The sequence below is a fragment of the Tahibacter harae genome, from assembly GCF_024437735.1.
Taxonomy (GTDB): domain Bacteria; phylum Pseudomonadota; class Gammaproteobacteria; order Xanthomonadales; family Rhodanobacteraceae; genus Tahibacter; species Tahibacter harae.
In genome coordinates, this window is the sequence record NZ_JANFQO010000013.1 from 1 (window position 1) to 56084 (window position 56084).

Genomic DNA, 56084 nt, shown 5'->3' on the forward strand with positions numbered 1-56084 from the left:
AATCCCGAATCCCGAATCCCGAATCCCGAATCCCGAATCCCGAATCCCGAATCCCGAATCCCGAATCCCGAATCCCGAATCCCGAATCCCGAATCCCGAATCCCGAATCCCGAATCCCGAATCAATGCACCCAACGCCCCCCGCGCCGTCGCGGCGGATCGCGGAATTCGCTGGAGGCTGCGCCGCTGCCTGCCTTCTCCCGCTCGCTGGCCGGATGCACGCGCCAGTATTGCGCGACGGTGGCGACGACCTGCGGGATATGGGCCAGGCAGTCGTCGTATTCCTGTTCGGTCAGGCGCTCGAACTCGGCTTCGGCGGTGAGTACGCCTTCGTCCACGGCCAGGGCCATGACGGGGCCGAGCATTTCCATCAGCTGGGCGTCTTCGGCCAGGCGCGATTCCCAGGCGCTGGCGCGCAGGTCGATGGCGCGGCTGACGCCTTCGCACCAGCCGGCGGCGGAAAGGGCGACGCCGCCGTCTTCCAGGTCGACTTCGCCAAGTATGGGTTCGTAGGTCTCGGCTTCGATTTCGCCGAGGATGGAGTCGTTGAGCTTGGCCAGCAGCGACAGTATGCGTTCGCCCTGTTCCTCGTCCTCGAACGGCGCGTGCAGCACTTCCGGCAGCCATTCGTCGGGCAGGGCCGGGTCCGGGCCTACGGCGAGCAGGGTCAGCAGGCCGTGCACCCCGTCCAGCAGCAGGTCGCTCTCGTTTTCGCGCGCATGTGCCCGCAGGAACTGGTCCAGTTCGTCCAGTTCGTGGTCTTCCAGGGTGAGAGGAGGCGTTTCGCGTTCGCTCATGCGTTGAGTTCCAGCAGCGCCGGGGCATGGTCCGAAGGACGGTCCCAGCGGCGCGGTTCCAGGTCGATGCTGGCGCCGGCCAGGCGCGGCCGCAGCGCGTGGCTGGCCAGCACCAGGTCTATGCGCAGGCCCAGGTTGCGGCGGAAGGCTGCCTGGCGGTAGTCCCACCAGCTGAAGGCACCGTCGTTCTGGTGGAAATCGCGGAAGGTATCGCTGAGGCCAATGCTCAGCAGCTTCCGCAGCGCTTCGCGTTCCGGCACCGAGCACAGGATCTGGTCCTTCCACGCGACCGGATCGTGCACGTCGCGGTCTTCCGGGGCGATGTTGAAATCGCCGAGCACGACGAGATTGGGATGGCGCGCGGCTTCGCCGGCGAGGTGGTCGGTCACGCGCGCCAGCCAGTCCAGCTTGTAGGCGTATTTCTCGCTGCCGACGGCCTGGCCGTTGACCACGTAGAGGTTGGCGATGCGCAGGCCGCCGATCGTGGCGATCAGGATGCGGCGCTGCGGATCGTCCATGCCGGGGATGTCGGTGACGATGTCCTCGGGCATGTCGTGGCGCGCCAGCAGGGCCACGCCGTTGTAGGTCTTCTGCCCGGAAAACACGCAGCGATAGCCGAGGGCGGCGATCTCGGTGTCTGGAAATTTGGCATCTTCCAGTTTTGTTTCCTGCAGCGCGACGATGTCGGGCTGTGCAGCGGCCAGCCACTGCTTGAGGTGCGGCATGCGCACGTTGAGCGAATTGACGTTCCAGGTCGCGATTTTCATGCGCGCAGTCTACCAGCCGGGCGCCTGCCGGCCCACGCCGGGCGGCGGGAGCCGGCTGGCCGCGCGGAATCAGGCCAGGCCGTAGCTCTGCAGCAGCGCTGTGGCATCGGGTTCGCGGCCGCGGAAGGCGACGAAGCTTTCCAGCGCCGGGCGCGAGCCGCCGACGGCGAGCACCTCGCGGCGGAAGGCGTCGCCGGTGCTGCGGTTGAAGATGCCTTCGGCCTCGAAGCGGGAGAAGGCATCGGCCGACAGCACCTCGGCCCAGAGGTAGCTGTAATAGCCCGCGCCGTAGCCGCCGGCGAAGATGTGGGTGAAGCTGTGGGCGAAGCGCTGCCAGGCCGGCGGGCGTACCACGGCGACCTGTTCGCGCACTTGCTGCAGGATCTCGTTGACGCGGCCGCCGCGGGCCGGGTCGTATTCCAGGTGCAGGCGGAAATCGAACAGGCCGAATTCCAGCTGGCGCACCAGGAACATGCCGGCCTGGAAATGGCGCGCGGCCAGCATGCGCTCGAACAGTTCCTGCGGCAGCGGTGCGCCGGTCTGGTAGTGGCGCGCGAACAGGTCCAGGGTTTCGCGCTGCCAGCAGAAGTTCTCCAGGAACTGGCTGGGCAGCTCCACCGCATCCCATTCCACGCCGCTGATGCCGGAGATGCCGGGGTAGTCGATCTCGGTCAGCAGATGGTGCAGGCCGTGGCCGAATTCGTGGAACAGGGTCAGCACGTCGTCGTGCGTGAGCAGCGAGGGCGTGGTCGCGGTCGGCGGGGCGAAGTTGCAGGTCAGATAGGCGATGGGCCGGTGCAGGCCGTCGGCGTCGCGGAAGCGCGAGCGGCAGACATCCATCCAGGCGCCGCCGCGCTTGCCGCTGCGGGCGTAGAGGTCGACGTAGGCGCCGGCGATATGGCGGCCGTCGGCGTCATACAGGTCGAAATAGCTCACGTCGTCATGCCACACGTCCACGCCTTCGCGGCGCTGGAAGCGGATGCCGAACACGCGCTCGCAGATGGCATAGAGGCCCTCCAGCACCGCCGCCTGCGGGAAATACGGCTTGAGTTCTTCCTCGTTGAGCTGGAAGCGGCGCTCGCGCAGCTTCTCGCCGCTGTAGCCGATGTCCCAGGGCTTGAGGTCGGCGATGCCCAGTTCGCTCGCGGCAAAGTCGCGCAGCTCGCCCAGCTCGCGCTCGGCCACGGGCTTGGCGCGGGCGATCAGGTCGTTGAGGAAGTCGATCACCTTGGCCGGCGAGGCGGCCATCTTGGTGGCCAGCGATTCTTCCGCCGCGTTGGCGAAGCCCAGCAGCTGGGCGGCTTCATGGCGCAGGGCGAGGATCTGCTCCATGCGCGCGGAATTGTCGAAGCGGCCCGCATCCGGCCCCTGGTCCGAGGCGCGGGTGGAATAAGCGGTGTAGACGCGCTCGCGCAGGGCACGGTCGTCGGCGTAGGTCAGTACGGCCTGTACGCTGGGCTGGCGCAGGGTGACCAGCCAGCCGTCGAGTTCCTTTTCCTTGGCGTAGGCGGCGAGCACGGCGCGGCCGGACTCGGGGATGCCGGCCAGCGCGGCTTCGTCGGTGACGTGTTCGGTCCAGGCCTCGGTGGCGTCGAGCACGGCTTCCTCGAACTCCGTGGCCAGGCGCGACAGCTCGTTGGCGATGGCCTTGAAGCGCGAGCGGGCCGGTTCTTCCAGCGCGACGCCGGACAGGCGGAAATCGCGCAGCGCATGCTCGGTCAGCGTGCGCGCCGGACGGTTCAGGCCGGCGAAATCGCTGCGTTTGGCTACCGCAGCGACGGCGGCATAGAGTTCACGGTTCTGGCCCAGCTCGGTGGAGTGTTCGGTAATGGCTTCCAGCGCGACCGAATAGGCCTTGCGCAGTTCCTCCGAATCCTTGACCGAGTGCAGGTGCGACACCGGCGACCAGGCCCGGCCCAGGCGTTCGTCCCAGGCTTCCTGCGGCAGCAGCGTGTTGACGAAATCGCGCTCGCCGGCGCTGTCGGTCAGGGCGGCGATGGCGGCGCGGTAGTCGCTGAGGATCTGTTCCACCGCCGGCACCACGTGTTCCGGCCGAATGGCCGAGAAAGCCGGCAGTTCGCCGTCCTGCAGCAGGGGATTGGTCGTGCTCATGGGCAAGATTCCGGCGATGGCAAAGCGCCAAGGTGTAGCGCGGGCGCCGGAAAATCAAGCACAGCCGGCGCGGCCGGCGTGGGCGTAGCATAGCGGCATGAGCGATACCGACTTTCCGCCGGAGCCGGGCGTCTGCGACCTGCTGCGCCGCTCCAGCCTGTTCCGCCACCTCGACGAGGACGAACTCGGCGCGCTGGAGAACGCGCTGGAATGGTTCGTGCTGCCGGGCGGTACCACCTTGTTCGAAGCCGGCGATGCTTCGGATTCGCTGTACCTGCTGCGCTCCGGCAGCCTGGGCGCGTTCCGCCGCCGCGACGACGGCAGCGAGCAGCGCATAGGCCTGATCGCCGCCGGCGAAAGCGTGGGCGAACTGGGCCTGATCGTCGACCAGCCGCGCTCGGCCACGGTGCGCGCGCTGCGCGACTCGGAATTGCTGCGGCTGTCGCGCGCGGCCTTCAACGCGCTGGTGCAGCGCCAGCCCAAGGCCATGCTGGAAGCCTCCCGCGTCGCGGTGGAGCGCCTGCTGATGCGGCGCAGCGGCGATCTGCTGTCGGCGCCGCGCACCCTGGCCGTGCTGCCGCATGACGCCGGCGTCGACGCGCGCGGCTTCGCGCTGGCCTTGCAGACGGCGCTGAGCGACTACGGCAGCTGCCGCCTGCTCGATGCGCAGCAGGCGCAGGGCCGCACCAGCGCCTGGTTTTCCGCCGAGGAACAGAACTACCGTTTCGTCATCTACCTGGCCGACGACCGCGCCGACGACTGGCGCGAACTGTGTGTGCGCCAGGCCGATGCCCTGGTGCTGCTGGCCGATGAAGCCGGCCTGCCCTCGCCCTGGCAGGAGCGTGCCTGCCACGGCAGCGCGCAGGCACTGCACCGGCCGCGCCATCTGGTGCTGCGGCATGGTTCCGGCGAAATCCGCCTGGGCCGCGGCGCGGCCTGGCTGGCGGCGGCGCCCGGCGCGCGTCTGCATCACTGGTGCGGGCGGGACGATGTGCTGCGCATTGCGCGGCTGATCGCCGGGCGCAGCCTGGGCCTGGTGCTGTCCGGTGGCGGCGCGCGCGGCTTCGCCCATATCGGCGTGGTGCGCGCGCTGCGCGAGGCCGGCATACGCATAGACGCCGTCGGCGGCACCAGCATAGGCGCGATCATTGCCGCCGGCGTGGCCGCGGGCTGGGACAACGAAGTCATGGTCGAGCGCTACCGCCGCGCCTTCGTCGCCGGACGGCCGCTGTCGGACTACACCTTTCCCTTTGTCGCCATGACCACCGGCCGGCGCGTGTCGGAGTTGCTGCAGGATGCCTTCGGCGAACGCCATATCGAGGACCTGGCCCTGCCCTTCTTCGCCGTCTCGGCCAACCTGACCAGCGGCGATGCGATGACCCACCGCAGCGGCCCGCTGTGGTACTGGCTGCGCGCCAGCTCGGCCATTCCCGGCGTGCTGCCGCCGGTATTCCACCAGGGCCAGGTGCTGGTCGATGGCGCCGTGATCAACAACCTGCCCACCGATGTGATGCGCGAGCAGGCCGTGGGCGACGTGATCGCGGTCGATATCGGCGCCGACGACGTGCTGCACGCGGAGGTGGAGGAATACGCCTCGCCGCATGGCTGGCAGCTGCTGCTGGACAAGCTGCGCCGGCCGCGCCGGCCCGGCGTGGTCGACATCCTGCTGCGCGCCGGCATGGTGAATTCCAAGGCGGCCAATGCCGACCGCCGCGCCAAGGCCAGCCTGCTGCTGGCGCCGCCGGTCACCGGCGTGGGCCTGCTCGACTGGGCCGCCTACGAGCGCGCGATCGAGCTGGGCTACCAGTACGCGCTGCGCGAGATCGGCGGGCAGAAGGACGCACTGGCGGACGATACGCCGTTGCTGTAGCTGCCGCGCCGCGTTCGGCGGCGGGCTCGCGAACCGGCATCGGTGGGCCGGAGAACACGGGATGGCGGCGGATCGCCGCAGCGGCCGATGATTGCAGCGCGGCCGCGCGGCATCTTCAGAAATCTTCATCCGGCTTTCAGGCGCTTCAGCCGCATCGCGGGCAGCTTTGGGTTCCCCATTCCGGAGAACGCCATGCGCCTGATCGCCGCCGCCGTCCTGCTTTGCTTCGCCGCCACCGGCGCTGCCTACACCCCCCCCGAATCCGACGCGCAGTGGCCGGCGGCCGACGCCGCCGCGCTGGGCTGGGATACGGCCCGGCTCGATGCCGCTGCGGCCAAGGTCGCCGACCAGAGCTATCCCGGCATCACCAGCCTGCTCGTCGCCGCGCAGGGGCGGCTGGTCTACGAGCAGTATTTCAACGGCGGCAGCCGCGACACGCTCAACGACATGCGCTCGGCCACCAAGACCGTCACCGCCCTGCTGCTCGGCGCGGCGGTGGACCGCGGGCTGATCAAGGACGAACAGCAGCGCGTCTATCCGTTCTTCCGCGACAAGGTCGCGCTGCGCAGGCTGGATGCGCGCCGCGCCGCAATCACCCTGCAGGACCTGCTGACCATGAGTGCGGCCTGGGAATGCGACGACGAGAACGCCTTCTCCACCGGCAACGAGGAGCGCATGTACCTCAGCGCCGACTGGGTGCAGTTCGTGCTGGACCTGCCGCCGCGCGGCTATGCGCCGTGGCAAAGCCGGCCCGCGGACAGCCCCTACGGCCGCACGTTTTCCTACTGCACGGCGCAGTCCTTCCTGCTCGGCGCCGTCATCGAGCGCGCCGCGCGCCAGCCGCTGGCGCAGTTCGCCCGCGCGGTGCTGGAGCAGCCGCTGGGCATAGACCGGGTGCAATGGAACCGCGCCTCGGAAGGCACCGGCATGGGCGGCGGCGGCACGCGCTACCGCGCCCGCGATATCGCCCGCATCGGCGAACTGCTGCGCGACGGCGGGCAATGGCGCGGGCGCCAGGTGATTTCCGCGGCCTGGATAACGGCCATGCTGACCCCGCGCGCGGTGCCGCGCGAGGCGGTGGAATACGGCTACCAGCTCTGGCGCTTCCGCTTTCCGTTGCAGGGCCGCGACGAATGGTTCTGGGCGATGTCGGGCAACGGCGGCAACTACGTCTTCGTATCGCCGCAGCGCGGCCTGGTTGCGGTAATCACCAGCACCGCCTACAACCAGCGCGAATCGCACCGGCGCTCGCAGGAGATTTTCCGCGACTACGTGCTGGCGGCGATGCCGGTGCGGTGAGTGCGGCGCCGATTGCCGCAGGCGCGTCTCGCTGCGGCGGGATTCGTTGGCTGGACCGCGCTGATGGGGTGCGGCGGCAGCGCGGTGTGCGCGGCGCGCGTGGCCAGGCGCCAAAGTCCCCTCGCGGATTTCGCCGCAACGTTGCCGGCTCAGGGAATTCCGCGCTCCGCCGCCGCGATATCCGCTGCCGCCGCCACGCGCTCGCGCTGCACCCGTTCGGCGATCGCTTCGAGCACGCCGGCGAAGCCCGGCTCCGCCGCCAGCGGCTGGAACAGGGCCGAGGTTTGCAGATAGGCGCGGTCGCGCCAGCCGGCTTCCACTGCTTCCTGCAATGCAGCCAGCGCACCGGCCCTGTCGCCGCGGGCCAGGCGCAGCAGGGTCAGTTCCAGCTGGTCCTCGGGCCAGTCGTCGCGGCTGATGCTGGCTTCCAGTGCCGCGCTGCGCTGCGCCAGCCAGCCGGCGTCCGCCGTGGGCTCGGCATATAGCCGGGCCAGGGTCTGCGGCAGGCTGGCATGTGGCCGCAGTTTCGCCGCGGCGGCGAAGGCGGCGGCGGCCTGTTCGCGCTGGCCGCGCAGCAGGGCCAGCTCGCCCTGCAGCAGATACAGCTCCGGATGCTCGCTGCGCTGGCGCGCCTGGGCCAGGGCGGTTTCAGCCTCGCCCAGGCGGCCCTGCAGGAACAGGCAGCGCGGCCAGGCCGCATTGGAGAACACATTGTCCGGATACAGCTGGAAGCTGCGCGCATAGCCGCGTTCGGCCGCGGCGGTCGCGCCCAGCAGTTCGAGATTGCGCGCGATCTGGATGTCCAGATAGCGCGGCCGCGGCGCGGCCTCGCGCAGGGCCAGGTTGCGCCGCAGCGCCTCGGCCAGGCTGCCCTTGACCATGTAGAGGTAGGCCAGCGAAGCCGCGCTGTCGCTACCCGCCGGATCCAGCGCCACGGCGCGCTCGTACTCGGCGATGGCCTGGGCCAGCTTGCCGCGGCAGTCCAGCGAATAGGCCAGTGCCGCCACGGCGCGGCTGTCGCCGGGTTCGCGCTCCAGCGCGGCGCGGGCCAGGTCTTCGGCACGCTCGGCCCAGTACGGTTCCTGGTTGTACAGGCAGACGCGGGCGCTGTAGGCAAAGCTCAGGCCGGTCTGCGCCGCGCTGTCGCGCGCATCGCGCTGCAGCAGGGTTTCGTACAGCGTGATGGCGCGCTCCACATCATCTTTCTGGCCTATGCCGGCGTAGTAGCGCGCGCGCTGCAGCAGTTCGATGCGGGTATCGGTGGGCGCCGGCGGCGGCTGGTGTGTGCGCTGCCAGGCGAGCACGCCCAGGACGGCCAGCGGCAGTGCGGTGAGCAGCAGGACCCAGCGCAGGCCGTTGCTGGCTGCGACGGGCTGGTGTGTCGCGGCCGGTGCGGCAGTGCGCATGACTGCGGGGGCGATGGCGTTGGCGGATGCGGCGGTGTCGGCGCTTGCGGCGGTGTTGGCCGGGGCCGGTCTGGCGATGCCGGCGTGCGCGGGTGCGATGGCCGGAGCAGTAGCGGGGGAGCCGGCGGCTTCTGCCGCGATGGCCCGGGCTGCCGTCGTTTCGCCGGCATGCGATTCCAACTCGACGGCTGCGCGGCCGGCGGCACCCGTGACCACCTCGACGCCGGAATTCTTTTCCGCTGCGATGGCGCGCGCTTCGTCTTCGGCCTCGACCCGCCGCGGCACTGAACACAGCTGATACCCCCTGCCCCGCACCGAACGCAGATAGCGCGAGCGGCGGCCGTCGTCGCCCAGAGCCTGGCGCAGCAGTTTCACGCGCTGGGTGACGGTTTCCTCGCCGACCACGGTCGGCGCCCAGACGGCCGCCAGCAATTCGTCGAAGCTGACCACACGGTCGCCCTGGCGCAGCAGGAAGGCGAGCAGATCGAAGCTCAGCCCGCTCACTTCCAGCTCGGCCGCGCCGCGGCGCACGCGGCGCCGGCGCGTGTCGACGACGAGGTCGTCCAGGCAGTACACGCCGTCGCTCATGCGCGTTGGCGCCGGGCGCGGACCGCGCCGCTCAGCGGGTCAGCAGGCGCGTGACGAAGCCGGCCAGGCCCTTGTACGGCGGCCGCAGCAGCGACAGGCTGGACCAGCGCAGCTGGCGGAACACCGGCAGCTGCTTGGAGAAGGTCAGGAAGCCGTGGTGGCCGTGGTAATGCCCCATGCCGGACGGACCCACGCCGCCGAACGGCAGCTCGCTCTGTGCATTGTGGAAAATGCAGTCATTCACGCTGACCCCGCCGGCCACGCAGCTTTCCAGCACGCGGCGGGTGCGCGCGCGGTCGTTGTCGAAGTGGTACAGGGCCAGCGGCCGCGGCCGCGCATTGACGTAGGCGATGGCGGCGTCCACCGATTCCACCGTCACTATGGGCAGGATGGGGCCGAAGATCTCCTCGCGCATCACGCGGGTGTCCTCGGGCGCATCCAGCACCAGGGTGGGCGCGAACACGCGCGCGTCGATGTCGTGGGCGGCCGCGTCCGGCAGAGTGATCACCGTACCGCCGCGCGACTGCGCCTCGTCGGCCAGGCCCTGCAGGCGCAGGTACTGGCGCGCGTTGATGATGCTGGTGTAGTCCGGGTTCTCGCGCAGGTTGGGATAGTGGCGGGCGACGTAGTCGCGCAGCGCGGCGACGAAGGGCTCGCGGTCCTGCGCGCGCAGCAGTACGTAGTCGGGCGCTATGCAGGTCTGACCGGCGTTGAGGAACTTGCCCGCGGCGATGCGCGCCGCGGCGGTCGCCAGCGGATAGCCCGGCGCGACGATGGCCGGCGACTTGCCGCCCAGCTCCAGCGTCACCGGCGTCAGGTTCGGTGCCGCCGCCGCCATCACCTTGCGCCCGACCGGCGTGGAACCGGTGAACAGCAGGTGGTCGAAGGGCAGTCCGGCGAATTCCGCGGCGACCTCGGCATCGCCCAGCACCGTCGCGACACGATCGGCCGGGAACACCTCGGCCAGCAGCTCGGCCATGGCCTGGGAGGTGCGCGGGGTGAACTCCGACGGCTTCAGCATCACATGGTTGCCGGCGCCGATCGCGCTGACCAGCGGGATCAGGGCCAGGTTAACCGGGTAATTCCATGGCGCGATAATGCCGATCACGCCCAGGGCCTGGTAGCGGATCTCGGCGCTGGCCGGCAGGAAGGTGAAATCAACGCCCTTGGACTGGGGCCGCATCCAGCGCCGCAGCCGGCTGCGCACCAGGTCGATCTCGTGCAGCACGGTCATGCCGTCGGTGAGCAGGGACTCGTGCCGCGACCGGCGGCCGAAATCCGCGTTCATGGCCTCGACCAGTCCGTCCAGGCGGCGCTTGAACGCGGCGCGCAGCCGCGCCAGGTCGTCCATGCGCTGGTCGTAGTCCGGGCGCTGCGCGTTCCAGGCATCGCGCAGGCGCGCGAGCGTGGCGTGGAGAGGGGCGGTGTGGGCGGGAGTGTCCATGCGGCAATGGTAGACGGGATTCGCGATTTGTGAACCTGGCAGTACGCAAATTGGCCGCGAACCCGGCGCCGCGCTACCCTCGCCGTCCCGCCATCGCCGATCTCCGCCTCATGCACCTGCGTCCCTACCGCGGCATCCTTCCCGTCGTCGCCGCGACGGCCTACATAGACCCGGCTGCCGTCGTCATCGGCGATGTGCAGATCGGCGCGGACAGCTCGATCTGGCCCTGCGCCGTACTGCGCGGCGACGTGCAGCGCATCCGCGTCGGCGCGCGCACCAATATTCAGGACGGCGCCATCGTCCACGTCACCCATGACGGCCCGTATACGCCCGGCGGCTTCGCCACCCATATCGGCGACGACGTGACCATAGGCCACGCCGCCGTGATCCACGCCTGCACCATCGAGGACGCCTGCCTGATCGGCATGCATGCGACCGTGCTCGACGGCGCCGTCGTGCGCAAACACGGCTTCGTCGGCGCCGGCGCCGTGGTCGCGCCGGGTAAGATCGTCGGCGAAGGCGAGCTGTGGCTGGGCAGTCCGGCCCGGTTGACGCGGCGGCTCAGCGACGAGGAAATCCAGCGGCTGTATTACTCGGCGGAGAAGTATGTGGAGTTGAAGAACGAGTATCTGGACTGAGGGCAGGATTCGGGTTTCGCGCCTGGGCAGCGAGGTCCCGGATCCAGGATTCGAGACGCTGCTGCGACGTCGTGGTTCACAATCCATCGCCCGGATCCGGAGGCGGCGAAGCATCGCCTGGGAAACCCCTGTTCCAATTTTCGACGCATCGGATACGGACATACCAAACATCGCCGCACCACAGCCGGATGCTGTAATTCTCCGCTTCCCCAAGCGCGAACGCGCTTGGGGGAGCGGACTTCTTTCCAGGCAACCTGTCCGGCTGAAGCAAGTCATGGCTACCGTCCGCATTCGCGAATTCCGGGTCAGAACCGAACACGGCGATGTGTTCGCGAAAAGCTGGACGCCGGCAGATGGTGCCCGGGCCAGCGCGGCACCCATCATCCTGTTCCACGACTCCCTCGGCTGCGTCGAACTCTGGCGTGATTTTCCGCAGCAGCTGGCCCAGGCCAGCTGCCGCAGCGTCCATGCCTACGACCGCCTCGGCTTCGGCCGCTCCGACGCGCACCCCGCCCGATTGGCTGCCGACTTCATCCACGCCGAAGCCCACGGCGCTTCCGCCAACTGCGCGAAGCCCTGCAGATTGCCGAGTTCATCGCCTTCGGCCACAGCGTCGGCGGCGGCATGGCGGTGAGCTGTGCGGCGGCGTGGCCGGCGGACTGCCGCGGGCTGATCGCCGAATCCGCCCAGGCTTTCGTCGAGGACCGCACCGTGCAGGGCATCCGCGCCGCACAGCAGGCGTTCGCCGAACCGGGACAGTTGGAGCGGCTGCGCAAATACCACGGCGACAAGGCGGCCTGGGTGCTGAGCGCCTGGATAGACAGCTGGCTGGCGCCCGCCTTCGCCGGCTGGAGCCTGGACGCCGACCTGCGCAAGGTGCGCTGTCCGGCACTGGTCATCCACGGCGAACACGACGAATACGGCTCCATCCGCCATCCGCAGCGCATCGCGCAGCAGATTCCCGGCGCTGCGACGCTGCGCATCCTGTCCGATTGCGCCCACGTACCGCACCGCGAACGGACAGCTGCGGTACTCGGCGACGTGGTGCGCTGGCTGGATGCCGCCGGTCCCATCTAGACCGGCGGCGCGACGGACCGGCCGGGTTCCGTCATCACCTGCGGACGATCGCCGTTCGCCCGAAACGTCCGCGTCACCCGCGGCCCTGCCTCAGCGACCATCGGCTTCCGCCAGGCTCCAGCACATGGCCAGCAGCGCCATGCCGGCCAAGGCGAGCAGCAAGGCGATCACCGGTGCCGACAATTCCCCGCCGACCCAGTCGCGCCCGCCGAGTCGAACCAGCGGCGTGGACGACAGGCTCAGCGCGCCGGCCGCGATTCCGGCGGCGATGCCGCTCCACAGCGGCCACGCGCGGCGGCGCGGCCGCGCGGGCAGCTGCTGCATCACGCGGTCGCAGAAACCCGCGTCGGGCACCGCACCTTCAAACTGCTGGCGCAGCAGCGTGTCGAGTAGGTCGTCTTGCTGGGAAGGGTTCATGTCGGATTCTCCTGTGCGGTTCCGGCGTTCCACGCCGCCAGCCACGATTTCAGTTTCGCCTTGCCGCGCGTGGCATGGGTTTTCACCGTGCCCAGCGGCATGCCCAGCACGAAGGCGGCTTCTTCATGGCTCAGGCCCAGCTGCACGCAGTGCAGCAGCACGGCTTGCTCGGCTTCGGACAGGCGGCGCAGGGCGCGCTCGAAGTCCAGTTGCAGCTCGACCGGATGAGCCGGCGCGGCCGGTGGCTCCGCCTCGTCGGCGTCCTCGGCCGGCTCCGGTTTCCTGCGCCGTGCCTGCAGGAAACAGGACCAGGCGATGCGGTACAGCCACGTGCGGAACGCCGCATCGCCGCGGAACTGATCCAGCTTGCGCCAGGCCAGCAGGAAGACTTCCTGGGCGATGTCGTCGGCCGCCGCCTCGTCGCCATGCAGCAGGCGGCGCAGCTGGGCGCGCACCAGGCCCTGGTGCCTGCGCATCAGCTGCTCGAAGGCGCGCCGGTCGTCATCCAGCAGGACGCGCGCGACCAAGGCCCGGTCGACACGCGCGTCGGCGGCGCTGTCAGCCACGTGCGCGCTCGCGCCGGTTGAACCACCAGCTGGCCAGATAGCCCAGCCCCGTCATCAGCGGCAGCAGGCCGAGGCCCCAGAGCTGGCTGACGTGCATGCCGTTGCCGTCGAACTGGCCCGGCAGGCTGAGAAACATCGCCATCACGCCCAGGCCGCCGCCGATCAGCACGAGTGCGCGGCGCCGCTCCACGTCGCCGGGCTGCGATTCCAGCAGCAGTTGCGGCGGCAGTTCCACGCCCTTGTCCGCCAGTTGCAGCAGGGTGCGATAGCGCGCCTGCGTCTGCCGGTCGCGGTAGCGCAGCGTAATCAGGACGATCAGCACGGGCGCGCTCAGCACAATGAGAGGGATGAAGATGAATTCCATGAATTGGCTCCAAAGCGGATGGCGTCGGGAAAGGAATGATCGGCCAGGCGGCGCGCGTCTTCAGGGCTTGGCGCCTTCGGCGGCGAGCAGGTCGGCGATACGTTCGGCCAGCAGCCAGGCTTGGCCCGGGCCCTGGTTGCTGGTAACGGCGACGTCGGCGTTGCGCTCCCAGACCATCGCCAGGTTCGCGTCCGTGCCCTCGATGCCGCCGGAGTGGCCGCGAATGTGGTTGCCGCGGGAGAGACGGTCGCCGAAACCGGCCGCATAGGCGCCGGGGCCGGCCGGCACGGCATCGTCGAACATCTTCGCCAAGGTCGCCGGCTTGACCAGCTTGCCCGCGCGCAGCGCCCTGGCGAAGCGCAGCAGGTCGGCAGTGTTGGAGTAGCTGCCGCCGGCCGGGCTGCCCTTGAACGGGACTTTCATCCAGTCCGCCTTCCATTCGGTGGAGAACACCCCCGCGCGGAAATAGCCGACCGCCAGTTTCGGAACGATGTCGTCGAGCGTGTCGAATCCGCTCGACGTCATGCCGGCCGGAGCGAAGACGTGGCGCCTGATGTAGTCGAAATAGTTCTCGTGCGAGACGTTCTCGACGATGCGGCCGAGCAGCACGTAGCCGGCGTTGCTGTAGTTCCAGTCCTTGCCCGGCTCGCCCGCCTTGGGCTGGCGTGCGATGAGGTCGAGATAGTCGGCCGGGTTGACGAATTTCTCGCGCTGCTGGAAGAACTCGGGCACGAAGAAATCGCCCAGCCCCGCCGTGTGGTGCAGCAGCTGCCACACGGTGATCTGCTTCGCCGCTTCCTGATCGGGGTATTCGGGCACCCGCTGCGCAAGCGTGTCCTGCCAGGACAATTTGCCGGCGTCGACGAGCTGGGCGATGGCCACGGCGGTGAACATCTTGCCCATGGAGCCGATGTGGAACCGGGTCTGACGGTCGACCGGCACGCCGAAGCGCCGCTCGGCCAGGCCGCGGCATTCGTCGATCACGGTTTCGCTGCCGTCGGCGACGCTCAGGCAGCCGGAGAAATCGTTCGCGCGCACGAGCTTGTCCAGCGTGGCGTTGACCAGGCGCTTGAGTTCGTCGCGGGAGAGCGCGGTCTTGGGCCAGTCGGCGTAGAGCGACGGATCATCCATCGGCACCAGCTCCGCCTGCGCCAGGCGGCCGGGATGCGCGGCATCGCTGCGCAGCAGGAACACGGCCACGCGCCCGCCGCGCTGCGCCTTTACCGTCAGCACCAGCATGCCGCGCTGCTCGTGCGCCTCGGTCAGTTCCACGCCGCCGCTGTCGCGTACCGCGTCGGCCAGGCTGGTCGCGAACCCGGCCTGGGCGGCGGCATCCATCTCGGGCGACAGGATCGTCGGCGCCCAGTTGCGGATCTGTTCGGGGCTGTCGCTGTTCACGTGCGCGATCAGCGCGGCGCCGAGCTTGCCGTCCGGTGTATCCGGCAGCGTCGCGCCGGGACCGGCGATCGCGGCGGCGGCGAAGGAAACGCTCAGTGCGAGCGCGGCGCGCAGGCCGCATTGGCGGAGACGGGACAACAGGAGGGGTTGGGCGGGTTTCATCGACTGCACTCCTGGGCAGATCGCTCCCTGGCGGGAGACGACCGGCCGGCTGGGTTGGGACAAGCCTGGGTGGACCGCGCAACGGCGGCGTCGAAGGCTTGGATGCGTCGATGAATGCGGCTGGATTCACCCTGTAGCGCGCCGTTTGCGCCGGGAGCGGAATTTGCGCAGCCGCGGTCGCGCAGGACTCAGCGCGGCCGCGTCGCCGTCTCCAGCTCGGCGATCCAGCGCAGGGCATGTTCGCGGCCGTCGCCGCACATGGCGGGTTCCGGCCGCAGCCGGCCGCAGACTTCGGGACGCTCGGGCGAGCCGAAGATGCGGCAGCGGTAATCGTCGTCGAGCTGCACACAGCGCACGCCGGCGGGCTTGCCGCCGGGCATGCCGGGAATCGGGCTGGAGATCGACAGCGCGATACAGCACGCGCCGCAGCCGGCGCGGCAGGCATAGCGGCCGCTGGCCGCATCGAAAAGCAGTGCGGTCACACCGAATCCAGCCTGGCGCGCAGTTCGGCGTAGATGGCTTCGGTGTCGGGGCGCCTGCCGTGCCAGATGGCGAAGGCTTCGGCGGCCTGCTCCACCAGCATGCCCAGGCCGTCGAACACGTGCACGGCGTGGGCGGTGCGGGCCCAGGCCAGGAACTGGGTGGCGCCGCGGCCGTAGGACAGGTCGTAGCACAGCGCGCGCGGCGCGACGATGGCGAAGGGCAGGTCCATGGAACCGCCTTCGACGCCGGCCGAGGTGGCGTTGATGATGAAATCCCAACTGCCCTGGGTGGCCAGGTCATCCCAGTAGCGCACATGCACGCGGCCGGGTTCGCCGATGCGGTCGGCCAGGGCATCGGCCCGTTCGGCGTGGCGGTTGGCAATGGTCAGCGAGCGTACGCCGGCGTCGAGCAGGGCGAAGGCCACGCCCTGGGCCGCGCCGCCGGCGCCCAGCAGCAGCAGGTCGCGTTCGCGCAGGTCCTGGCGCTGGCGCTCGACCAGGTCCGCGATCAGGCCGGGACCGTCGGTATTGTGGCCGCGCCAGCCGCCGCCGGGCAGCGGCTCCAGCGTGTTGACCACGCCGGTGCGCGCGGCGTAGTCGGAAACCTGGGCGCAAAGTCCGAACGCCAGCGACTTCAGCGGCAGGGTGACATTGGCTCCGCCGCCGCCCTGTGCACGGAACTCCGCCAGCTGCGCAGCGAAGGTTTCGGCCGGTGCGTCGATCGCGTCATAGCGCAGGTCCAGGCCGAACTCGCGCGCGAAGCTGCGGTGTATGGCCGGCGACAGGGAATGGCTGATCGGATGGCCGAAAACGGCGTGGCGGTGCGGAGTTTCGCTCATATAGGCGGCCTCGGAAGGGTTCGGGAGTGCGTTGGATTGTGGCAAGCGCCGGCGTCAACGGCCCGGCAAGAGCCTGCGGCGGCGGCCCGGCACGGTTGTGTAGACGGGGCCCGCGGCGCGCAAGCCGCGCCGCGGGTATGGGGCCAGGGCTTTTCGCGCAAGGCTCCGCCGCCGCCATTGCCGGCCATTCTACGTGCTGCGGCCGCTGCCGGTGCCGGCGCATGACCTGTGGCCTTTGCCAGGCGGCCTGTGTCGGAGGACGCTTCGCCCTCCCCTGGCTAATGGAGCAAGTCGGATGAAATGGTCTTCCTGGATGCTGGCCGCGGCGATCAGCGGCGTTCTGGGCACGGCACACGCCGACAGCAGGCCGGCCGCGCCGGCCGCCGTCGCCGGCGTGGAATTGATCTCCCGCGATGCCTTGTTCGGTAATCCAGAAAAGGGCGCCGTGCAGCTCAGCCCGGACGGCAAATACCTGAGCTGGGTGGCGCCGCTGGACGGCGTGCTGAATATCTGGGTCGCGCCGGCGGAGGATCCGTCCAAGGCCCGCGCCGTCACCGACGACAAGGCCCGCGGCATACGCCAGTACTTCTGGAGCTACCGCGCCAATACCCTGCTGTACCTGCGCGACAGCGGCGGCGACGAGAACTTCCACCTGAATTCGGTCGACGTGGCCAGCGGCACGCGCCGCGACCTCAGCGACTACCCCAAGACCCGCGCCCAGTTCGTCCAGGCCAGCCATCTGCATCCGGACCACGTGCTGGTCGGCATGAACGACCGCGACGCCACCTGGCACGACCTGTACAAGGTCAACCTCGCCGACGGCAAGCGCGAGCTGGTGCACAAGAACGAGCAGGAGATCGCGGGCTACTACGCCGACGCGAACCTTGCCGTGCGCATGGTGCAGAAGGCGCGCAAGGACGGCGGCCAGGACCTGCTCGAACCCGACGGCAAGGGCGGCTGGAAAAAGAGTTCGGACATTCCGTTCGAGGACAGCCTGACCACCGCCGCGCTGGGCTATACCACCGACGGCAAGACCCAGTACTACGTCGACTCGCGCGGCCGCGACACCGCCGGCCTGATCGCGGTGGACCTGGCCAGCGGCAAGAAGACCGTGATGGCCGAGGACAAGCGCGCCGATGTGGGCGAGGAAGTGCTGGCGGATCCGAAAACCGGCGTGATCCAGGCGGTCGCGGTGGACTACCAGCGCAGCGAGTGGAAGGCGCTGGATCCGGCCATAGACGCGGATCTGAAAACCCTGCGCAACCTGGGCCCGGGCACCTTCGCGGTGAACACGCGCACGCTGGACGACAAGACCTGGGTGATCGCCTACAGCGCGGCGGAAAACCCCGTCGTGTACTACCGCTACGAGCGCCAGCCCGGCGCCGCCGGCAAGCTGGTCAAGCTGTTCGCCGGCCGTCCGGCGCTGGAAGGCAAGCCGCTGGTGCCGATGTGGCCGCAGGAGATCAAGGCGCGCGACGGCCTGACTCTGGTCAGCTACCTCACCCTGCCGCGCGGCGCCGACGCCAACAACGACGGCAAGGCCGACCAGCCGCTGCCGCTGGTGCTGCTGGTGCACGGCGGTCCCTGGGCGCGCGACGGCTACGGCTACAACGCCAGCCACCAGTGGCTGGCCAACCGCGGCTACGCAGTGCTCAGCGTGAACTACCGCGGCTCCACCGGCTTCGGCAAGGCCTTCATCGGCAAGGGCGACCAGCAATGGGCCAAGACCATGCACGATGATCTGATCGACGCGGTCGACTGGGCGGTGAAGAGCGGCGTCACCACGAAAGACGATGTCGCCATCATGGGCGGCAGCTACGGCGGCTACGCCACCCTGGTCGGCCTGACCTTCACGCCGGAGGCGTTCAAGTGCGGCGTCGACATCGTCGGCCCGTCCAACCTCAACACCTTGCTGTCGACCATTCCGCCGTACTGGGCCGCGTTCCTGGAGCAGTTCGCCAAGCGCGTCGGCGATCCGCGCACCGAGGACGGCAAGAAGCTGCTGGCCGAACGTTCGCCGCTGAGCCGCGTCGGCGACATCAAAAGGCCGCTGCTGATCGGCCAGGGCGCGAACGATCCGCGCGTCAAGCAGGACGAGAGCGACCAGATCGTCAAGGCGATGAAGGCCAAGAACATTCCGGTCACCTACTTGCTGTTCCCGGATGAAGGCCACGGCTTCGCCCGGCCGGCCAACAGCAAGGCGTTCAATGCGGTGGCGGAAGGCTTCCTGTCGCAGTGCCTGGGCGGCCGCGCCCAGCCCATCGGCGAGGACTTCAAGGGTTCCAGCATCAGCGTGCCGGAAGGCGCGGCCGGCGTGCCGGGGCTGGCGGATGCGCTGAAGTCACATAAGCAAGAAGTGAAGAAGTAAAACCATGCGGCCGCGCCGGTCTCCGGCGCGGCCGCTGCATCAGGGCCGGCTCAGTCCGGCGTGCGCTGCCGCACCGGCGGCGGAACCTGTCCCGGCGCACCCGCCGCGCGCTGCTGCTGGGACTGTTGCTGTTGCTGCTGCGCGCGGGCGCGCACCTGGGCCAGCACTTCCGGGGTAAGCAGGGCCGAATCCGGCCGCGAGGTCGCCTCGATGCGCGCCGCGGCGAAGGCGAATACCGCGCAGAACATACCGATGAAGGCGATGCCCAGTCCCAGGGCCATCAGGCCGGGGCTGTAGGTCAGTATGGCCAGGGTCAGCCCGGCAAGGGACAGCAGAACCCAGAAAACCCGCATGGCTAACTCCATGTTTACATTCGTTCGCGCGGCCGGATGATAGCGTAGCCGCCGTTTGTCGCTGCGCCGGCCGTCGTGGCATCGGCAGCGTCGATCCCGCAGGAAGCGCCCACATCGGAAACGAATTTCCACTGCGCGTCGGCGTCAGCGCCCGACTGCGCGAAGGCAGCCCCGCCGCACCCGGCGGCGGGCGCAAGGACCTGCTCGGCGTCGAGAGCAGCCTGCTCGGCCTCGTCGCCGATGCCGGCGGCCTGCCGCTGGTGCTGGCCTGCCCGCCCGGCTACGCGGCGGCACCGCTGCGCCGCCTGGCGCAGCACCTGATCGCCAGCGTCGACGCCCTGCTGCTGCAGGGCGGCGCCGACGTGGCGCCGGAATCCTACGGCGCTGCCGCGCTGCGGCCGGAATGGCGCGGCGACCGGCAGCGCGACCGCTTCGAGCTGGAACTGCTGGAAGCGGCGCTGGCCGCGGACAAGCCGGTGCTCGGCATCTGCCGCGGCTGCCAGCTGCTCAACGTGGCCTACGGCGGCAGCCTGTACCAGGACCTGGCCGCGCAGCGCCCCGGCAGCCTGGCCCACGCGCTGCCGCAGCAGTACGACGCGCACGAACACGCCCTGCGTCTGGCGCCCGGCGGCCTGCTCGCGGGCTGGCATGGCGCCGGCGCCGGCCGGGTGACGTCGGCCCATCACCAGGGCATAGACCGGCTGGGCGGCGAACTCGCTGTCGAGGCCTGGTGTGCCGAGGACGGCCTGGTCGAAGCCGTGCGCGCCGGCAGCGGCTGGGTGCTGGGTGTGCAGTGGCATCCGGAATTCCATGCCGGCCGCGCCGGGCTGCTGCCGGCGCAGCCGCTGCTGGACGATTTCCTCGCCGCGGCGCGGCGGAGCCGGGCTTGAATACCTCGCCGCTGGCTGTCGCGCCGTCCTCCGCCTGGCTGGGCAAGGGCGCGACCCTGCTGCATCTGGCGCCGCTGCTGCGCCACAGCCGCGTGCCGCCGGGCCAGCTGCTCAGCCGCCATGCCTGGCAGCAGGAACGCGAAGCCTGCCTGCAGCGCCTGCGCGCCGAATTCGCCGGCGTGGCGGTGGCCGTGCGCAGTTCGCGGGTGGACGAGGATGCGGCGCAGCAGTCCCAGGCCGGCCGCTATCGCAGCCTGCTCGATGTGCCGGCCGGCGATGGCGCCGCCCTGGCCGCGGCGATAGAAGCGGTATTCGCCAGTTACGGCCCGTGCCGTGCCGACGACGCATTATTCGTGCAGCGCATGGCCGCCGCGCGCCTGTGCGCAGTCGCCGCCACCCACGCGGTGGAGGACGGCGCCGATTACTACGCCTTCAGCCTGGCCGCCGGCACGCGCACGGATGCGGTGACGCGCGGCGATGCGGCGGTCGATACCGTCTATCTCGCCCACGAGGCGCCGCCGCCGGCGCAGCACGACCTGGCCCTGCTGCACCGCGCCCTGCGGGAACTGCGCGAACACTGCGGGCCGCAGCCGCTGGAAGCCGAGCTGGTGATCGCCGGCGACGAAGTATTCCTGCTGCAGGCGCGGCCGCTGCTGCTGCGCCGCGCACCGGCGGCGGCCGCGCCGCGCCGGCAGGCGCTGGCGCAGGCGGCCGCCGCGCTGGCGCAGCCCTCGCCGACCTGCGCCGGGGAGCTGCGCGTACTCGCCCTGATGCCCGACTGGAACACCGCCGAACTGCTCGGCAGCCAGCCGCGGCCGCTGGCCCTGGCCCTGTTCCGCCATGCCATCGGCGCGCGCGCCTGGCACGCGGCGCGGCGCCTGCTGGGCTACCGCCGCCTGCGCGGTGTGCCGTTGCTGCAGCCGCTGGCCGGCAGGCCCTACATCGACGTGCGCGCCAGTGCGAATTCCCTGCTGCCGCCGCTGCCGCCCGGCCAGGCCGCCGCGCTGGCCGACGCCTGGCAGCAGCGCCTGCTGGAACAGCCGCAGCTGCACGACAAGTACGAATTCGAGATCGCCCAGACCTGCGTCGATTTCGATTTTGCCCGGCAATGGCAGCAGCGCTATGCCGGCCTGCTCGCGCCGACGGCCCTGGCCGGCTACCGCGAACGGCTGCGGCGCATCACCGCGCGCTGCATCGCGCCGTTGACCCTGCAGCAGGCCCTGGCGGCGCTGAACGCACTGGCGCAGCGGCCGCCGGCGGATCAGGCCGCGAACCGGCGCACCTGTACCCGCGCCGGGCTGGTTTTCGCGCTGATCGCACGCCTGGCCTTCGTGTTCGAGGCCCTGCTGCGCTCGGCCGTGGCACGCGGCGCGCTCAGCGCCGAACGCCTGCTGCATCTGCAGCGCAGCAGCCACGGTGTCACGCGCGCCTTCCTGCGCCAGGGCGCGGCCGCGCGCGGCGGCTACGGTTTCCTGCGCGCCGGCACCTTCGAGATCACCACGCCGCGGCTGGCCCAGCTGGAACTGGTCGGCGCGGTGCCGCCGCATGGCGCACACGCGCCGCCGCCGTTCGCGGCGACGCCGGCCGAGCAGGCCGCCCTGGCCGCGCTGCTGCGCGAAAGCGGTTACGGCCTGACGCCGCAGCAATTGCTGGCCGGTTACGCGCGGACGCGCGAAGCCCGGGAAAAAAGCAAATATTTCCTTTCGCAACAAGTATCGCTGGTGCTGGAACAGCTGGCCCAGGCCGGCGCCGCCCGGGGCCTGGACCGCGAAACCCTGAGCTGGCTGGAACTGCCGGCCGCCACGGAATTCCACCGCGACCAGGCCGCCGCTGCCGCCGCCGCGGCGCGCGCGGTCCACACTGCCGATGCCCTGCTGCGCCTGCCGCTGGTGCTGGATCCGCGCCGGCCGCTGCAGCAGGTGCATATCGCCGCCGGCACGCCGACCTTCATCGGCCGCGGGCGCGCCACCGCGCCCCTGTGCCGGGTGGATGCGGCCACTGCGCCGGCCGCCGTGCCGGCCGGTGCCATCCTGGCCATCGCCGGCGCCGATCCCGGCTACGACTGGATCTTCACCCGCGCGCCGGCGGGGCTTGTCACGGCCTACGGCGGGCCGAACTCGCACATGGCCATACGCTGTGCCGAACTGGGCATACCGGCCGTGCTCGGCCTGGGCCCGGAACGCTGGCAGCGCCTGGCCCGCGCCAGCCATCTGAGCCTGGATGCCCAGGCCCAGCTCATCACCGCATGGAGCGACGACAACCCATGACCCCGCTGGACTGGGACTACAGCGCGCTGGCCGCGCACTACAACCGCCGCGCGCCCTACGCCGAGGATGCGCTGGACCAGCTGCTGCACGCACTGGCGCTGCCGGCGCAGGCCGCCGTGGCCGACATCGGCGCCGGCACCGGCCGGCTCAGCCTGCCGCTGCGCCGGCGCGGCCTGCGCGTGACTGCGGTCGAACCCAATGCGGCCATGCGCGCGGTGGGCCGCCAGGACGGCCTCGATTACGTCGCCGCGCGCGGCGAGGCCACCGGCCTGGCCGCGGCCAGCTTCGACCTGGTCAGCTACGGCTCGTCCTTCAATGTGCTGCAGCCCGCCGCGGCGCTGCGGGAAGCGGCACGGCTGCTGCGCCCCGGCGGCGTCATCGCGCTGCTGTGGAACCACCGCGATCTGGACGATCCGCAGCAGCAGGCCGTGGAACAGGCGATACGCCGCCATGTGCCCGGCTACGGCTACGGCAGCCGGCGCGAGGATCCCGCCGCCGAGATCGCGCGCAGCGGTCTGTTCGGCCCGGTGCAGCAAGTGCAGCAGCGTTTCCTGCATCACACCACGCGCACCGATTTCGTCGAGGGCTTCCGCGCCCACGCCACGTTGCTGCGCCAGGCCGGCGCGGCGCGCGAGGCAGTACTGCGCGACATCGACGCGGTATTCGGCGACAGCGGGCAGCTCGCCGTGCCTTTCCACACGCGCATCTGGTGGGCGCGCCGGGGGACTGCATGCACGCCGTGATCCTCGCCGCCGGATGCGGTTCGCGCATGGGCCGGCTCACGCGCCGGCGGCCCAAGGCGCTGCTGCGCCTGGGCGGGCGCACGCTGCTGCAATGGCAGCTCGCCGCCCTGGCCGCGGCCGGCATCGACGAAGTCAGCGTGGTCGGCGGCCACGCTGCCGAAGCCCTGCCCCCGGTGCTGCGCCAGGTGCGCAATCCGCAGTGGCTGCACAGCGGTCCCATCGCCTCGCTGCGCGCAGCGCAGCCGCAGCGGCTGGGCACCGTGCTGCTGGTCTACGGCGACGGCGTATTCCATCCGGACTACGCCCGCGCGCTGCGCGCCTCCAGTGCCGATATCGCCATCACCGTGGACCGGCGCTGGCACAAACTCTGGTCGCTGCGCTTCGCCGATGTGCTCAGCGACGCAGAGACCCTGCGCATGCGCGACGGCCGCCTGCTGGAGATCGGCGCGCGCAGCCACGACCTGGCCGCAGTCGAAGGCCAGTTCACCGGCCTGGTGCGCTTCTCCGCGCGGGGCTGGGCCCAGGCCCAGGCGCTGCTGGACGAACTCGAGCCGGCTGCCGCGCAGAAGCTCGACACCACCGGCCTGCTCGCGCGGCTGCTGCGGCGCGGCGCGGCCATAGAAACCGTGGCCATGGACGGACGCTGGTGCGAAGTCGACAGCGCGCGCGACCTGGCCCTGTACCGCTGGCTGGCCTACCGCTGCCCGGGCTGGAGCCACGACTGGCGCTGGGCCGAGGGCGCCGCATGAGCGTGCTCTGGATCACCGGGCTGGCCGGTGCCGGCAAGACCACCCTGGCTGCGCTGGTCGCCGCCGTGATCGGCAGCGATGCGGCCGCGCCGGCCGCCGGCGTACGGCACTTCGATGGCGACGCCGTGCGGCGCGAACTGGGCGAGCTGGGCCGCGGCTACACGCGCGAGCAGCGCCTGGCCGTGGCCAGGCATATCGCCGGCCTCGCCATCGCCCACAGCCGGCGCGGCGGCTGCGCGGTGGTTTCCACCATTTCGCTTTTCCATACCGTGCATGCGCACAACCGCGCCGCCGGCGTGGATTACTTTGAAGTGCTGCTGGATTGCGCCGGGGAAACGCGCGAACAGCGCCTGGCCGCGCGCGGCCTGCAGGGACCGCGCGTGGGGGCGGAAATCGCGGCGGAATTCCCGCTTGCGCCGCATCTGCGCCTGGACAGCGGCCGCGCCACGCCGCCGCGCCTGGCGCAACAGCTGCTGCAAGCCTGGCGCCGCCGCCATGTTTGATCCGCGCCCGCATTTCCACGAACAGCCCGAGGTCGAGGGCTTTCCCCGCTACGACTGCGAGATTGCCTCGTCCGAGATGCCCAGCGGTGCGTCGTGGCTGGCCAACTGCCTGCTGGAACTGAATGTGGCTTTGTGGAAGCCCTGGGGCGCCGACCTGCGCGGCGACTGGCGCCAGCGCGGCGGCCGGCGCTACCGCTACGACCGCCACGACGAAGCCTGGCGCCGCCTGCTGCCCAGCCTGCGCCACGGCCGCGAGTTCGCCTTCCGCGCCGCGCCCGTGCCGCGCCTGACCCATGCCTGGCCCGGCACCTGCGCCGACCTGCCGCGCACCCTCCTGTTCGTGCGCGATCCGCGCGATGCGCTGTACTCGTTCTGGCAGCGCGCCCGCCGCGCCGGGCTGGAGGACGCCGGCCTGCCCTTTGCCGAATTCATACACCGGCCCTGGTTCCACTATCCGCTGAGCCGGGTGGATTTCCTCGCCCTGTGGCTGGGCGCCTGGCGCCAGGCACTGCAGGACCGCGAGCACCTGATAGTGCGTTACGAGGACTACCGTGCCGACGCGCTGGGCACACTGCGCCGCGCGGCCGATTTCCTGGGCATCGGCGCGGCCGAGGCCGAGCTGGGCCGCGCCGTGGCCGCCTCGGATTTCCAGGTCGCGCGCGCGGCGGAGCAGGCCCTGATCGCCAAAGGCACCTTGCAGGCGCAATTCATCCGCGCCGGCCGCGCCGAGGAATGGCGCAGCCATTTCGACACTGCCATGCACGCGGCCATCGGTGCGCGTTTCGACAGCCTCAACCGCTGGCTGGGTTATGCACCCGGCCCGGCCCCGGCCGCCGCCGCGCCGGCACCGCCGCTGGAGCAGGTACTGCTGGCCGCCCAGGCCCAGCCCTGGCCGGCCGAGCGGGCGCAACGCTTGATACGCTGGCTGATCGCGGCGAGCATGGATGCCGGTTTCACCTGACGGCCGCTCACCATGTCCATGGACCTGCTGCAATCCATCGCCCTCGCCACCGGCCTGGCCTGGGCCAGCGGCATTCGTCTGTACGCCGCCGTATTCCTGATCGGCCTGCTCGGCCGCTATGAAGTCGTCACCCTGCCCAGCGGCCTCAGCCTGCTGCAGGACGACTGGGTGCTGTGGGTCAGCGGTATCCTCATGGCCGGCGAATTCCTGGCCGACAAGCTGCCGGCCTTCGATTCGGTCTGGGACGCCGCGCATACCTTCGTGCGCATCCCCGCGGGCATGCTGCTGTCGTGGGGCGTGTTCCACGAGGCCACGCCGGCCGTGCAGCTGGCCGCGGCCCTGCTCGGCGGCGCCATTACGTCGGGTACTCACCTGACCAAGGCCGGCACGCGCGCGCTGATCAACACCTCGCCCGAACCGTTCAGCAACTGGGGCGCCAGCGTCAGCGAGGACGTGGCCGTGGTCGGCGGCCTGTATCTGGTGTGGGCTCATCCCTGGGTCTTCCTCGGCCTGTTCGGCGTGTTCGCGCTGGTGATGATCTGGCTGCTGCCCAAGCTCTGGCGCGTGCTGCGCAAGGTCTGGCGCCGCCTGCGCGGGCCGGGCGAAGTCCAGCCCGCGACCTCATAGTTGCGGCATCGCAGGGATTGCGACCGGCCGCCGGCAGATTCCGCCGTCATGAGCGAACTGAGCAAACCCGCCCGCATCAAGGGCCGCGGCGCGCGCGACAACCCGGCCGGCCGCTTCGAGAAGACTACCCACGAGGCCTTCGACGACGGCTGGTACCAGGACGGCGAACCCGCCGCGCCGCCGCGCACCACGGTCAGCGAGGAACGCGCGCGCCACATCATCAGCCGTAACGCCTCGCCGGATGTGCCGTTTGATGTCTCGATCAATCCCTACCGCGGCTGCGAGCACGGCTGCTCGTATTGTTATGCGCGGCCCTCGCATGCCTATCTCAATCTGTCGCCCGGACTGGATTTCGAGACCCGGCTATTCGCCAAGACCAACGCCGTCGAAGTGCTGCGCCAGGACCTGGCCAGGCCCAGCTACCGCTGCTCGCCGATCAACCTGGGTGCCAACACCGATCCCTACCAGCCGATAGAGCGCAAATACCGCATCACGCGCGGCATCCTGCAGACCCTGCTCGACTGCAGTCACCCCTGCACCATCATCACCAAGAACGCGCTGATCGAACGCGATATCGACCTGCTCGCGGAAATGGCCCGGCGCCGCCTGGTGCACTGCTTCGTCTCGGTCACCTCGCTGGACAACAAGCTCAGCAGCCGCCTGGAACCGCGCGCCAGCGCCCCGCACCGCCGCATCCAGGCCATCGCCGCGCTCAACGCCGCCGGCATTCCCTGCAGCGTCAATGTCGCGCCCATCATCCCGGCGCTGACCGACATCTGGATCGAGGCCATTCTCGAACAGGCCGCCGCCGCCGGCGCGCGCAGCGCCGGCTACACCGTCGTGCGCCTGCCCTACGAACTTAAGGCGCTGTTTGAGGACTGGCTGGAAACCCACTACCCCGAACGCAAGCAGCACGTGCTCAGCGTGCTGCGCAATATCCGCGGCGGCGAACTCAATGAAGCGCGCTTTGGCTTGCGCATGCGCGGCGAAGGGCCGTTCGCCGAGCTGATACGGTCGCGCCTGAACAAGGCGTGCAAGCGGTTCGGCATGCAGCGGCCGGTGGAAGTCGACCTGGACACCAGCCAGTTCCGGCCGCCGCGGGAGGCTTCGCCGCAGGGCGAGTTATTTGCGTGATTTCATTTTTGCAATGACGGCATCATTGCGACTGGAATCCGTTCTGGAAAATCACGTTCGGCGGCGCCGACGGCACCCCGAACGGAATGCCGACCGTATAGGGACTGACATTGCTGCCCTGCAGTACGCGGACGGGCGCGACATTGCCGCCCACGCCGGGCGTGTAGTCGAACAACAGGACGCGATTGGCGGCGGCGTTGCTGCCGGGATTGGAGACCATCAGACGCGAGGTATAGGGGTCGAAGCCGATACCGGAGAAATAGCGGCCGTCCGGCAGATTGAGCTGGGTCATGCTGCCTTCGATCGTGTCCAGCGGCTGGGCGTCGCCACTGGCTGTGTCGGCGAAGATGGCGATGATGCCGTGGCGTATGCCCATCCCGTCGGGCGGCATCTGGCGCAGCACGAACAGGCGGCGCGAACCCGCGTCATAGGCCAGGCCGACCGCGTTGGCCACGCCGGCGCCGGTCAGCAGGCGCGTCGGCGCCGCGGCCCCATTGGCCGTGCGGGCGTGGAAGACGATATGCGTGGCCAGCGGCGTTGCAGGCGGATAGTCCTTGACCGCGTATTCGTCGGTGGCGGGGATATAGATCAGTGCCGTGGGATTGTTGAGCCGCGTCGTCGGATCGGCGCCGCCGCCCCAGTTGAGGCCGCGGATCCGCGCGGCATTTTCGCCGCTGGCGCGCAGCGGATAGGTATAGATGCAGCAGTTCGAGGCGATCACCCCGAGTTCGCCGTGGGCCGGTATCGGCGCATTCGCCCGTGTCTGTCCGAGCAGCGGCGGATTCAGCACGCGCAGCGGAGCCACGTTGCCGGTTGCGAAGGCCGGATAGACGCGAATGGCCTTGCCACCGAAATCGGAGATGTAGACGACCTGCTCGGCCGGCTCGTAGGTGCCGAACATGGGCTGATACAGCTGCGTGTTCGACCCGTCGATCTCGCCGACCGGCGCGTCGCTGCCGACGGCGCCGGGATGGAAGTGGCGCAGAGGATGGTTCTGGCCTGCGCTGGTTGCGAAGCCGCCGATCATCATGTCGGCACGGGCGGGCACCGGCGCATAGGCGGCGGCTGAAAACAGGCAGACGGCGAATAGCGGGAGTCGCATGGCAGGCTTCCGTAAGAATTGCCTCTATTACGGAAAAGCGCGCCGATAACCCCAACCCGGCGTTCCGCGGCCGGCTACGCATTGTTCCCGCGGCTCTGACCGCAGGCTGGCTGGATGGCAGCTATCGCGGCCCGCTGCTGAAGAGGGGCAGTTACGGCGGGAGTTGTTTGCCCGGGATCGGCGTTGATGCCGCCGCCGATGGCTGATCGAGCCGGCCCAGCCAGACCCTGTACTGCGGCAGCACCTGCTTGTCCGTCACGCCGTTCTGCCAGCCATCGATGCGGCGGACCACCTTTCCGTCCTGCAGGAAATAAAACAGCGGCATCCGCCACCAGACCAGGTCCGGCCATTCATCGACAGCGTACATGTACTCGAACGCATGCTCCGGATTGGCTGCATTCCATGCGTGGACTTCGGGAACCAGCAGGTTGCCGCCTTTGGGAAACAGGAGCAGCGACTGTTTTGCATAGCCTGCCAGCTCACTGTCCGTTTTCAGCTGCTCAAGGAATTTGCGACTGAACGGACAGCCTGGCGAAGCGACGACCACGACACGCCTGCCCGACAGATCCACGCGGCGGCGGGTCAGCGTCCAGTGATCGGCCGAGCCGCCCAGGCTCATCACGGTCGGTCCTGGGCCTGGCGCCACCGCAACCTCCAGCGCCGGGATGACCAGGCGTTCCGCTGGCGGCAGGTGTGCGTTCAATTGCGCCGCTGGCGCCGGTTTCCAGATCGACAGATAGGCCGCCGCCATGCGTGCATAGTGATCGGGACTCGCCAGTGAGCGGTGGCGCATTTCGTCGAGAACCCGCCGGGCACTTTCCACGTGCGCTTGGGCAAACGTCCGCGCCGCCAGCAGCAAGGCAATGCGAAAGGCGGGCTCCAGATCGGAGTTTTCCAGCCCTGGAATATCCCGCATCGCCAACTCCGGCTGCGCCGCCTGCAGCAGCGCGGCCGCAGCGTAGGGTGGATCGCGCTCAAGCAGCGTGTCGTCGATGCGCAGCAGGGCTTCGTAGTGTTGCTGCAGGCCCGGCGCCGGGGGCGGAACATCAGGCGCCGCCATGCGGGAGAACAGCAAAGCCATCAGCAGCACACAGACGGACGCGAATTTCACGGCGCAAGCAGTCCTGCTCGGGAATGAGGGGCGAATCTGTCTACATCGGAACAAAGTAGCCGCGTACATGGCAATTCGCAACGGCAGCCGGGTCTCGGCGTGCGTCCGGCGTTTCCGGTGGCGGCGGTCCGCCGCGCACGCTCCTGGCTGTGATGCGCGTCACGCCGATTCTGTCCAGCCGTCGACAGCAACACGGCGCAGCCGCGCAGGGTCCCTGATGCGCCATGTCTTCAAACTTCTCCGTACTGCGTATTGCGCAGTACCCCATCCGGGCGGAGGAGAGAATCATCATGAACACCCTGAAATCCTGGCTGTGCGCGGCGGCGCTGTGTTGTGGTGCGACGGCGGCGGCGGCGGTGCCCGGAGAGCTGGATGCGACCTTCGGCTCCGGCGGAATCAGCCGGCAGTATTACGGCGACCTGGCCCAGGCCGATGATCTGGTCGTGGACCGGCTGGGCAACGTGTATACGGCGGGGACCAGCACCACGGCGGGCACGGCTGTTCCGCTGCTGACCAAGTACAAGCCCGACGGCACGCTGGACGGCAGTTTCGGCAGCGGCGGGTTTGCGACGCCGGCGGCGCCGCCGCCGAACCTCGCGCTGTACAGCGCGGTGACGATATTCCGCGACACCCTGTACCAGCTGGTTGCGGCGGACGACAAACTATACGTCTACGCATTCGATACCAACGGCGCGGCGCAGGCCTGGTTCGGCAGCGGCGGCGTGGCGGTATTCACGGTGGGGAATGCGATCTATCCGGTGTTCGACATCGCGCAATGGGGCAATTACCTCGGCATTGCGGCCAGCGCGATGAACCCGGCCACGGGCAATCACGATTTCGTGCTGGTGCAGCTGACGCTCGGCGGCGCGCCGGTGGCCGGTTTCGGCAGCGGCGGCATCGCGTATTCGCGACTGTGGAGCGGCGCCGGTGCGCGCAACCGGCTGACCGGGCTGACCTTCCAGGCCGATGGCCGCATTGTCGCAGCTGGCCGTGCGTCCAAGCCGGGTGCGCAGTACGACTTCGTCGCGGCGCGTTACCGCCTGAGCGGCGCGCCCGATCCGACCTTCGGCCTCGGCGGCTTCAGCACCCTGGATTTCGGCGGACAGGATTTCGGCCGCCGCGTGAGTCTGCGCAAGGACGGCAGCCTGGTGCTGGCCGGCAGCGTGTGCAAGGAGCTGGATCCCGCCGCCGGCACGCTGTATTGCCTGGCCGCGGCCACGGCGTTCAAGGCCGACGGCAGCCTGGATACCGGCTTCGGCGCCTCCGGCCGCTTCATCCAGGACGTGGGCGGCGGCGGCGTCACTGTCACCGACCTGGTGCTCGACGAACGCGAGCGGCCCATCCTGGTCGGCCAGCATCTGGCGCGGCCGCTGAGCGGCAGCGATCCCGCCGCCAGCTACGCGCTGATCATGCGGCTCCGGCGTACGGGCTGGCTGGACGGCAGCTATCTCGGCGGCGGATGGGCCGATTTCAGCTACGGCTATGAGTCCAGCGCCAACGGCGGCGTGCAGCGCTATCCCGGCGGCCTCGTCGTCACCGCCGGCAACAGCATGAAGCCGGTCGGTCCGGCGACCCTGGCAGGCCCGACGACGGCGGCGCGGCACAGCAACTGAGCCGGGGCGCGGCGACCTACAAGCCGCGCCTGCCACGAAAGCGGACCACAGGCGGCCCGGGCGCGACGCAGCGCCCGGGCCGTCCGTCTATTTGCGCGCCGCGGCGGCCTGCGCGGCCGGCGGCGGCGCGAACAGCACTTCCGAGCGGTTGAACAGGATCCAGCTGGTGGCGATGTACTTGTCGCCGCCCCTGGGCATGTTGCCGCGGTGGGTATGGGTGAAGGCGGTCGGCGCGATCAGCAGCGAGCCGGTCCGCGGCGCGACCTTGCGCTGCTGGTAGAGGAATTCAGTCTCGCCTTCGCTGAAGCCGTCGTTGAGGTAGATGCTCCACAGCACCACGCGGTGCAGGGTTTCGGCGTTGTCGTTGGCCTTGGGATAAAGCTCGCAATGCCAGTACGGATAGCCGCCCTCGTTGGCAATGTATTTCTGGATGTTGATGGTGCCGGGGCGGAAGACCTTGGTGATGATCGCCGTCAGCATGCCGTCGTCGATGGTGGCAATCGCCTCGGCATCCAGCGCGCGCAGCTCGCCGGTTGCGGCGTCGGGAACCTTCAGCTGCAGCGGCGCCAGCACGGCGTGGGCGTATTTGCGCAGGTAGCGCTTGAGCCCGGCCATCACCACCTGGTTGAAGCCGCCGACGACATCGCTCCATTCGGCATGGTCGTTGAGGCAGATATCCCAGCTGTTCTTCATGCTCACGTCGACGCCGCTGCCGGTCTTGCCGCGCACGGCCTTGCCGCTGGCGTTGAAGCGCTGGATCAGCCCGGCGCAGGTGCCGGCGTCCAGGGCATCCGGGTAAACCTCGATGAAATCGGGCGGCATGGGCAGGTGGGTGCGGCGGACAGACCGGTGATAATCGGCGGCCCCCGGTGCAGGCGCAAGGGGCCGGCAGGATGCGAGACTCTGGACCAGGCAACGGACCGCGCGCCTGACGCGGCCAGTAAAGGGCTGAAGGGATGAGCAAGCGGTGGTGGGAGCCGCGCGGCACGGACGAACCTGCCGCGGCCTGGTACTGGACGGCGCTGTTTGCCGCCGTGTTTTTCCTCGCCGTGTTACGCAGCGGCGCGCCGGCGGCGCTGGCGCTGGACGATTCCTGGGCCGCGGTGATGGGTTGGGCGCGGCTGCAGGATCTGCGCTGGGGCAAGGATCTGCTGTTCACCTACGGACCTCTGGGCTATCTGTTTCCGCGCGCGACGTATTACCCGCCGCTGTTCGACACTTTCCTGCTCGGCCAGCTGCTGCTGGCGTCGGGCTATACCTTCATCTTCGCCTGCGCGTTCCGCCGCCTGGCCACGGCCGAGCGCATCCTGCTCGCGCTGATCGCCGTGCTGGCCTGCCGCCGCCAGCCCGACACCTTGCTGCTGGGCACGGCCGTCTTCGCGCTGGTGGCACTGGACGATCTGGTCCGGCGTTCGCGCGCCGCGCCGTGGGCCTGGCTCGGGCTGGGCGTGGTGGCGTTGATGATGAATGCGCTGGGCCTGCTGAAATTCACCGTGCTGCCGCTGAGCGTGCTGCTTTGCGGCGTCGGCGCCGTGCTGCTGCTGCGCGAGCGCCGGCCGGTGGCGGCGCTGACCTGGGTACTGGTGTGGCTGGGCAGCCTGGCGCTGCTGTGGCTGGGACACGGCCAGAGCGCGGCCGACTTTCCGGGCTATCTGCAGGGTTCGCTGGAAGTCGCGGCGGGCTATTCCATCTCCATGGGCGTGGACAGCAAGCCGGCGATCCAGGCCGCTGGCTTGCTGATGCTGGCCTTGACGATCGCGCTGCTGCTGGCCTGGTGGCGGCGCGAAACGCCGCGCGATCTGCGCGGGCTGGCCCTGCTGGCGTATCTGGCTTTCGCCCTGTTCGTGGCCTGGCGCAATGCATTCACGCGCGCGGACATGTGGCACGTCACGTTCTTCTTTCCGCTGGCGGCCTTCGTGCTGCTGGCGAGCTGGGCGCTGGGACGCTGGCGGCCGCGGCGGCTGATCCGCTATGCGTGTCAGGTTTTCGTCGCGCTGTACGCGGTGGGCCTGGTGTATCTGCTGGTGTCGCCCGCCCTGTACCGGGAGTACATCCTCGGCGGCGCGGACAAGCTCGGCGCCGCGGTCGGCGGCACGCTGCGCGGACAGCATGAGGCGCAGTACCAGGCCAGGCGCGCCGAATGGGATCTGCCGCGGTTCCGTCAGCGCATCGGCAACGAGCGCGTCGATGTGTTCGGCTGCACCCAGGCCGTGGCCATCTGGAACGGCTTCAACTATGCGCCGCGGCCGATCTTCCAGAGCTACTCGGCCTATACGCCGGGGCTGCAGCGGCGCAACGAGGCGCATTATCTGGGCGAGCGCGCGCCGCCCTTCGTGATCTTCGCGATGTGCCCCATCGACGCGCGCCTGCCCGCCAGCGACGACGCCCTGGCCCTGCTCGCCGTGCTGCGCAATTACCGGCCCGTCGCAGCAGAAAAAGGCTATGTGCTGCTGCAGCGCGATGCGGCGGCGCGACCCGCGCCGCAGCCCGTGCTGGCGCCGCAGCGCGCGCTGCAGCTGGGCGAATGGGTGGATGTGGCCGACGGTGCCAGCCCGCAGGTGCTGCAGCTGGACTACCGGCTCAACCTGGCCGGCCGCCTGCGCGCGCTGCTGCTGCGCGAGCCCATGCTGAAGATCGAAGTACAGCTGGCCGACGGACAGCTGCGTTCCAACCGCCTGGTGCGCCAGGTGGCGCAGACCGGCTTCCTGCTGTCGCCGGCGCTGGAAAACGAAGCCGCCTATCTGCGCTGGTATTACGGCCAGGATGCCTATGCCGTCACGCGCCTGCGCGTGGTGCCCGAGCGCGAGGGACAGGGCTGGCTGTTCCAGCCGCAGATCCAGGCCGCGTTCGCGCCGGCCGGCGTTGCGCCGGGCGCGGCGGCGGACATGCCGGCCGACATGCTCGGCCTGGTCTATCCAGGCATAAACCCGCCGCCGCTGGCGCGCAGCGGCGGCGTCATCACGCGCGGCATCGGCAACGGCAATGCCGGCGACGACGAACAGCCGGTGCTGCTGATGCAGGCGCCGGCGGCGCTGGAATTTGCGCCGGCGCCGGGCGAGTACCGCCTGCAGGCTGAATTCGGCTTGCGCAAGAAAGCCAGGCCGGAGGGCAGGTCCTGCGCCAAGATGGGGCTGGAGCCCGGTTTCCGCGTGGAACGCACCGATGCTTCCGGTGCCGCCGAAGTGTTGGCCGAACAGAAGCTGCGGATCGGCGGCGGCGCGGAAAAAATGGATATCGCCAGTTTTTCACTGCAACCCGGACAGCGGCTGCGCCTGAGTGCGGCGGACGGGAACGACGGCTGCCGCACGGCCTACGTCAGCCGCTTCGTGCTGACGCCGGCCGCGCCCTGAGGCTTATTGCGAGTCGATGAAATACAGCACGATGCCGGCCGCGATCAGCGCGGCCAGCACGGCGAAGAAGATCTTCACCCAGCTGTAGGGATGTTTGCCGGCGATCTTGCCGGTATAGCCGTTGGCGACGATCTGGAAACGGCGCGAGCCGTAGGTATAGCTGACCAGCCACACCGGCATCAGCACATGTTTGAAGGTGCGGCCCTGGTAGGCGGCGTTGACCTGCAGGTTGCGCTGGGTATCGCCGGGTACCTGCTGGCTGCACAGCTGGTAGACCTGCCGGTCCATGTCGGCGCGGTTGAGTTCGGAAGCCTTGCGCAGGTCGATCTGGTAGCGCTCCACGGTCCAGCCGCGCACGAATTCGGGCGAATACGCCGTGAGGTCGGTGGTGGTCGGGAACGGTTCCACGCCGGCGAGCAGGCCGGAATCCACGCCGCCGGTGCCGGGCACCAGTTCATCGTCGAAGAAATGCGCGAGCTGGCCGGAGGCGGACTGCCAGCGCGTATGCCGCACCTGCCGCCGCTGGGTATTGCCCTGGGCGTCGCGGTAGGTCTCGGTCTCGTAGTAGTAGTAGCCGGCTTCGGCGGTCCAGCGCGCGGAGACGTGGGCGTCGAAGGTCCAGTACGGCAGGTAGATGCCGTGCAAGGTGTCGGTCAGCGCGGCGCGCTTGAGCTTGTCCGGCGCGAACCAGCGCGAGCCGTACCATTTGCGGATCAGGTCGCGCACCTGGCCGTCGCTGATCTTGAACGGCAGCAGGCTCTGCGGCGTGATTGCGTCCTTCTGCGATTCGTGCGCGATGATCGAAGGCGAGCCGCAGAAATCGCAGCGCTGCGCCACGCGGCCGTCGACGAAGACCGAGATCGCGTGGCAGCTCTGGCACTGGATCTCGCGCCGCTGCTCGCCCCAGTCGCGGTTGACCGCCGGGTCGCGCAGGGCCTGTTCCAGATCCTGTTCCACCACCGCGGTGCCCGGATCCGCCGGCTGCGCCGGCGTCCACTTTGCCACCGTGCCGCAGTAGGGGCAGACCAGGGCCTGCTTGGCCGCATTCCATTGCAGGTCGCCGCCGCATTCCGGGCAAGGATGTTTGGCGACGGTGGCGTTGCTCATGCGGCGGTTCCGGGTCGGGCGTGGCGAGGCAGGCAAGATACGCCGGCGGACGGTGTCGGGGCCGGCGGCGGTGGACGGTGCTGCGGCATTCGCCGCGGCCTGGACCGCGGCGAACGCATCAACGGGCCGGGTCAGCCGCGCAGGAATTCGTCCAGGGCGGCGCGGGCGATGCGGTAGGCATTGCCAATCTTGCGCGCCTTGAGTTCGCCGGCGCTGATCGAAGCCATCACGTCCTCCACCGACACGCCCAGGGCCTGGGCGGCCTGTTCCGGCGTCAGCACGTCGATGCCGCCGGCGGCCGGCGCGGCCGCAGGCGGCGCCGCCTGCGGCTGGCCCTGCATGCCTTTCATCAGTTCCTGCGCCATGCCGAAGCCAATCGCCATCTGCGCCGGCGCGGCGGCGGCCGCGGCGCCTTCGCCGCCCTGGCCCATGCCCACGCCCATCTGGTATTTGACGTAGTCGTTGAGGTTGCCGATCACGCTCATGCTGGAGCGCTTGTCGATCGCCTGCTCGACTTCCGGCGGCACCGAGACGTTTTCCAGCACGAAGGCGGTGATTTCCAGGCCGTACTTGCTGGTCATGGCCGGGTTGATGATCGGCAGCAGTGCCTCGCCCATCTCCGAATAGCGCGTGGCCACGTCCAGCGCCGGCACCTGGGCGGTGGCCAGGGCCTCGGTGAACACGCTGACGATGCGCGAGCGCATGGTGTCGGCGAATTCGTCCAGGCGGAAATTCTGGTCGGTGCCGGCGACCTCCTTGAGGAACTTCGGCACATCGGTGATGCGGAAATCGTAGGTGCCGAAGGCGCGCAGGCGCACCACGCCGAAATCCTTGTCGCGCATCATCACCGGGTTGGACGTGCCCCACTTGTTGCCGGTGAACAGGCGCGTGTTGACGAAATACACATCGCACTTGAACGGCGAATTGAAGCCGTACTTCCAGCCCAGGATGGTGGACAGGACCGGAATGTTCTCGGTGGTCAGCGTGTGCTTGCCGGGGCCGAAGGCGTCGGCGTACTTGCCGGCGGCGACGAACTGCACCATCTGCGACTCGCGCACGATGAGCTGGGCGCCGTTCTTGATTTCCTTGTCGTCGTCCGGATAGCGATAGGACAAGGTATCGCGCGAGTCATCGGTCCACTCGATGATCTCCAGCAATTCACTCTTGATGAAATCGAGAATGCTCATGGCGCGCTCCTGTGGTGGAGCGCCGATTCTAGCTCGCAAACACGGCGGCTTTGCCAGGCCGCCGGCTGCCGGCCGCGTTACGCTTTATTGCGCCGCGTCGTGATCGCGATGATAGGCCGTGGCCACATCGACCTCGTCCGCGGAGCCGAGGAACACCGGCACGCGCTGGTGCAGCGCGGTGGGCTGCACGTCCAGGATGCGCCCGCGCCCGGTGGTGGCCTTGCCGCCGGCCTGCTCGACGATGAAGGCCATGGGGTTGGCCTCGTACATCAGGCGCAGCTTGCCCGGCTTGGACGCATCCTTGCGGTCCCAGGGATAGATGAAGATGCCGCCGCGGGTCAGGATGCGGTGCACGTCGGCGACCATGGATGCGACCCAGCGCATGTTGAAGTCCTTGCCGCGCGGGCCGGACTTCCCCGCCAGCAGCTCGTCGATATAGCGCTGCATCGGCGCTTCCCAGTGGCGCTGGTTGGACATGTTGATGGCGAACTCGCGCGTCTGCGCCGGGATGCGCACGTCGCGCCGGGTCAGCACGAAGCTGCCCAGTTCGCGGTCCAGGGTGAACACGTGGGTACCGTGGCCCAGGGTCAGCACCAGCAGGGTGCTGGGACCGTAGACGGCGTAGCCGGCGGCGACCTGGGTGCTGCCCGGCTGGCAGAAATGCTCGGCCTTGGGCTCGGTCACGCCGTCCGGGCAGCGCAGCACCGAGAAGATGGTGCCGACCGAGATATTCACGTCGATGTTGGAAGAGCCGTCCAGCGGATCGAACAGCAGCAGGTAGTTGCCCTTGGGATAGACGTCCGGAATCGGCTGCGGATCGTCCATTTCCTCCGAGGCGCAGCCGGCCAGGTGGCCGCCCCAGGCATTGGCTTCGAGCAGGATCTCGTTGGACAGCACATCCAGCTTCTGCTGCGCCTCGCCCTGCACGTTGCCGCTGCCGGCCTCGCCGAGCACGCCGCCGAGATCGCCCTTGGCCACGGCAATGGAGATCGACTTGCACGCCCGCGCGACCACTTCGATGAGCAGGCGCAGGTCGGCATTGATGTGCTGATGAGCCCGCTGCTCCTCGATCAGGAAGCGGGTCAGGGAAATCGGTCGGGTCGGGGACATGGCTGAGCGCGGCAGACGGACGAAGGCGCGATTGTCCGCGCTGCGAACGGCCGGCGTCCATGACCTCACGGCAGAGCCCGCTGAGGCAACCGCATGCCGCTCCACGGTCAGGATATCGATATGTCTGCGGCAGGACCTTAAGCCCGATTGTCATAAGCCCAAATACGGAGTAGCTTCCAGCGTTCCTATCCGTCTGAAGGGGCAGGCAGGTGGGTCGGGTCACCCAAATTCTGTGAGGGGATTAAATGAAGCGTGCATTGATTAGCCTGGCCTTGCTGGCCGCCTTGGGCATGACTGCGGGGACAGTCTCGGCATCCAACAAGCCCAAACCTCCGTCGCCGGTGAAGGCGCAGATCGACGATGCGGTGATCGATCAGGCGCGTGGCGCCGATCAGTCCGTGGATTACGCATCGCTGCGCAAGTTCGGTCCCTGGGATGATCGCAACTACGACCTGACGGCGAGCGATCTCGCCCTGCTGCCGGCCAACGACCGCTACGTGTACAACGTGCCGGCGTTCTTCAAGGTGCTCAAGCGCAAGGAATACGCGGCCGAAGGCCGCCCGCTGCTGGATGAGTTGTATCCGCGCGAAATCGACAAGGAATTCGCCACCCGCTTCGGCGGCCTGCTGCAGAACGGCGTGCTCAACCGGTTCGGCCTGGGCATCTATTCGCACCCCGATCCGCAGAACCCGCCCAAGCCGCTGCGCTGGGCCACCGACCCGATGCCCAACGCGCCGGTCGAGGGCGAAGGCCCGATCTTCGGCAACAACGAGACCGGCATCGAATACAACCCGGTCAACCCGAACATCGTCATCGCCGGCTCCAACGGTCCCGGCGGCCAGACCATGAGCTACTCCAGCGATGGCGGCGTGACCTGGTCCAGCGCCGGCGTGCTGCCCAATACCTGCTGCGACCCGGCTTCCGACTGGTCCTCCGACGGCACCGTCGCCTACACCGCCTCGCTGGGTTCGGGCTTCGGCACGGGCTACCGCACCGTGGTCTACCGTTCCACCAACAACGGCCAGACCTGGGGACCGGCGGTGCGCGTGTCCAACGCGAGTTCGGACAAGGAATACATCCACGTCGACCGCTCGCCGACCTCGCCCTACAAGGACAACCTCTACGCCAGCTGGCACGAAGGTAACGTGCAGATGTTCGCGCGTTCCACCGACCGCGGCCTGACCTTCTCCACCCCGCTGGCCTTCAGCAGCGACGAGCGCGGCATCGGCAGCGACCTGACCACCGACGCCAGCGGCCGCGTCTACTACGCCTGGCCCAGCACCACCAGCGGCTCGTCGGAAATCTGGGTCAAGACCTCGACCGACGGCGGCGCCACCTTCGGCCCCGCGGTCATGGCCTACGACCTGCGCGGCCGCTTCGACTTCGCCATCCCGGCCATGGAGTCGCGCCGCGCCTTCATCTACGTATCGGCGGATGTGGACCAGTCCGGCGGTCCGCACAACGGCCGCGTCTACCTGGCCTTCACCGACGAGGCGCCGAACTCGCCGGGCAACGGCAGCGGCTCGGCCTCGGCCACGCACGGCTGGATCCAGGTCGTGTACTCCGACGACCAGGGCGCGACCTGGCAGGTCGCGGCCACGCCGCATGCAACCGCCGACCAGGCCACGGTGGACCGCTTCCACCCCTGGCTGGACGTGGATGCCAGCGGCGCCGTACACCTGGGCTTCTACGACACGCGCCACTCGGTCAACCGCACCGGCGTGGACTTCTACTACGTCGTCTCCGCCGATGGCGGCGCGACCTGGATCGAGGAAACCCGTGTCTCGGCCGCAACCTCGGTCAACATCACCAACGGCCAGGAATGGGGCGACTACAACGGCCTGTCCGTGTCCAGCGCCAACCGCGTCGCAATGACCTGGACCGACAACCGCGTCGTTGGCGCATCGCCGGTGCAGGCGTCCTACGCCGGCCGCGTGACCAACATCATGGGCGGCCCGACCTTTACGCTGAGCGCCACCGGCGCCACCACGTTCGATGTCTGCGCCGGCCAGCCGCTGCCCGCGGTCACGCTGAATGCCGCAGCCTTCTCCGGCTTCACCAGCCCGGTCGCACTGACCTTCCCCGGTCTCAACGCTTCCGTGTTCCCGACCGCCACCGCCAGCCCGAATCCGGTCACGCCGACGGCCGGCAGCGGCACGCCGGTGACGGTGAACCTGACCACCTCGGCCAGCGCGGCGACCGGCACCTATCCGGTCGTCATCGAAGGCAGCGCCGGCGGTCCGCCGCCGATCACGCGCCAGGTCAGCCTCAACGTCAAGGTGGCCCAGGGCCTGCCCGCCGCGGCCAGCCTGACCGCGCCGGCCGACAACGCGGTCGACCAGGCCACCTCGCCGGTGCTGACCTGGGCCGCCGTGCCGGGTGCCGCCAACTATCTGGTGCAGGTCGCCACCGACGCCGCCTTCAGCAACATCGTTGCCAGCGCCACGGTCACCACGCCCAGCTACACGGTCAGCCCGGCGCTGAACACGACGACGACCTACTACTGGCGCGTGCGTGCCAGCAACACCTGCGGTGACGGCACGTTCTCCAGCACGTTCCGTTTCACCACCGGCATGATCATCTGCTTCAACGGCAACGTCGCCATCCCCGACAACAACGCCACCGGCGGCAGCGCCGACCTGGCCGTCGCCGCTACCGGCACGCTGACCGACCTGAACGTGTCCGTGAAGATCACCCATACCTATCCGGGCGATCTGGACCTGATCCTGGTGCACCAGGCCAGCAGCACCTCGCTGACCCTGGGTTCGCGTCTGGGTGCCAGCAGCTGCGGCACGGACAACGTCGACGTGACCTTCGACGACGCCGCGGCCGATCCGCTGGCCTGCGCCGCCACCCCGCCGGGCATCAGCGGTCTGCGCCGTCCGGCCAACCCGCTGACCGCGTTCAACGGCCTGAGCCTCGCCTCCGGCTGGCGCCTGCAGGCGATCGACCGCGCCGGCCAGGATACGGGCAGCATCACCCAGTTCTGCCTGCAGCCGGCGCTGGCGCCGGTGTCCTCGGACGAAATCTTCAAGGACGGTTTCGAAGAGTAAGCCGCAGGTTCGTTGTTGCCTGACCGGAAGGGCCGCCGCAAGGCGGCCCTTCTTTTTGGGCGCCGGGGGCGGCAGCTGCGCGGCGGTCGCGGAAGGCTTGCTCGCGTCGCTGGCCTATCGGTGCCGCGACAGCAGCGCAGCTGCCGCCCGCGCGGCACGAAGCTGCTGACACCATGCTGGCAGTGGCCCGGGACCATCATGCGCCGGTGCAATCGGCACAGTGCATCGAATGGACGCTTCCCATGCTCAATCCCACCGTTCCCGCCTGGTTTGAAATTCCCACCGAAGACCTGGACCGGGCCCAGGCTTTCTACGAACACATGCTCGGCGTCGCCCTGCGCCGCGAACCCATGGGCGAGGCCGAACTCGCGGTGTTTCCCTACGGCGGCAAGCCGCATGTCAGCGGCGCGCTAATCCGCAACGCGGAATGCCATCCCACCGTGCAGGGCAGCACCGTCTACCTCAGCGTGGAAGACCTCACGCCGGTGCTGGAACGTGCCCAGTCCCGCGGCGGCGATGTACTGGTGCCGCGCACCGAACTGCCCGACGACATGGGCTTCTTCGCCCAGCTGCGCGACAGCGAGGGCAACCGCGTCGGCCTGTGGTCGGCCCGCTGAACCCGCGCCGCAGCGCGGAGCCGGCCCGCACGCCGCGGAGCCGGTTCCGCGCTGGCGGGCCCGCCGCGGCTGCGCCATGCTTGACCGATGCGCCGCGCCGACCGCCTGTTCCTGATCATCCACGCCCTGCGCGGCCGCCGCACCGCGCTGCCGGCGCGGGGACTGGCCGATACGCTGGGCGTGTCCCAGCGCACCGTCTACCGCGATGTGGCCGACCTGCAGCGCTCCGGCGTGCCCATCGAGGGCGAGGCCGGCATCGGCTATGTGCTGCGCAAGGGCGCGGACATCCCGCCGCTGATGTTCCAGCCTGACGAACTCGAAGCCCTGGTGGTCGGCACGCGCTTCGTGCAGGCCTTCGCCGGCGAGCGCCTGGGCCGCGCCGCCGATGCCGCCCTGCTCAAGATCAATGCCGTACTGCCGGCCGGGCTGCGCGAACGCAGCGAGCGTTCGCGCGTATTCGCGCCGGACTTCGGCCAGCACGCCGCGCTAAAGGCGCATATCGACGACATACACCAGGCCATCGCCCTGCGCCGCGTGATCGCGCTGGGCTATGCCGACGAGAGAGGCGCGGCCTCGACCCGCGAGATCCAGCCCCTGTGCCTCGCCTTCTGGGGCGGCAGCTGGACCTTGGGCGCCTGGTGTCGGCTGCGCCAGGACTTCCGCAACTTCCGCCTGGACCGCATCCGCGAGTGCGTGATGCTGGAAATTTCCTTTCTGGAAAATGAGAAATCAGGATTCGCTGCCTACATGGCGGCGATGGAAGCGCACTGAGACTCAAATATTCCGGGGCCATTTTACGGAACTGCGCAGGTTGACGATTTCCGCGGCGCACTGAATATCAGATCTTGCGGCTGAAACACCCGCCGGCGCGGACAGCCTTGCGCTGCCTGCATGAACAGGCCCGCCCCCCGGCGCCGCGCTGTCTCGGTCCCTGCGATCCCGCTGCTGCACAATGCTTCTCACTTGCCGCCGGCCCGCCGCATCGCCAGGGAAACCGGCGAGGACACGGTCCGGAAACCGTGCGACGGTGCCGGCGGCAGGTTTTCCGGATTGGATGCCGGAATGCCGGCGCAGGCGCGGCAACGCCCTGCGTACCAAAGATCCGCCGTCTTCAAGACGGATCATGACAAGGAGGTGATCGATGAACGTCATCTGATCGAAACGGCTTCCCAGCCGCTCCCGCCGCGCGCGCAAACCGCGCGCCGCCGTGCCGGAAACGCACAATTTCCCCGTAAACGAAGCCCGCTTCGCCTGTTCGCGAACGGAACGCCAAGGACACGTGCAAACCACCGCGCACAACGCCATCGAAGACGATCCCGTTGCGATACGGCGGGAGCCGGCAGGGAACTTCAAATCACGGACAAGGACTACAGGGAATTTCCATGTATCGAAAATATCCAGGAAACCGCCGAAGGCCGGAATGCTGGCCCAAGATGCTGGCGCTCGCCATCCTTTCGGCCATCGCCGCGGCGCCGGCGCTGGCGCAGCAGGCGCCGACCTTCACGCTGAACGTGCTGGTGAAGGAATCGGTGGGCAAGGCCAGCGCGGATGAAATTGCCGGTCTGCTGCGCAGCGATCCCAAGCTGCAACGCCAGCTGGGCGAACCGCTCTCCGTGCGTCCGGCGCTGCCGCTTCCGCCGCTGGATGCGAGTACCGCGCTGGACAGCGATCCCGCATCCGGCGACGCGCGTCTGCGCCGCTGGCTGAGCCTGACCTACAACGCGACCACGAAAAATAGCGCCGATCTGCGCAAGCAGCTGGCCGATTCCGCGCTTTTCGAGAGCATCGCCGCCGATCCCGACTACCAGCTTTCCTACGCCATCAACGATGAGCTGTACGCCAGCACCAGCACCGACCCGAATCGTCGCCAGTGGGCGCTGGATGCGCTGAATCTGCCGGCGGCCTTCGACTGGAGCCGCGGCCGTGTGCTGATCGGCGCGGTCGACGGCGGTGTGCCGGGTTTCTACACCAGCAGCGGCGCGCCGCAGTCGGGTTATCCCACCCATCCCGACCTCGAAGCCAATGTGCGGCGCCACCTGTCCTATACCCTGCCCGGATCCGGCGAGGATCCGACCTACCGTTGCGACGTGCCCGCACGTCTGGGCTATGCCTGGAACAGCTTCCTGCCGTATTTCGGCCACGGCTCGCACGTCGCCGGCATCCTGGCTGCGCCGGCGAACAATGGCGCCGGCGGCAACACCGGCGTCAGCGGCAGCTGTCCGGGCTGCAGCCTGATCATGATGCAGACCCAGCCCAACGGCTGCGTCAGCGTCGGCGCCCAGTTCGCCACCAGCAACGGCGCGGCGGTGCTGAACTTCAGCCTGGGCAGCAATGCCGGTGTCTGCAACGACATCTTCAATCCGCCCATGCTCGCCTGCGCAGTGATCGATGCCGCCACCGACCGGGACGTGACCCTGGTCGCTGCCAGCGGCAACCAGCGCTACAGCGCGATCCACTTCCCGGCCTCCAGCAGCAAAGTCATCGGCGTGGGCGCGATCGACAACCAGCGCCGGTTGTGGGACGAAGGGCTGGCCTATACCGTGCCGCATCCCGGCACGGTGATTCCCGGAACCACGCTGTGTCCGGGTACGGGCCAGGGCAGCGAGTGCGGCTCCAACTACGGCACCGGACTGGACGTGGTGGCGCCGGGTGCGCAGGTGATCTCCACCATCACCAGCGACTACATCCCGACTGGCGGCAATGTGCCGCCCTGCACCTCGACCACCGATCCGGTCAGCGGCCGCGCGCTGTACGGCGTGTGTACCGGCACGTCGATGGCGACGCCATATGTGTCGGGCCTGGCCGGCCTGGTGCGTTCGCTCAATCCGCTGCTGAAATGGCAGGACACCGAGGCGGTGATCAAGGCCAGCTCGGCGCGTACGCCCGGCTATACGCAGAACCAGATGGGCGCCGGCATTCCCGATGCCGAGGCTGCGCTCAAGCGCACCCTGGGCACGGTGGCCGGCAACGTCGTATTCAACCGTGTGACGCCGCTGTTTTCGCAGCTGGCCTGCCGCCCGGGACTGGATGCTTCGGCCAACGACGACTGCACTGCGCTGCCGGTGCAGCAGCGTTCGGATTCCTGGCTGTTCACCTCGAGTCCGCAAACGGCGGTCGCCGCGGCCAAGTCCGAGCTGTACTACGTGCCGCCGCCGTCCGGCGGCTCGCCGGCGAATCTGGCGGGCAGCTCGATTCCGGTGCAGTACTTCCCCTCGTCGCGGCTCACGGCGGCGCTGGGCAAGAGCGTGGCTCCGGCCTACCAGTTCCGCAACGGCGTGCTGGCCAGCCAGTTCCAGCCCGGTGCCTCGGCCTACCTGTTCACCGGTCAGCGGCATCCGAAGCTCGGCACCGAAGCGCCGTCTCCCGGCGGGCGGAGCTATCTGGTGCCGCTGCTGCGCATGAGCAGCCGCTGCGGCAACTTCCGCAAGCACGTCTATGTCGTGGAACAAGGCGATACGCCGGGCGCACCCGGCACGCGCGGTTTCTTCGAGTCGCGCAGCTCCGCCTGCAGTGCGAGCGAGACATCGTCGGGCTACAACGTCGACGTGGTCGAAGGCTATCTGTGGCGCGCGAACCCGCCCAACAGCACCAGCGACGACAGCGATCTGGTGCAGCCGCCGGGGACGGAGAAACTGTTCCGCCATTACAACGCCGCAACCGACGACTGGATCCTGGTGCTGGAAAGCGAACTGGGCCTCGAAGCACCGGGTGGCGTGCTCGCCGGTTATGCGGAACCGCCGATGGCGACCTACGGCAATGCGCTGCTCGGTTTCGTCTATCCGAATGTCGACAGCGACGGCGACGGCCTGATCGACGGCTTCGAGACGACCGTCGGCACCGACCCGGGCTTCGCCGACTCCGACTGCGACCAGCTTTCCGACCGCGACGAGTTCCCGCTCGATGCGCTGCCGGTCAGCGATCCGGTCGACGGCCCCAGCTGCGCGGTGCGCGCACTGCCGATCCTGCTCGACGACGAAGACTGAGCCTGGCCTGCGCGCCCGGCGCAGCCGGTTCCGTACAAATCGCAACTTTCCCAAAAACACAAATGGAGTTGGAACTATGAAAACGCTGATCAAATCCCTGCTGCTGGCCGCTACCCTGCTGGTTTCCGCGCAGAGCTTCGCCGCGATCACCTACAGCGATTCCAAGGTGCCGGACTACCTGGAAAACGGCTGGAACGGCGAAGCCTTCGTGTTCCGCATCACCGGCAATACCATCGCCACCGGCTGCGCCGCCGGCAACGAGGTCTTCTCGGTCGATGCCACCCATCCGGCGTACAAGATCATCAACAATCTGACGACTGCGTCCTACGTGGCCAAGCGCAAGCTGCGGGTCGTATTCGACTCCGGCGTCTGCAGCTCGGTGGGACGCGCCAAGGTCATCGCGGTGCAGGTGTTCGACTGAGGAAAGCGTCGCGGCCGCGCGGGCCGTGACGGTCTGAATGCCCGCGGCAATCCTTCGTGGAGTGCCGCGGGCTTTTTTGTGGGCCGCAACCAGGGATTCCGCTGCATGGCGGGGCAGTATCCGCCGCAAGGTTGATCCGCTGCCAGCGAGGAAAAAATGCACGCACAACCGGCTGCGGCGGAGGCTGCACAGCAGGGGAAATTCGTAGCAGGCGTGGGGATTTGCGGAAGCTGCACAGAACGTGCAATTTGCGGGGATCAAGCACCAAAACGCCACCGCAGGACTCAGGGGGTGTCCTACGGTGGCGCCTTGGCAAGGCGAATGACCGCCTTGTTGTAATTACTCGGATCGCGACCCGGCAGCGGCTCAAGCCGGATCAAAAATAATTCGTGATCGCCGTCACGCTCAGTCGACGCGGCAGAACACTGCCTTGAGATAGCGCGATTCCGGCACATGCGCCTGCCACGGGTGGTCCGGGCCGGCGCCGCTGACCTTGAGCACCTGCACGGTGCGGTTGGCGTAGAAGGCGGCGCGGCGCAGCATGTCCAGGAACTGCTCCTCGCTGACCAGGCCGGTACACGAACAGGTCACGAAGATGCCGCCGGGCTTGACCGCGCTCAGCGCCAGCTTATTCATGTCCAGGTACTTCTTCAGCGCCGGGATGACTTGGTCGCGGTCGCGGGTCATCTTGGCCGGGTCCAGCACGACCACGTCGAACTTCTCGGCGCGGCCGTTGGCGATGTCGCGCAGCCAGTGGAAGATATCGGCCTGGACGAAGCGCACCTTGACCTTGTTCAGTCGCGCATTCGACTCGGCCACCTCAAGGATTTCCTCGTCCAGGTCCACGCCGACCACGTCGCTGGCGCCGCCGATGGTCTTGGCGTAGATGGCGAAGCCGCCGGAATTGCAGCACAGGTCCAGTACGCGCTTGTCCTGGCAGAAGCCGGCCAGGGCCAGGCGGTTGTCGCGCTGGTCGGCGAAGAAGCCGGTCTTGTGCTTGGTGCCCGGCGCGGCGTGGAATTTCACGCCGTGTTCCTGGATCACCGTCGGCCGCGGCGTAGGCGGGGTGGAGCAGTCGAAGCTTTCCTGCTTCTGCACGTGGTCTTCGGCGAAGGCATAGACCTGGCTGTCGGGGAAGTGCTCCAGCAGGCAGCGCCGGATCAGGTCGCGCTGGCGGAACATGCCGGCGGAAAAGAATTCGATGACCAAGGTGTCGGCGAAGCGGTCCACCACCAGGCCGGACAGGCCATCGCCCTCGGAATGGATCACCCGGTAGGCGTCGGTGACGGCGTCGAGCTTGAGCCGTTCGCGCCGCAGCTGGACGGCCTGGGCGATCTTGCGTTCAAAGAAGGCGGCGTCGACGGCCTCGTCCGGATCCTGGGTCAGCACGCGCAGGGCGATGCGCGAATGGCCGTTGTAGAAGCCGCGGCCGGCGAAGGTGCCGTCGCGGTCGTAAATATCGACGACGCTGCCGGGCTTGGGCCGCTCGGCGGGTTTCTCCACCATTTTCTGGAAGATCCAGGGATGGTTGGAACGGCGCTCGATCTTGAGCTGGACTTGGGGATTGCTGCTGGCGGAAGGTTTCATCGCCGCATGATACCAGCCGCCTTGCGCGGCCCGGCCCGCAACCCCAGCTTGGGACAGCCGCCGGCCGCGCCGGCGGCGCGATCTTCCTTGTTCTTCAGCCGACTTGCCCGCCGGAGCGGACCGCATGCTGTTTCCCACCCTGCACCGCGGCGTGCTGCTGGCCCGGCGCCAGCGCTTCCTGGCGGATATCCGCCTGGACGACGGGCGCGAGATCCTGGCTCATTGCCCGAATACCGGCCGCATGCTGGGCTATTCCCGGCCAGGGCTGACGGTCTGGGCCAGCGAGCGCACCACGGCCGGCCGCTGCGCCTGGACCTGGGAGCTGGCGGAAGTCGGCGGCAGCCTGGTCGGCGTGCATCCGGCGCGGGCCAATGCGCTGGCCGCCGAAGCCATCGGCGCCGGCCGCATCCCGGCCCTGGCCGGGTATGCCGAATTCCTGCGCGAGGTGCGCTACGGCGCGGCCGGCAGCCGCATCGACCTGCTGCTGCGCGGGCCAGGCCGGCCCGACTGCTATGTCGAAGTGAAATCGGTGACGGCGGCGGACGAGTTCGAGCTGGGCATCTTCCCCGACGCGGTCAGCGAGCGCGCCCGGCGCCATCTGCAGGAACTGCAGGGCGTGGTCGACGCCGGCGGCCGCGGCGTGCTGCTGTTCTGCGTGCAGCGTGCCGATGTGCTGGCGGTGCGCGCGGCATCGGAGATCGACCCGGCCTACGCCCGCGCGCTGCAGGCGGCGCGCCGCGGCGGGGTGGAAGTGCTGGCCTGGCAGTGCGCCGTATCCACGTGCGGGATCGCGCTGCACCGGCCGCTGCCGCTGCTGGCCTGACGGACCGGGCGGACCCGTCGACCGGTTCCGGCAGGTCCGCGCCGCTTCCTCAGCCCTGGCCCTTGAGCCAGCGCGCCGCGTCCAGGGCGAAATAGGTCAGGATGGCGTCGGCACCGGCGCGCTTGATGCTGGTCAGGGCTTCCAGCACGCAGGCCTGCTCGTTGATCCAGCCGTTCTGGCCGGCGGCCTTGAGCATCGCGTACTCGCCGCTGACCTGGTAGACCAGGGTCGGCGCGCCGAACTTCTGCTTAACCCGGTGGACGATGTCCAGATAAGGCAGGCCGGGCTTGACCATGACCATGTCGGCGCCTTCGTCCAGGTCCAGCGCGACCTCGCGCAGGGCCTCGTCGCTGTTGGCCGGATCCATCTGGTAGGTGTACTTGTTGCCTTTGCCGAGGTTGCCGGCGGAGCCGACCGCATCGCGGAACGGCCCGTAGAAGCTGGAGGCGTACTTGGCCGAATAGGCCAGGATGCGGGTGTGGATGTGCCCTGCGGCCTCCAGCGCCTGGCGGATCGCGCCGATGCGGCCGTCCATCATGTCCGAGGGCGCGACCACGTCGGCGCCGGCCTCGGCATGGGACAGGGCCTGGCGCACCAGGGCGGCGACGGTGATGTCGTTGACCACGTAGCCGGAATCGTCGATCAGGCCGTCCTGGCCGTGGGTGGTGAACGGGTCCAGCGCCACGTCGGTGATCACGCCAAGCTCGGGCAGCGCCTGCTTGAGCGCGCGTACCGCGCGCTGGGCCAGGCCGTCGGGGTTCCAGGCTTCGGCGGCGTCCAGGCTCTTGGCCTCGGGCGGCGTGACCGGGAACAGGGCCAGGGCCGGAATGCCCAGGGCCTGGGCCTGGGCGCCGACTTCCAGCAGCTCGGCGATGCCGACCCGCTCCACGCCGGGCATGGACGGGATGGCTTCGCGTCCGCTGCCTTCGCGCACGAACACCGGCAGGATCAGGTCGGCCGGGCCGAGCACGGTTTCGCGCATCAGCGCGCGAGAGAACGCATCGCGGCGCATGCGGCGGGGACGGGTGGCGGGAAAGGCCATGGCGGAACTCCGTCAGATCGGACGATAGCGCGACAGGGTAGCGCATGGCCGCCGCGGCTTGCCGCGGCGCGACAGCATGCCGCGGCACCGATGCCAGCTTTGGCGACGCTTTGCCGTATTCAGAACCCGGGCGGCACTGCGTGCAGCAATTGCCGGATAGGCTGTCTGCAGACTTGAAATGACTGGCATGAGCTGGTCATATTGGGCGGCCGCTTTGGGGGTGTGGCGCGGGCATGAGGCCTGCGCGACATGCGCGGTCCAGCAGGAAACTACACCTTGTCCGGTATTCTGGTCGTCGAACGCTCAACGACGCTGAGCCATCTGCTCAAGCGCACCCTGGCGGCTGCCGCGCTCACGCCGCGCAGCGAGCTGGCGGCGTACCTGGACACTGTCGACCACCTCAGGCATTCGCAGGAGCTGACTCAGCCCTACGGCATGCTCATCGTCGGCGTGCCGGCGCGGCCCACGCGCGATTGCCTGGCCCTGCTCGACTTCCTCGCCGGCGAAAGCCAGCGCAGCCTGCCGGTGCTGCTGATGGTGCACGAGCAGAGCGCCGACCTGGACAACTGGGTGCGCCAGCGCGGCAAGGCGGCGATCGTGCTGTGGACCCAGTTCAGCCGTATCCCCGCCGTGCTGGCCCAGCTCGAACCGCGGCCGGAACAGCTGGCGGCCCAGCCCGAGGCGGCCGCGGTGCCGTCGCAGGGTATACGAATACTTTTTGTGGACGATTCGCAAAGTGTGCGTCTCGCCTACCAGCAGCTGCTGGAGCGCCAGGGCTATGCCGTGGCCACCGCCGGCACCCTGGGCGAGGCCGCGGACAAGGCCGCGAAGGAAACCTTCGACCTGGCCATCGTCGATTACTTCCTGCCCGACGGCAACGGCGACGAACTCTGCCGCAGCCTGTCCGGCCTGCCCGGCGCGCCGACCCTGGCCGTCATCACCGGCACCTACCGCGAAGACATCATCGTCAAAAGCCTGGACGCCGGCGCGATCGAGTGCATGTTCAAGAACGAGGCCAAGGAACTGTTCCTGGCCCGGGTCAAGACCTTGTCGCGCCAGATCCAGATGCAGAAATCGGTCGAGGCCGAGCGCCAGCGCCTGGACGGCATCCTCGGTTCGGTCGGCGATGGCGTCTACGGCGTCGACCAGCAGGGCGTCATCACCTTCATCAATCCCACCGGCCTGCGCCTGCTCGGCTATTCCGAGGAGGAGCAGCTCATCGGCAAGACGGCCCAGGGCCTGATCCACCAGGCGGCGGAGGAAGGCGACGAGGGCGGCGAATCCGGCCTGGGCCAGGCCTATACCGCGGGCAATTCGCTCAAGGGTCACGAGACCGTGTTCTGGCGCCGCGACAGGACCGGCATGACGGTGGAATGTTCGGTGCTGCCACTGGCGATACAGAACCGGCGCCAGGGTTCGGTCGTGGTGTTCCGCGACATCTCCGAGCGCAAGAGCGCCGACAGCCTGCGCTGGGAAATGACCCACGACAAGCTCACCGGCCTGGTCAATGCGCGTCATTTCACCCACCAGGTGGCGCAGGAACTGCTGCGCCGGCGCGAGGCCGGCGGCTATTCCGCCATCCTTTATATAGATCTCGACCGCTTCAGCGCCATCGTCGACGCCGCCGGCGTGCCGGCCAGCGAGCGCCTGCTGGTGGAGATCGCCACCGTGTTGGGCAAGCGCCTGCGCGAGCACGACGTACTGGCGCGCATCGAGGGCGACCGGCTCGCCCTGATGCTGTCCGGCGTGCAATTGGAAAACCTGTTCCCGCTGGCCGACAGCTACCGCGAGCTGCTGCACCAGTGCAAATACGAGTCCGGCGGCGTCAGCCGGCCCATCACCGCGTCCATAGGCGTGGCGGTGATCAGCCGCGACACGCCCTCGGCCGAATACGTGGTCGAACACGCGCGCCTGGCCTGCCGTACCGCCAAGCAGCGCGGCCGCGACCAGACCGAGATCTACGTCGGCGAGCACGACGCGCGCATCGCGCGCGAGATCGAGGCCGGCTGGACCGAGCGCCTGCGCCAGGCCATGGAGCAGGAACGCATCGTGCTGCTGGTGCAGCCCATCGTGCCCATCGCCGCATTGCCGCGTACCGAGAGCGCGGTGGTGCAGCGCCAGGGCTGGCGCGTCAACGGCTCGGGCACGGCGGGCCAGGAATACCTGTTTGAAATCCTCATCCGCATGGTCGGCAAGGACGGTCAGCTGATCTCGCCGGGCGTGTTCGTGCCGCTGGCCGAGCGCGTCGGCATGATGCCCAAGCTGGACCTGTGGGTGCTCAACCGCCTGCTGCGCTACCTCGCCGGCGTGCGCGGGGTGAAGGCGCCGGTCGCCTTCCACGTGAACCTGTCCAACATGACCCTGGCCGATCCGGACTCGCTCAAGCTGATCGAGGCGGCCATACGCACTTCCGGCGTACCCGCGCGGCAGCTGGTGTTCGAAATCACCGAGACCTCCGAACTCACCAGCCTGCACAGTGCGCGCAAGTTCATCTCGGCGCTGAAGAAACTGGGCTGCCGCTTCGCCCTGGACGATTTCGGCACCGGCTTCTCCAGCTTCACCCACCTGCGCCACCTGCCGGTGGATTTCGTCAAGGTCGAGGGCAGCTTCGTGCAGGGCATGCCGGGCAGCGAACTGGACCGCAAGATGGTCGGTTCCATCACCCAGCTAGCCCAGTCGCTCAAGCTGCGCGTCATCGGCGAACACGTGGACAGCTTCTCCACCCTGGAAGCTTTGCGCGTCTCCGGTGCCGATTACGCCCAGGGCAATTACCTCGGCGAACCGCGTCCGCTGCGCAGCGTGGATTTCGCGGCGCTGTTTCCGCACGGCTGAGGCCGTCCGCCCGGAGTGACCGGGCCGCTGTGCTTTGCTTTCCGGTCGCGAACGGCCCGGCGATGAGGCAGTCCGCCGAAGGGCGTCGCAGTTTCACATCTGCGCCTCGCGGCGTTCGCCCGTCCGGTTTCAGTACGTAAGCACCTTTCAGCCGCCCGCGTAGGGGGAAAAAGCCTGCTCGCCCGTCCAGTCAGCGGTGATTTCAGCGTGAAGGACGCGGCTGGCCCGCATGCTGCAAACGCTGTCGCGGCTGCCGGCCGGAGTCACATGAGGAAACTGTGAACCAGGTCCGTGACTTCCGCGACGCTGTTCAGCGACAGTTTTATCCCGTTAAGGAATAATTAATTCGCGTTTTATCATGAGACTGGATCGCGGTCTGGTCGGGGCAATTAAGAATAAGTCGTAACCTCTTGAAAAAAGAGGGATTTAACATGTCACAGAATTTGCTGTTACTGGTCCTGAGTTCCGCCGTCCTGATTGCGCTGTTTTCGGTCAAGCGCATCCCGGAAGGCACTGTCTACACCCTGCGCCGCTTCAACGGCCAGGCGCGCACGCTGCAGCCCGGCACCCATCTCATCTGGCCGCTGCTTGAGCGTGTAGTCCACCGCATTTCCCTGACCGGCCACGTGCTGCCCCTCGACGAGCTGTTCCCGCTGCACAGCGGCAGCGCCCGGCTCAGCGGCAAGATCTACTGGCAGGTGCTGGATGCGGCCCGCGCCGATGCGCTGATCGACCGCGCCGACGAACTGATCCGCGCCCGCGCGCTGAACGCCGCCCGCGCCGTGGACAACCCGGCCGAGGAAACCACCGAGGCGCGCAACAGCAGGCTCAAGGCCGCCCTCAACGACAGCCTGCGCGACGTCGGCATCGTCGTCACCCGGGTCCAGATCGCCCTGGCCTGAGGCCCGCAAGCCCGCCGCGGCAGCGTTTCCGCTACCTCTTCGAGACCCGCCACGGCGGGTCTTTTTGTGTCTGTGACTGGATTTTAGCCACCGCGGCCCGGATACTTGCCGGCCTTTTCGATACGGACGGCCTGCGATGGCGGAACGTGATCGGCTGCGTCACCGGCTCGATGAAGGCCTCGCGGCCCTGGGCCAGGATCTGCCGGCAGCGCTACGTGAGCGGCTGATCGACTATGTCGAGCTGCTGGCGCGCTGGAACGCCGCCTACAACCTGACGGCGGTGCGCGATCCGGGGGAGATGGTGCATCGCCACCTGCTCGATTCGCTGGCGATAGCGCCTCACGTCAGCGGCGCCACGCTGGCCGACCTGGGCAGCGGCGCCGGCCTGCCGGGCATTCCCCTGGCGCTGGTCGCGCCGGAACGCCAGGTGACCCTGGTCGATTCCAACGGCAAGAAGGCGCGGTTCCTGCGCGAGGCCGTGCGCACGCTGAAGCTGGCCAATGTGCGCGTCATCGAAGGCCGCGTGCAGGATGTGCCGGGACAATTCGATTGCATCACCGCGCGCGCGTTTGCCACGCTCGCGGACATGCTGAACTGGGCCGGCGGACTGCTGGCCGAGGGCGGCAGCTGGCTGGCCATGAAAGGCCGCCTGCAGGAAGAAGAAATCGCGGCCTTGCCGGCCGGGTTCCAGATAGCCCGGATTCTGCCCTTGCAAGTGCCGGGCAGCGAAGGCGAACGCCACCTCATCGTTGTACGCAGGGCTTGAACAGACCGGTTTTCCCATGACGCGCATCATTGCCATCACGAACCAGAAGGGCGGAGTCGGCAAGACCACCACCGCCGTCAATCTTGCCGCGGCCCTGGCCGAGACCCGGCGCAAGATCCTGCTGGTCGACCTCGATCCCCAGGGCAATGCGACCATGGCCTCCGGCGTGGACAAGCGCCAGGCCAAGCCCAACGGCTACGAAGTGCTGCTGGACGAGGCGCCGATCGAACGCGCCATCGTCACCACCGAGGCCGGCTTCGACCTGCTGCCGGGCAGCTCCGACCTGACCGCGGCCGAACTCAAGCTGATGGACGCGCTGGCGCGCGAGAGCCGCCTCAAGGAACAGCTGGCCAAGCTCGGCGACACCTACCACACCATCCTGATCGACTGCCCGCCGACCCTGCACCTGCTGACCATCAACGCGCTCAGCGCGGCGCACGGCGTGCTGATCCCGGTGCAGTGCGAATATTTCGCGCTGGAAGGCCTGGCCAGCCTGCGCGAGACCATCGAGGCCGTGCGCCGCCGCCTCAACCCGCGGCTGGAGATCGACGGCCTGCTGCGCACCATGTACGACGTGCGCAACAACCTGGCCAACGAAGTCTCCGCCCAGCTCACCAAGCATTTCGGCGACAAGGTGCTGCGCTCGATCATCCCGCGCAACATCCGCCTGGCCGAGGCGCCCAGCCACGGCAAGCCGATCAACCTGTACGACCGCGAATCGCGCGGCGCCATCGCCTATCTCGGCCTGGCCGGCGAGATGCTGCGCCTGGAGCGCGGCGCGGCGGCGGCCCAGCAGCACCACTGAGGATCATCATGTCGGCAGCCAAGAAACGGGGACTGGGACGCGGCCTGGACGCGCTGCTGGGCAGCCTGGAACCGGAGACCGCCGAGGCGGCCGACGGCGCCAGCGCGCTGCGCCAGATCGCGGTCGGCAAGATCTTCCCCGGCAAGTACCAGCCGCGCCAGACCATCGATCCGGAAAAACTCGAAGAACTGGCCGCCTCGATCAAATCCCAGGGCGTGATCGAACCCATCGTGGTGCGTGCCGCCGGCGACCGCTTTGAACTCATCGCCGGCGAACGCCGCTGGCGTGCCACCCAGCTGGCCGGCCTGAGCGAGATCCCGGCCCTGGTGCGCGAAGTCGACGACCGCGCCGTCGTCGCCATCGCCCTGATCGAGAACATCCAGCGCGAGGAACTCACCCCGCTGGAGGAAGCCCAGGCGCTCAAGCGCCTGATCGACGAATTCGATCTCACCCACCAGCAGGTCGCCGACGCCGTCGGCCGCTCGCGCGCGGCGGTGTCCAACCTGCTGCGCCTGATGGAGCTGCCGGCCGAGATCAAGCAGCTGCTGGAACACAAAAAGCTGGACATGGGCCATGCCCGCGCCCTGCTCACCCTGCCCGAATCCCTGGCCCTGGGCCTGGCGCGCCAGGCGGCCGAACACGGCTGGTCGGTGCGCGAGCTGGAAGACGCCGCCCGCGCCGCGCAGACCGAGCCGCGCGTGCTGGCAGCCAAGCCGGCCGCGCCGCCGCGCGATCCGAATGTCGAATCGCTGGAGCGCGAGCTGTCCGACCGCATCGGCGCCCGCGTCGCCATCACCCACGCCCGCAACGGCCGCGGCAAGCTGACCATCCGCTACCACAGCCTGGAAGAACTCGACGGCATACTCGCGCGCATCAAGTGAGCGCCGTTGTCGTGGCCGCGTGAAAGGGATTCGCCGCAGCGAGGGTCTATATGCGGGTGAGCAGCCGACAACGCCAATTCGACGCCCTGGTCCGGGCGCACAGCGGCGATCTGTACCGCTACGCCTATTGGCTGTGCGGCGATTCCGCCCTGGCCCAGGACCTGACCCAGGAAGCCTTCCTGCGCGCCTGGCGCTCGCTGGACAGCCTGCGCGAGACGGATGCGGCCAAGGCCTGGCTGATCACCATTCTGCGGCGCGAACACGCGCGCCTGTACGAACGCAAAAGCTTCGACACCACCGACATCAGCGAGCTGGAACTGGACGACCGCGATCTGCTGACCCCCGAACAACTGGGCGAGGACTCCATCGTGCGTGCGGCCATGCTGCAACTGGAACCCAAATACCGCGAACCGCTGCTGTTGCAGGTGCTGGGCGGCTTCAGCTGCGAGGAGATCGCCAGCGAGCTGGGCCTGGGCGCCGCCGCGGTGATGACCCAGCTGTTCCGCGCGCGGCAGAAGCTCAAGAGCCTGCTCGGCGGCGAACGCAGCGAGGCCAGCGCATGAACTGCCTGGAATACCGCCGCCTGCTCGCCAGCGACCCGCGCCGCGAAAGCGCGGCGATGCAGGCGCACCGGCGCGAATGCTCCGGCTGCGCCGCGCACCATGCGCGCGCGCTGGGCTTCGAACTCGCGCTGAAGCGCTCCCTCAGCGTGCCGCTGCCCGACGGCCTGGCCGAACGCATCCTGCTGGCCCAGACCACGGCCGAGCGCGGCAACCGCGGCCGCAGCCGGCGCCGCCTGGGCTGGATCGCGGCGGCCGCGGTGCTGCTGGCCGTCATCGGCCTGGGCAGCTATCAGCTGCGCCTGTTCTCCGCCCTGCCGGAACAGCTCATCACCCACCTCGGCCACGAGCCCGAATCCCTGCTCACCCGCGCCGCCTTGCCTGAGAAGGACGTGCTGCAGCGCTTCACCCA

General features: G+C 68.9%; 50 protein-coding genes (1 of these 50 running past the window's edge). 29 read left to right on the forward strand and 21 right to left on the reverse strand.

The features are described from left to right. Positions 1 to 121: 121 nt before the first annotated feature. From NM961_RS14265 to NM961_RS14275, 3 genes are all read right to left on the reverse strand, one after another. A complete protein-coding gene (locus tag NM961_RS14265) occupies positions 122 to 796 on the reverse strand; it encodes a YecA/YgfB family protein (protein ID WP_255915075.1) in 675 nt (224 codons plus the stop codon). Continuing rightward, positions 793 to 1563, reverse strand: coding sequence for an exodeoxyribonuclease III (gene xth / locus NM961_RS14270; RefSeq protein ID WP_255915076.1), 771 nt, complete (start codon positions 1561 to 1563; stop codon positions 793 to 795). The genes NM961_RS14265 and xth overlap by 4 nt, the downstream gene beginning before the upstream one ends. 69 nt (positions 1564 to 1632) lie before the next feature. After that, positions 1633 to 3675, reverse strand: coding sequence for a M3 family metallopeptidase (locus NM961_RS14275; RefSeq protein ID WP_255915077.1), 2043 nt, complete (start codon positions 3673 to 3675; stop codon positions 1633 to 1635). A 97-nt stretch (positions 3676 to 3772) separates the two neighbouring features. On the opposite strand from NM961_RS14275, the gene NM961_RS24030 reads away from it, so the two are divergent. Beyond that, entirely contained in the window at positions 3773 to 5545 is a 1773-nt protein-coding gene (locus NM961_RS24030) for a patatin-like phospholipase family protein (protein WP_305119194.1), read from the forward strand. A 192-nt stretch (positions 5546 to 5737) separates the two neighbouring features. Further along, positions 5738 to 6844, forward strand: coding sequence for a serine hydrolase domain-containing protein (locus NM961_RS14290; protein WP_255915078.1), 1107 nt, complete (start codon positions 5738 to 5740; stop codon positions 6842 to 6844). A gap of 149 nt (positions 6845 to 6993) precedes the next feature. Here NM961_RS14290 and NM961_RS14295 read toward each other — a convergent pair whose 3' ends face one another. Together NM961_RS14295 and NM961_RS14300 are read right to left on the reverse strand one after the other, a co-directional pair. Further along, positions 6994 to 8838: a winged helix-turn-helix domain-containing protein gene (locus NM961_RS14295; protein ID WP_255915079.1), complete on the reverse strand. Its 1845-nt coding sequence runs from the start codon at positions 8836 to 8838 to the stop codon at positions 6994 to 6996. 31 nt (positions 8839 to 8869) lie between these two features. Then, complete coding sequence (locus NM961_RS14300) at positions 8870 to 10282, reverse strand: coniferyl aldehyde dehydrogenase (RefSeq protein WP_255915080.1); 1413 nt, start codon at positions 10280 to 10282, stop codon at positions 8870 to 8872. A 110-nt stretch (positions 10283 to 10392) separates the two neighbouring features. Here NM961_RS14300 and NM961_RS14305 point away from each other — a divergent pair, with 110 nt between their 5' ends. The 3 genes from NM961_RS14305 (at position 10393) to NM961_RS14315 (ending at position 11997) form a co-directional block, all read left to right on the forward strand. Then, positions 10393 to 10920, forward strand: a complete 528-nt coding sequence (locus tag NM961_RS14305) for a gamma carbonic anhydrase family protein (RefSeq protein ID WP_255915081.1) — start codon at positions 10393 to 10395, stop codon at positions 10918 to 10920. Positions 10921 to 11194: 274 nt separating this feature from the next. Further along, positions 11195 to 11554 carry an alpha/beta hydrolase gene (locus NM961_RS14310; RefSeq protein WP_255915082.1) on the forward strand — a complete coding sequence of 120 codons (360 nt, stop codon included), beginning with the start codon at positions 11195 to 11197 and terminating at the stop codon, positions 11552 to 11554. Continuing rightward, complete coding sequence (locus NM961_RS14315; RefSeq protein ID WP_343231921.1) at positions 11515 to 11997, forward strand: alpha/beta fold hydrolase; 483 nt, start codon at positions 11515 to 11517, stop codon at positions 11995 to 11997. Before NM961_RS14310 ends, NM961_RS14315 begins: the two co-directional genes overlap by 40 nt. Before the next feature lie 90 nt (positions 11998 to 12087). On the opposite strand, the gene NM961_RS14320 is transcribed toward NM961_RS14315, so the two are convergent. From NM961_RS14320 to aroE, 6 genes are all read right to left on the reverse strand, one after another. Then, on the reverse strand, positions 12088 to 12414 hold the full coding sequence (locus NM961_RS14320; protein WP_255915084.1) for a DUF5056 domain-containing protein: 327 nt from the start codon (positions 12412 to 12414) through the stop codon (positions 12088 to 12090). Further along, entirely contained in the window at positions 12411 to 12980 is a 570-nt protein-coding gene (locus tag NM961_RS14325; protein ID WP_255915085.1) for an RNA polymerase sigma factor, read from the reverse strand. The genes NM961_RS14320 and NM961_RS14325 overlap by 4 nt, the downstream gene beginning before the upstream one ends. Continuing rightward, entirely contained in the window at positions 12973 to 13344 is a 372-nt protein-coding gene (locus NM961_RS14330) for a DUF6249 domain-containing protein (RefSeq protein WP_255915086.1), read from the reverse strand. Before NM961_RS14330 ends, NM961_RS14325 begins: the two co-directional genes overlap by 8 nt. Positions 13345 to 13404: 60 nt before the next feature. Next, positions 13405 to 14880 (reverse strand): serine hydrolase domain-containing protein, encoded by a 1476-nt coding sequence (locus NM961_RS14335; RefSeq protein WP_255915087.1) that lies wholly within the window; start codon positions 14878 to 14880, stop codon positions 13405 to 13407. Positions 14881 to 15092: 212 nt separating this feature from the next. Further along, entirely contained in the window at positions 15093 to 15386 is a 294-nt protein-coding gene (locus NM961_RS14340; RefSeq protein ID WP_255915088.1) for a YkgJ family cysteine cluster protein, read from the reverse strand. Then, a complete protein-coding gene (gene aroE / locus NM961_RS14345; RefSeq protein WP_255915089.1) occupies positions 15383 to 16225 on the reverse strand; it encodes a shikimate dehydrogenase in 843 nt (280 codons plus the stop codon). The genes NM961_RS14340 and aroE overlap by 4 nt, the downstream gene beginning before the upstream one ends. A 313-nt stretch (positions 16226 to 16538) precedes the next feature. Here aroE and NM961_RS14350 point away from each other — a divergent pair, with 313 nt between their 5' ends. Next, positions 16539 to 18593, forward strand: coding sequence for a S9 family peptidase (locus tag NM961_RS14350; RefSeq protein ID WP_255915220.1), 2055 nt, complete (start codon positions 16539 to 16541; stop codon positions 18591 to 18593). 50 nt (positions 18594 to 18643) lie between these two features. On the opposite strand, the gene NM961_RS14355 is transcribed toward NM961_RS14350, so the two are convergent. Then, entirely contained in the window at positions 18644 to 18946 is a 303-nt protein-coding gene (locus NM961_RS14355) for a hypothetical protein (RefSeq protein WP_255915090.1), read from the reverse strand. A gap of 221 nt (positions 18947 to 19167) precedes the next feature. Between NM961_RS14355 and NM961_RS14360 the strand changes: the two genes are divergently transcribed. Genes NM961_RS14360 through NM961_RS14395 form a run of 8 tightly spaced genes read left to right on the forward strand, consistent with a single transcriptional unit; the run spans position 19168 to position 26820 of the window. Beyond that, positions 19168 to 19836 carry a gamma-glutamyl-gamma-aminobutyrate hydrolase family protein gene (locus NM961_RS14360; protein WP_255915221.1) on the forward strand — a complete coding sequence of 223 codons (669 nt, stop codon included), beginning with the start codon at positions 19168 to 19170 and terminating at the stop codon, positions 19834 to 19836. Further along, positions 19833 to 22103: a PEP-utilizing enzyme gene (locus tag NM961_RS14365; RefSeq protein ID WP_255915091.1), complete on the forward strand. Its 2271-nt coding sequence runs from the start codon at positions 19833 to 19835 to the stop codon at positions 22101 to 22103. The genes NM961_RS14360 and NM961_RS14365 overlap by 4 nt, the downstream gene beginning before the upstream one ends. Next, positions 22100 to 22846 (forward strand): class I SAM-dependent methyltransferase, encoded by a 747-nt coding sequence (locus NM961_RS14370; protein WP_255915092.1) that lies wholly within the window; start codon positions 22100 to 22102, stop codon positions 22844 to 22846. The genes NM961_RS14365 and NM961_RS14370 overlap by 4 nt, the downstream gene beginning before the upstream one ends. Next, positions 22834 to 23595 (forward strand): NTP transferase domain-containing protein, encoded by a 762-nt coding sequence (locus NM961_RS14375; RefSeq protein WP_255915093.1) that lies wholly within the window; start codon positions 22834 to 22836, stop codon positions 23593 to 23595. Before NM961_RS14370 ends, NM961_RS14375 begins: the two co-directional genes overlap by 13 nt. Then, on the forward strand, positions 23592 to 24098 hold the full coding sequence (locus tag NM961_RS14380) for an adenylyl-sulfate kinase (protein ID WP_255915094.1): 507 nt from the start codon (positions 23592 to 23594) through the stop codon (positions 24096 to 24098). Before NM961_RS14375 ends, NM961_RS14380 begins: the two co-directional genes overlap by 4 nt. Beyond that, on the forward strand, positions 24091 to 25059 hold the full coding sequence (locus NM961_RS14385; RefSeq protein WP_255915095.1) for a sulfotransferase domain-containing protein: 969 nt from the start codon (positions 24091 to 24093) through the stop codon (positions 25057 to 25059). The genes NM961_RS14380 and NM961_RS14385 overlap by 8 nt, the downstream gene beginning before the upstream one ends. Positions 25060 to 25071: 12 nt before the next feature. After that, on the forward strand, positions 25072 to 25686 hold the full coding sequence (locus NM961_RS14390) for a DUF4126 domain-containing protein (protein WP_255915096.1): 615 nt from the start codon (positions 25072 to 25074) through the stop codon (positions 25684 to 25686). 48 nt (positions 25687 to 25734) lie between these two features. After that, positions 25735 to 26820 (forward strand): PA0069 family radical SAM protein, encoded by a 1086-nt coding sequence (locus NM961_RS14395; RefSeq protein ID WP_255915097.1) that lies wholly within the window; start codon positions 25735 to 25737, stop codon positions 26818 to 26820. Positions 26821 to 26842: 22 nt separating this feature from the next. Here NM961_RS14395 and NM961_RS14400 read toward each other — a convergent pair whose 3' ends face one another. Continuing rightward, on the reverse strand, positions 26843 to 27922 hold the full coding sequence (locus tag NM961_RS14400) for a hypothetical protein (protein WP_255915098.1): 1080 nt from the start codon (positions 27920 to 27922) through the stop codon (positions 26843 to 26845). 151 nt (positions 27923 to 28073) lie between these two features. Beyond that, complete coding sequence (locus tag NM961_RS14405) at positions 28074 to 29033, reverse strand: hypothetical protein (protein ID WP_255915099.1); 960 nt, start codon at positions 29031 to 29033, stop codon at positions 28074 to 28076. 290 nt (positions 29034 to 29323) lie between these two features. Between NM961_RS14405 and NM961_RS14410 the strand changes: the two genes are divergently transcribed. Further along, the gene (locus NM961_RS14410; RefSeq protein ID WP_255915100.1) at positions 29324 to 30646 is read left to right on the forward strand and encodes a delta-60 repeat domain-containing protein; all 1323 of its coding nucleotides are present in this window, start codon (positions 29324 to 29326) and stop codon (positions 30644 to 30646) included. A gap of 87 nt (positions 30647 to 30733) precedes the next feature. Here NM961_RS14410 and NM961_RS14415 read toward each other — a convergent pair whose 3' ends face one another. Further along, the gene (locus NM961_RS14415) at positions 30734 to 31468 is read right to left on the reverse strand and encodes a 2OG-Fe(II) oxygenase (RefSeq protein ID WP_255915101.1); all 735 of its coding nucleotides are present in this window, start codon (positions 31466 to 31468) and stop codon (positions 30734 to 30736) included. 134 nt (positions 31469 to 31602) lie between these two features. Between NM961_RS14415 and NM961_RS14420 the strand changes: the two genes are divergently transcribed. Next, positions 31603 to 33996 carry a DUF2339 domain-containing protein gene (locus NM961_RS14420; RefSeq protein ID WP_255915102.1) on the forward strand — a complete coding sequence of 798 codons (2394 nt, stop codon included), beginning with the start codon at positions 31603 to 31605 and terminating at the stop codon, positions 33994 to 33996. A 3-nt stretch (positions 33997 to 33999) separates the two neighbouring features. Here the strand turns inward: NM961_RS14420 and NM961_RS14425 are convergent, their stop codons facing one another. The 3 genes from NM961_RS14425 to NM961_RS14435 all read right to left on the reverse strand — a co-directional run bounded on the left by NM961_RS14425 (position 34000) and on the right by NM961_RS14435 (position 37400). Next, entirely contained in the window at positions 34000 to 35103 is a 1104-nt protein-coding gene (locus NM961_RS14425; RefSeq protein ID WP_255915103.1) for a zinc ribbon domain-containing protein, read from the reverse strand. Between the two features lie 131 nt (positions 35104 to 35234). Beyond that, complete coding sequence (locus NM961_RS14430) at positions 35235 to 36290, reverse strand: SPFH and helix-turn-helix domain-containing protein (protein ID WP_255915104.1); 1056 nt, start codon at positions 36288 to 36290, stop codon at positions 35235 to 35237. 84 nt (positions 36291 to 36374) lie between these two features. Next, positions 36375 to 37400: a class 1 fructose-bisphosphatase gene (locus NM961_RS14435; RefSeq protein ID WP_255915105.1), complete on the reverse strand. Its 1026-nt coding sequence runs from the start codon at positions 37398 to 37400 to the stop codon at positions 36375 to 36377. Positions 37401 to 37645: 245 nt separating this feature from the next. Between NM961_RS14435 and NM961_RS14440 the strand changes: the two genes are divergently transcribed. From NM961_RS14440 to NM961_RS14450, 3 genes are all read left to right on the forward strand, one after another. Continuing rightward, positions 37646 to 40453 (forward strand): proprotein convertase P-domain-containing protein, encoded by a 2808-nt coding sequence (locus NM961_RS14440; protein WP_255915106.1) that lies wholly within the window; start codon positions 37646 to 37648, stop codon positions 40451 to 40453. Positions 40454 to 40695: 242 nt separating this feature from the next. Further along, positions 40696 to 41070: a VOC family protein gene (locus NM961_RS14445; protein ID WP_255915107.1), complete on the forward strand. Its 375-nt coding sequence runs from the start codon at positions 40696 to 40698 to the stop codon at positions 41068 to 41070. Between the two features lie 87 nt (positions 41071 to 41157). Further along, on the forward strand, positions 41158 to 41841 hold the full coding sequence (locus NM961_RS14450) for a helix-turn-helix transcriptional regulator (protein ID WP_255915108.1): 684 nt from the start codon (positions 41158 to 41160) through the stop codon (positions 41839 to 41841). A 3-nt stretch (positions 41842 to 41844) separates the two neighbouring features. Here NM961_RS14450 and NM961_RS14455 read toward each other — a convergent pair whose 3' ends face one another. Then, a complete protein-coding gene (locus tag NM961_RS14455) occupies positions 41845 to 42222 on the reverse strand; it encodes a hypothetical protein (RefSeq protein WP_255915109.1) in 378 nt (125 codons plus the stop codon). 281 nt (positions 42223 to 42503) lie between these two features. Between NM961_RS14455 and NM961_RS14460 the strand changes: the two genes are divergently transcribed. Together NM961_RS14460 and NM961_RS14465 are read left to right on the forward strand one after the other, a co-directional pair. Beyond that, the gene (locus tag NM961_RS14460) at positions 42504 to 45053 is read left to right on the forward strand and encodes a S8 family serine peptidase (protein ID WP_255915110.1); all 2550 of its coding nucleotides are present in this window, start codon (positions 42504 to 42506) and stop codon (positions 45051 to 45053) included. A gap of 76 nt (positions 45054 to 45129) precedes the next feature. Continuing rightward, positions 45130 to 45474 carry a hypothetical protein gene (locus NM961_RS14465; RefSeq protein ID WP_255915111.1) on the forward strand — a complete coding sequence of 115 codons (345 nt, stop codon included), beginning with the start codon at positions 45130 to 45132 and terminating at the stop codon, positions 45472 to 45474. Between the two features lie 405 nt (positions 45475 to 45879). On the opposite strand, the gene NM961_RS14470 is transcribed toward NM961_RS14465, so the two are convergent. Next, positions 45880 to 47061 (reverse strand): class I SAM-dependent rRNA methyltransferase, encoded by a 1182-nt coding sequence (locus NM961_RS14470; RefSeq protein WP_255915112.1) that lies wholly within the window; start codon positions 47059 to 47061, stop codon positions 45880 to 45882. A gap of 124 nt (positions 47062 to 47185) precedes the next feature. On the opposite strand from NM961_RS14470, the gene sfsA reads away from it, so the two are divergent. Next, on the forward strand, positions 47186 to 47884 hold the full coding sequence (gene sfsA / locus NM961_RS14475; protein WP_255915113.1) for a DNA/RNA nuclease SfsA: 699 nt from the start codon (positions 47186 to 47188) through the stop codon (positions 47882 to 47884). A 49-nt stretch (positions 47885 to 47933) separates the two neighbouring features. On the opposite strand, the gene hemB is transcribed toward sfsA, so the two are convergent. After that, positions 47934 to 48926, reverse strand: a complete 993-nt coding sequence (gene hemB / locus NM961_RS14480) for a porphobilinogen synthase (RefSeq protein WP_255915114.1) — start codon at positions 48924 to 48926, stop codon at positions 47934 to 47936. A 276-nt stretch (positions 48927 to 49202) separates the two neighbouring features. Here hemB and NM961_RS14485 point away from each other — a divergent pair, with 276 nt between their 5' ends. The 7 genes from NM961_RS14485 to NM961_RS14515 all read left to right on the forward strand — a co-directional run. Continuing rightward, positions 49203 to 51758 carry an EAL domain-containing response regulator gene (locus NM961_RS14485; RefSeq protein ID WP_255915115.1) on the forward strand — a complete coding sequence of 852 codons (2556 nt, stop codon included), beginning with the start codon at positions 49203 to 49205 and terminating at the stop codon, positions 51756 to 51758. Positions 51759 to 52189: 431 nt separating this feature from the next. Next, positions 52190 to 52660, forward strand: a complete 471-nt coding sequence (locus NM961_RS14490) for an SPFH domain-containing protein (RefSeq protein ID WP_255915116.1) — start codon at positions 52190 to 52192, stop codon at positions 52658 to 52660. 136 nt (positions 52661 to 52796) lie between these two features. Further along, positions 52797 to 53426 carry a 16S rRNA (guanine(527)-N(7))-methyltransferase RsmG gene (gene rsmG, locus NM961_RS14495; protein ID WP_255915117.1) on the forward strand — a complete coding sequence of 210 codons (630 nt, stop codon included), beginning with the start codon at positions 52797 to 52799 and terminating at the stop codon, positions 53424 to 53426. A 16-nt stretch (positions 53427 to 53442) separates the two neighbouring features. Continuing rightward, on the forward strand, positions 53443 to 54231 hold the full coding sequence (locus NM961_RS14500) for a ParA family protein (RefSeq protein ID WP_255915118.1): 789 nt from the start codon (positions 53443 to 53445) through the stop codon (positions 54229 to 54231). An 8-nt stretch (positions 54232 to 54239) separates the two neighbouring features. Beyond that, a complete protein-coding gene (locus NM961_RS14505) occupies positions 54240 to 55112 on the forward strand; it encodes a ParB/RepB/Spo0J family partition protein (protein ID WP_255915119.1) in 873 nt (290 codons plus the stop codon). Between the two features lie 50 nt (positions 55113 to 55162). Then, complete coding sequence (locus tag NM961_RS14510; protein ID WP_255915120.1) at positions 55163 to 55675, forward strand: sigma-70 family RNA polymerase sigma factor; 513 nt, start codon at positions 55163 to 55165, stop codon at positions 55673 to 55675. Next, positions 55672 to 56084, forward strand: the 5' portion of a protein-coding gene (locus tag NM961_RS14515; RefSeq protein WP_255915121.1) for a DUF3379 family protein. The gene runs 310 nt beyond the window's last position; only the first 413 of its 723 coding nucleotides appear in the window; its start codon is at positions 55672 to 55674; the stop codon falls past the right edge of the window. Before NM961_RS14510 ends, NM961_RS14515 begins: the two co-directional genes overlap by 4 nt.

Excerpts from the sequence above, each read along its gene's own strand:
- NM961_RS14265 (WP_255915075.1), bottom strand. The coding sequence starts at position 796 with ATGAGCGAACGCGAAACGCCTCCTCTCACCCTGGAAGACCACGAACTG.
- xth (WP_255915076.1), bottom strand. The coding sequence starts at position 1,563 with ATGAAAATCGCGACCTGGAACGTCAATTCGCTCAACGTGCGCATGCCG.
- NM961_RS14275 (WP_255915077.1), bottom strand. The coding sequence starts at position 3,675 with ATGAGCACGACCAATCCCCTGCTGCAGGACGGCGAACTGCCGGCTTTC.
- NM961_RS24030 (WP_305119194.1), top strand. The coding sequence starts at position 3,773 with ATGAGCGATACCGACTTTCCGCCGGAGCCGGGCGTCTGCGACCTGCTG.
- NM961_RS14290 (WP_255915078.1), top strand. The coding sequence starts at position 5,738 with ATGCGCCTGATCGCCGCCGCCGTCCTGCTTTGCTTCGCCGCCACCGGC.
- NM961_RS14295 (WP_255915079.1), bottom strand. The coding sequence starts at position 8,838 with ATGAGCGACGGCGTGTACTGCCTGGACGACCTCGTCGTCGACACGCGC.
- NM961_RS14300 (WP_255915080.1), bottom strand. The coding sequence starts at position 10,282 with ATGGACACTCCCGCCCACACCGCCCCTCTCCACGCCACGCTCGCGCGC.
- NM961_RS14305 (WP_255915081.1), top strand. The coding sequence starts at position 10,393 with ATGCACCTGCGTCCCTACCGCGGCATCCTTCCCGTCGTCGCCGCGACG.
- NM961_RS14310 (WP_255915082.1), top strand. The coding sequence starts at position 11,195 with ATGGCTACCGTCCGCATTCGCGAATTCCGGGTCAGAACCGAACACGGC.
- NM961_RS14320 (WP_255915084.1), bottom strand. The coding sequence starts at position 12,414 with ATGAACCCTTCCCAGCAAGACGACCTACTCGACACGCTGCTGCGCCAG.
- NM961_RS14330 (WP_255915086.1), bottom strand. The coding sequence starts at position 13,344 with ATGGAATTCATCTTCATCCCTCTCATTGTGCTGAGCGCGCCCGTGCTG.
- aroE (WP_255915089.1), bottom strand. The coding sequence starts at position 16,225 with ATGAGCGAAACTCCGCACCGCCACGCCGTTTTCGGCCATCCGATCAGC.
- NM961_RS14350 (WP_255915220.1), top strand. The coding sequence starts at position 16,539 with ATGCTGGCCGCGGCGATCAGCGGCGTTCTGGGCACGGCACACGCCGAC.
- NM961_RS14355 (WP_255915090.1), bottom strand. The coding sequence starts at position 18,946 with ATGCGGGTTTTCTGGGTTCTGCTGTCCCTTGCCGGGCTGACCCTGGCC.
- NM961_RS14370 (WP_255915092.1), top strand. The coding sequence starts at position 22,100 with ATGACCCCGCTGGACTGGGACTACAGCGCGCTGGCCGCGCACTACAAC.
- NM961_RS14375 (WP_255915093.1), top strand. The coding sequence starts at position 22,834 with ATGCACGCCGTGATCCTCGCCGCCGGATGCGGTTCGCGCATGGGCCGG.
- NM961_RS14380 (WP_255915094.1), top strand. The coding sequence starts at position 23,592 with ATGAGCGTGCTCTGGATCACCGGGCTGGCCGGTGCCGGCAAGACCACC.
- NM961_RS14385 (WP_255915095.1), top strand. The coding sequence starts at position 24,091 with ATGTTTGATCCGCGCCCGCATTTCCACGAACAGCCCGAGGTCGAGGGC.
- NM961_RS14390 (WP_255915096.1), top strand. The coding sequence starts at position 25,072 with ATGTCCATGGACCTGCTGCAATCCATCGCCCTCGCCACCGGCCTGGCC.
- NM961_RS14395 (WP_255915097.1), top strand. The coding sequence starts at position 25,735 with ATGAGCGAACTGAGCAAACCCGCCCGCATCAAGGGCCGCGGCGCGCGC.
- NM961_RS14400 (WP_255915098.1), bottom strand. The coding sequence starts at position 27,922 with ATGCGACTCCCGCTATTCGCCGTCTGCCTGTTTTCAGCCGCCGCCTAT.
- NM961_RS14410 (WP_255915100.1), top strand. The coding sequence starts at position 29,324 with ATGAACACCCTGAAATCCTGGCTGTGCGCGGCGGCGCTGTGTTGTGGT.
- NM961_RS14415 (WP_255915101.1), bottom strand. The coding sequence starts at position 31,468 with ATGCCGCCCGATTTCATCGAGGTTTACCCGGATGCCCTGGACGCCGGC.
- NM961_RS14420 (WP_255915102.1), top strand. The coding sequence starts at position 31,603 with ATGAGCAAGCGGTGGTGGGAGCCGCGCGGCACGGACGAACCTGCCGCG.
- NM961_RS14425 (WP_255915103.1), bottom strand. The coding sequence starts at position 35,103 with ATGAGCAACGCCACCGTCGCCAAACATCCTTGCCCGGAATGCGGCGGC.
- NM961_RS14430 (WP_255915104.1), bottom strand. The coding sequence starts at position 36,290 with ATGAGCATTCTCGATTTCATCAAGAGTGAATTGCTGGAGATCATCGAG.
- NM961_RS14435 (WP_255915105.1), bottom strand. The coding sequence starts at position 37,400 with ATGTCCCCGACCCGACCGATTTCCCTGACCCGCTTCCTGATCGAGGAG.
- NM961_RS14440 (WP_255915106.1), top strand. The coding sequence starts at position 37,646 with ATGAAGCGTGCATTGATTAGCCTGGCCTTGCTGGCCGCCTTGGGCATG.
- NM961_RS14445 (WP_255915107.1), top strand. The coding sequence starts at position 40,696 with ATGCTCAATCCCACCGTTCCCGCCTGGTTTGAAATTCCCACCGAAGAC.
- NM961_RS14450 (WP_255915108.1), top strand. The coding sequence starts at position 41,158 with ATGCGCCGCGCCGACCGCCTGTTCCTGATCATCCACGCCCTGCGCGGC.
- NM961_RS14455 (WP_255915109.1), bottom strand. The coding sequence starts at position 42,222 with ATGACGTTCATCGATCACCTCCTTGTCATGATCCGTCTTGAAGACGGC.
- NM961_RS14460 (WP_255915110.1), top strand. The coding sequence starts at position 42,504 with ATGCTGGCGCTCGCCATCCTTTCGGCCATCGCCGCGGCGCCGGCGCTG.
- NM961_RS14465 (WP_255915111.1), top strand. The coding sequence starts at position 45,130 with ATGAAAACGCTGATCAAATCCCTGCTGCTGGCCGCTACCCTGCTGGTT.
- NM961_RS14470 (WP_255915112.1), bottom strand. The coding sequence starts at position 47,061 with ATGAAACCTTCCGCCAGCAGCAATCCCCAAGTCCAGCTCAAGATCGAG.
- sfsA (WP_255915113.1), top strand. The coding sequence starts at position 47,186 with ATGCTGTTTCCCACCCTGCACCGCGGCGTGCTGCTGGCCCGGCGCCAG.
- hemB (WP_255915114.1), bottom strand. The coding sequence starts at position 48,926 with ATGGCCTTTCCCGCCACCCGTCCCCGCCGCATGCGCCGCGATGCGTTC.
- NM961_RS14490 (WP_255915116.1), top strand. The coding sequence starts at position 52,190 with ATGTCACAGAATTTGCTGTTACTGGTCCTGAGTTCCGCCGTCCTGATT.
- rsmG (WP_255915117.1), top strand. The coding sequence starts at position 52,797 with ATGGCGGAACGTGATCGGCTGCGTCACCGGCTCGATGAAGGCCTCGCG.
- NM961_RS14500 (WP_255915118.1), top strand. The coding sequence starts at position 53,443 with ATGACGCGCATCATTGCCATCACGAACCAGAAGGGCGGAGTCGGCAAG.
- NM961_RS14505 (WP_255915119.1), top strand. The coding sequence starts at position 54,240 with ATGTCGGCAGCCAAGAAACGGGGACTGGGACGCGGCCTGGACGCGCTG.
- NM961_RS14510 (WP_255915120.1), top strand. The coding sequence starts at position 55,163 with ATGCGGGTGAGCAGCCGACAACGCCAATTCGACGCCCTGGTCCGGGCG.